We start from the raw sequence: 57,671 nt of genomic DNA on the forward strand, positions 1-57,671 counted from the left end.
AAATTATATCGCTGAAAAAGCCTTTACAGATAGGTTTGTGCAACAAAGCCATTCTTTGGAACAATCAAGTTGATGAGGTTTTAGGTGACAACACTGGTGTTACTTCAGTTCGCTTGAAGTCAACTTCGGACGGAAGCACACAAGATGTTGAAGTTCAGGGCTTATTTGTTGCTATTGGTCACAAACCGAATACAGGCATGTTTGACGGTCAACTTAACCTACGTGATGGCTACATTCAAGTACAAAGTGGCACTTCAGGAAATGCAACAGCAACCTCTGTGGCAGGTGTATTTGCTGCGGGTGACGTTGCTGATAGCATTTATCGTCAAGCAATTACCTCGGCAGGCTCAGGCTGTATGGCTGCTTTGGATGCTGAAAAGTATCTTGATCAATTGAGTAATTGAAAGACTCATTTAAATGTTTGAAAATTGTATGAAATACGCCCAGTCTGTTGCAGACTGGGCGTTCAATTTTGATTATGACAATAAATAATAGGAGAGATGCTTTGACTCAATTACAAGCTGAAGTCGATGTAGTCATTATTGGTGGTGGTCAGGCAGCACTTGCTACAGCTTATTTCCTCAAACGTAAGAAAATTCCATTTATTATTTTAGATGATCAATCTCAGGCGGGCGGTGCGTGGTCACATGCTTGGGAATCGCTTCGTCTTTTTTCTCCAAATACTTGGAGCTCGTTGTCAGGTTGGATGATGCCAACAACTGAACAAACCTACCCAACGCGAAATGAAGTGATTGACTACTTGTCGGCATATGAGCAACGCTATCAATTTACGATTATTCGACCAGTTCATGTCGATCATATCGAACAAAAAGCTGGTTACTTAGATGTTTATGCTGGTGATCAATATTGGCGAGCAAAAGCGGTGATCAGTGCTACTGGGACATGGAGTCAGCCTTATATTCCGCATTATGAAGGACATGAACGATTTGAAGGATTACAAACGCATTCAGCACACTATGTAAATGCAGAGCCTTTTATTAATAAAAAAGTGATCGTAGTTGGTGGTGGTAACTCAGGGGCACAAATTCTTGCCGAAGTCTCAAAAGTTGCAGATACCACTTGGGTCACAGTAACAGCACCTCAATTTTTATCTGATGATGTTGATGGGCGTGTTTTATTTCTTCGGGCAACTGAACGTTTAAAAGCCCAACAGGAAGGTCGTGTGATTGATCAGCCCGTTGGTGGTCTAGGTGATATTGTCATGATTGACAGTGTAAAAGAGGCACGCGAACGTGGCGTATTGCATAGCCGAGAACCTTTTACTGCATTTGAAGAGAATTCAGTTATATGGGCTGATGGTTCAACACAAGCTGTAGATGCTGTGATTTGGTGTACAGGGTTTAAAGCTTCATTGAATCACTTAAGAAGTCTTGATGTAGTAGAACCTGATCAGACAGTTGCTGTGAATGATGGACGCTCAATAAAAGTAAATAACCTTTGGTTGGTTGGCTATGGGGAATGGACAGGCATGGCATCTGCAACATTAATTGGGGTTTCTAGAACAGCAAGAGCAACGGTAGATGAAATAGATGCTTATTTGGCTAATGTTTAAGAGCTATGCATTTTAAGGCAGTGTATAGAAAGGTTTGCATTGCCCCTCAATACTTTATGGATATTTCTTTATTGTGATGCTACTTCATTCAAAAAAATACAAACTCATTGCTGTCATGGGCTTCACGCAGATTCTTGCGTGGAGTTCCACTTTTTATTTACCCGCAGTACTAGCTAATCTTATTGCCAAAGACACAGGATGGTCTCTAACTTTAGTGATTGCTGGGTTGTCTTGGGGATTTATAGTTACAGGTATTTGTTCTCCAAAAGTTGGGCGGTTTATCGAGCAATTTGGTGGAAGAAAAGCACTGTCTATTGGTTCAATATTCTTTGCTGTCGGGCTGATATGTTTAGGGCTTTCTACTCATCTACTTATTTATTATTTTGCGTGGACAATGCTCGGTATTGGTATGGCATTTGGCCTGTATGATGCCGCATTTTCAACATTGGGTCGATTACTTGGTAACGATGCAAAAACGGCGATTGTTGGTGTGACATTATTAGGCGGTTTAGCCAGTACCATCGGTTGGGCGCTAATTGTATTTTTAGAAGGCTTATACGGTTGGAGAATCAGTTGTTTTATTCTGGCATTGTTTCATCTACTTCTAGGTCTACCGTTGCATTACTTTTTACTTCCTAGAGAAGAGCAAGGCACGGAAACTCATGGTAAAGAGCTCAATAACCAAACCACGGTACACAAAGAAGATAATCGACTATTTATGTTGGTGGCCGCTATTTTGACGGTACAATCTTTTGTAGTGGCGACAATTTCAGTCCATCTATTATCGATGCTAAAAACAATTGGCTTTAGTGTATCAACAGCCCTTGCGATTGGGATGATGATTGGTCCCGCGCAGATCATAGCGAGATTGCTGGAGTTTTCTTTGTTTAGAAACTTACATCCTAGTTGGTCGAGTCGTTTGGGTGTATTGATTAGCTTCTTTGGTCTCTTTTTTTTGTTCGCGGATGGATATGTCTTAGCTTTGCTTGGTGCAGCTTTATACGGCGCAGGGAATGGTATTCTTACAATTATTCGAGGCACATTACCTCTAGCACTATTTGGGCAGGAGGGGTATGCAATTAGAATGGGTTTATTGGGGCGGCCTATCATGATTGCTTTGGCTTTCGGACCTCTCATCTCTGCGTTTATTCTTGAAAAGTGGGGAATCAATATCTTATTAATAATTTTAACTGCTTTAGTTTTTATCACCTTGCTTGGTACGCTGAAACTACCTGTTCATCAGGCTGAGAAAGTGACAGAGTAGGCTCAATTGAATGGAAGCAACATCTGGCTCAAAGCTTAACTTTTAAATCTTTCGATAGGAGAGGCATGATATAGGTAGTATCAGCAACGGGTATGCAGTAGTGGTTATGTTTGGATACATAAAATAAAAAATTACTCCAAATATACACCACGGTTTCTGTTTTTTGATTTATCTTTTTGATTAGTATCGTTTTATTTTTTTAATATGTCCAATCCATCATCGGTGCTACGCTGATTCTTGGATTACTAATGGTTTTAAGGTTTTTGTTAATAGTCATTTAAAAATCATACCTTTAAATCTAGTATTTGAATCTGCGTAAACGCATGGTAACACCTGTGAATATAGGTTTTGCTGTTTGCATTTACAGTAAACCATTCAAAGAAAATAGCGGAAAACTGGCTTAAGAAAAGAGATGTGGAGATTCAATAAAATCCAGATATTTTACTAGGCAAAGAGCAATTCATAGACCTGACTCTGATGGATGCCATTGCTAAATATTTGCAAGAAATTGGGAGCGAGTACGGCAGGACGAAACGCTATTCTCTACTCTTAATTAAGAAATTTCCGATAGCGCGCAATATTATCACAAAAATAAAATCAGTACATTTTGCGGATCACATCACGTTAAGAAAAGCTGGAATTCCTCATTTAGATTTAGGTCCAATTGCAACAAGTACACAGCAACACGAACTTCTTCATATTCGTGGAGTTCTATCTCAGCTGCCGCGATGTGAGGTATAGACATTGATTTAAATAGTTTTGATAAAGCTACAGAGCAACTGAGGAAAACACGTCAAATATCTTCCAGTAATAAGCGGGATAGATTACACATGGATTTTTTAAAGATACAGGAGATGGGCAATATATCCAGAGTATCCGAGCATGTAAAAGTCCATCGGGTTTGGCTGTACCAAAAATGAATTGATAAACAAATCTAAACCGAATCTATCCTAAAAACCACGAGCCAATCCTCGTGGTTTTTTTATGTCTATTTCTAAATATTTAATCAAGGAAAAATCATCATGCAGCAATCCCCAAATTGCCGTACACCATATTTGCAATAACTACAGCGAAGACAAAAATCACAACCCAATGTATGGTACTCAATCATTAGCACTTCAGATCTATAGAGAATTCTTAGCGTTAATCATGCTGTCTTATTCTTGTGAATAAGACAGCATGAATGGTCAGGACTTCTGTTGGTCTTTTTTCGTTAAGATGACCATTTAGAATTTCTGATAATTGAACAGAAATTGATTGCTTGGAAATTTGATTCTTTATCCGCGATTACATCTGCTTTTACATTTCCAAAAGTGGAGTCCGGCTTATTTTTTATCCCATCGTAGAATGCCTGAATGATTTTCTCTTTGAATCCATTTTCACGCGGGTGTGAGGTAATAACAGCATTACGTTCCTCTTCAGAATAAGAATCATAACTTAGGCCGAGTACATCCATTTCTACTCCAGCTGTTACAAGCGCAATTTCAGGCGCCATAAATTCAGGAATACCTGGTGTCGTATGCAGCGCTATTCCAGCCCACACCTTGTCTATGTCAGATTGCGAAAAGCCATGATTTTTCATGAAGTCGGCAGCTGCATTAGCCCCATCGACTTCAAATCGTTTATCACAGCTACAGTATTGTTCAGTCAATCCAATGTCGTGAAACATACAGGCGATATAGAGTAATTCATGATCAACCTGAATTTCTTTTTGTTTGGCAGCTAAAGCGCCCCAGTGATAGACACGACTTGAATGATGAAATAACAATTCAGACTCGGTATCACGTATTAGTTCTTCGACTTCTTTCGTGACTTTACTATCAGGGATATGAAGTTCATGTAGGGTTGACATAATAACTCTCCATTACGTTGGTGAGTATTTAGCATAATAAAAGATGAGAATGTCGTTAAATGTTAAAAAGAGTATAATTGAGACATTTTCAGTGGATTGTGAATCTAGAATGAATCAGAAAACGATTGCAATTTTTGCATTACCTAAAGTTCAATTACTTGATATTGCAGGGCCGATGGATGTTTTTTCTGAGGCTAATAGGCAAGTAGGTAAAGAAATTTACAAAACAATTTTAATAACACCGACAGATGAACCATTGCAAACGTGCTGTGGCTTGAGATTGTTACCTGATTACGCTATTCACAATGATTTGCCTCAAGTAGATACTTTTTTGATTGCTGGTTCTCCGTTTATGGTTGATGTACAAGCCAATCAAATACTCATAAGGCATTTAACGGAGATATGTAGAAGTTCAAGACGTTTTGGATCAATTTGTACGGGAACATTTTTATTAGCCAAAACAAATTTATTAGAGGGAAGAGAAGTAACAACACATTGGGCTTTTATTGAACAGCTTAAAGATGCTTATCCTTATCTTAATGTAAATAATCAAGCATTCTGCGTACAAGATAAGAATATGTTTACCTCAGCTGGTGTGACTTCAGGTTTAGATTTAGCTTTGACATTGATTGAGCAAGATCTAGGTGTAGAGACGGCAAGAAAAACGGCAATGCATTTAGTCACCTTATTTAAAAGACAAGGCTCTCAACAACAGTTTAGTGATAGCGATGGACCCACTTCACGTGGGAAAGTTGTATTAAATGATTTAAGTGTTTGGGCTAAAGCTAATTTAAAACAACCGCTTAATACACGGTTATTAGCGGAAAAACTAGGAATAACAACACGTCATCTCTCTCGTATTTTTTCTAAAGAATTTGGAGTTTCACCTGCTAAATGGCTGGAAAGTATGCGTTTGGCGCATGCTAAGAAATTACTTCGAGAAGATCAATTGGCAATAAAACAAGTTGCGGTCGAATGCGGGTTGAGCAATGAACAAGTATTAAGGCAATTATTTGTCAGAAATCTAAGAATAAGCCCAGTTGAATATAAAAAATTATATCAGTACAAACTTTAAAAGATGATCCTAATAAAAACAAAATTGTGTTTTATATTCATGGGTTGCAATTTGGTATAAATTTTCCTCACAGATCATTAATAAATGCTTTAAATGATCAACGGGTATATTAAGTCCGCTTTCGGCTGTAAATGATGGGAAATGACAGCAAAACTTAATAACAGGGCGAATTCAAACATGAGGTGCGACAGTTTGAAAAGTCTTATGATAATCAACAAGCTGAGCAAATTTCTCTAATGGTGTAAGCCAATCTAACGCTTTTCTAGGACGAGTATTCAGTGACATGGCAACTTGATTTAAATAATGCTGATCTGCCTGATTTAAATCAATCCCTTTAGGTAAATATTGCCTAATTAAACCATTCATATTTTCGCATGTGCCTTTTTGCCAGGGTGAATGTGGGTCACAGAAATATACATCTATGCCTAAATCTTCTTCAAGTATTTTATGTTCTGCCATCTCGCGTCCACGGTCATAGGTCAACGTTTTACGCAGTTCTGCAGGTAAATATTTCAGAGCTTCAGTTAAAGCCTTGCGCACTGATTCTGCCTTTGCATCAGGTAATGTTGCCAAGATACAGAGCCGTGTATTTCGTTCAATAAGTGTTGCTATCGAACTTTTATTGTCTTTACCTTTAATTAAATCAGCTTCCCAATGACCCGGTATTTTTCTTTCTTGAACTTCGGCTGGGCGCTCATGAATAGTTTTAATATCCTGTAATATAGAATCTTTTTTAGGTTCACCGTTAGCTTTTCGCTTTTTATTTTCATGACGCAGACAGGATAATAAGTCTTTTTTCAACTCACCCTTTGGTAATGCTCGTATCGTTGAATAAATCGTTGTATGGCTTACATTCATTGTTTGATCCAAATCAGGAAATGTCTTTAAACGCTTTGCTATTTGCTGAGGAGACCATAAACAACGGATCGCTTCAACAATAAATTTCCAGAGGATTGAATCGATTTTGAGTTTTCTGTGACCACGTCTACGTCTAGCGAAGGTGTTATCAGAAGCATATCGAGCTTGATAAACGTCATTGATGCTATTTCTTTTAAGCTCACGATAGATCGTACTAGGATGTCTTTTAATGAGTTCAGCAAATTTTCTGGCTGAAAAGCCTTCTTTTCTTGACTCAAGCATTAATGCAGTACGATCTTCAAAGTTAAGATGATGGTATGACAATTTTATATACTCCATAAACCCTTTAAATTAATTAGGTGGTTTATGTCGCACTTCAAGTTTTACTCTGCCCAGCATAGCAACACCGCCCTTTGCTTGCACTATGTGGTATGCCGATCTTCTTATTTTCAATGAAGGCATAAAGTTGATCAATATTTACATTCGGACATAAAGGCATCAAAACTTGATCGATTTGTCGATCTAATCTAATCCAGATGGATTGTTTTATAGTTTGATCATAAAGATTCCATTGAATAATTTCTTCAGCAAAACGTCTACATCCCCGGCAGACATCATCTCCAAATGTTGTCGAACATTTTCCAATGCAAGGCGTTGTGAGCAGCTTAGCATTTTGATGTGTCATCACATTTCCTAAAAATATTTTCTATGAGAGTGCTTATTAGGGTATAGCATACTCATGACTAAACACAATATCTTGTGTTTTATTTTTTATTAATTACTATATGTTGTGTTTTTAGGAATCTTTATAAGAGAGAATTTCAATGTTGTCTGCTACCGAACAGAAAGCACGTACCCATATTTTTAAAGAAATGGAACTAAATGGCTTGGGTGAGAATGCAAAGAAGAATATAAGAAAGGCCGCAGAATCATTAACGCAACTAGATATTGATTTAGGAGTAATGAAATTAGAGCATATAGCGGAAAGAATAGATGAGAATGATAAATCATTGATAAATAGCAGGGTAGATACTAACAAGCTTGTACCTTTCAAATATGAGTGGGCATGGCAAAAATATTTGGATGGGTGTTCGAACCACTGGATGCCACAAGAAGTAAATATGACACCTGATATTGCTTTGTGGAGAGCGGAAAATGGACTAACTGAAGATGAGAGAGAAATTGTTAAACGATCTTTAGGATTCTTTGCAACAGCTGATTCACTTGTTGCAAATAATTTAGTATTAGCTATTTATCGACGAATTACTAATCCCGAATGTCGCCAATATATTTTACGCCAAGCCTTTGAAGAGGCTATTCATACTCATACTTATCAGTATTGTATTGAGTCTTTAGGGATGGATGAAGGGGAAATCTTTAATATGTATAGGGAAATCCCAGCTGTGGCTCGTAAGGCAGCGTGGGGATTGAAATATACACAAGCATTAACTGATCCTAATTTTGAAACAGGAACAGTTGAAAGTGATCAGATCTTTCTGAAAAATTTAATAGCATTTTACTGTGTTTTAGAAGGTATTTTCTTCTATTGTGGTTTTACACAGATTTTAAGTATGGGGCGTCGAAACAAAATGACTGGCATAGCAGAGCAGTTCCAGTTCATTTTGAGAGATGAGTCTATGCACGTGAATTTTGGGATAGACTTAATCAATCAAATCAAGCATGAAAATCCTCGATTATGGACAACAAGTTTTAAAGTCGAAGTGATACAGATGATCATTGAGGGGACAATGTTAGAAATTGAGTATGCCCGTGACACAATGCCTAGAGGAGTATTAGGGATGAATGCTTCTATGATGGAGGAATATTTAAAATTTATTTGTAATCGTCGGTTAAATCAATTGGGTTTAAGAGAGCAATATATAAAAGCAAACAATCCATTTCAATGGATGTCTGAAATGATGGATTTAAGAAAAGAGAAGAACTTTTTTGAGACTAGAGTGAATGAGTATCAAGCAAGTAGTAACCTAAGCTGGGACTGATGATTGAATTATAATTCTGATTGGAGCCAGCATTGCATTACATAGCGATAGATACACTTAGAAATCCGAATGTTTAGAATCGCATTAAAGAGATTTCTAAAGAAAAGGGTGTAGATATAACTCTTGAGTCTATCAATGTTATGCTTGGTTTGGCTTTAACCAGTTTATTAACATAGAGTGTTTTATACTATGTAAAGCGTATTATGATGAAATAAAAAAGGAAAATTAGTTTCCTTTTTTATTAAAAATAATTATTTACACTATTGGATTGGCGACGATCAGCTCTTCGTAACATAGCTAGCTCTACTTGTTTGGGAATAGTGAAAATCTGTTCCAGTAGAATAGATGAATATCTAGGAGGTGGCCATATTGTTTTTCTTCGTCAAAAGATGGTCAAAGAAACTAAATAACATGCAGGCAAAGACTAGACTGATTCCAGCCAAACAGGTCATGCTCCAGCCGCCGTGATTCCAGGCAAAAATGCCGAGTGCCGAACCACATGCACCACCAGTAAAGTAGGCGGTCATATAAATGGCATTGATACGGGATTTTGCATCAGGACGTAAACGGAAAATCACACTCTGATTGCTGGTGTGGACTAAGGCCAATGCCAACTGAATCAATGCAAAGCCGAGGATATAACTGAATAACACGCTTTGCCCAAAATAGAAGCAGATCCAACTCAAGATAAATAAAGCACAACCTATCCAAGTTAATTGGCTGGTATAGCCCTGATCTGCATATTTACCGATATATTGCGTAGAGAGGGCACCAAAGATCCCGACCAAAGGTACCATACCAATCAACAGATCTTGAAGATGATGTGCTGAGGTCAACAGTAGCGCAATTGTTGAATATAGAATACTGACCGCAGCAAAGGCGAAGCCACCTGCAAGCGCACGCAAGACAAAGCGTTTCTCTTGTTTAAGTAGTTGCGCCATGGAGACAAAGACTTGCCCATAATTCATTTTCATGCGCATGGCATAAGGTAAGCGGCTTTTCAGTGCATAGGCCAAGATCAGCATCAATATGCCACTGACCACATAAATGACTTTCCAATGAAATAGATTGGAAAACAAGCCAGCAAGACTGGTTGAAAGTAAAATACCGACCAGTAAGCCGCTCATCAAGAAGCCGATCACTTCGCCGGTCTTTTCGGGTTTCACCGTCATGGTGGCAAGCGGAATTAAGACTTGGGCTGCTACCGAGAACAGTCCTGCCATGACGGTACCGAGCCAAAGCATGGGTAAATTGATAGAGAAGGCACTGATAAATAAGCCCACAGCACAAAATACCATGAGCAAAGGAATGAATTTAGTCTTATTGACCACATCACCCATTGGGACAATAAACAATAGGCCCAATGCATAAGACACTTGGGCAAAGGTAACTGTCAGTGCGGCTTGACCTTCAGTCACGGCAAAATACTGCTGAATCGAGTGAATCAAGGGTTGACTATAATAGTTAGCACCTGCACATAAACCACATGCCGCAGCCATAAACCAGAGTAAAGTTTTATTTTGACTAATATCTTGAGGGGCAGACATAATTTTCTCTATTACTGGTTTATGCGGTATAGGCAGTTGCTTCAATTTCGATTTGCATATTGTCTAATGCTAAACGGGGCACAGGAATCAATGTGCATACGGGGAAAGCTTGTTTTCCCCATAAACATTGCATGATTTGAATCAAGGCCTGATGTTTTTCAGCATTATGATCAACAATCAGAATACGTAAAACAGCGATATCTGATAGTTGCGCTTGGGCTGAAGTTAAAGCGTGTTGAATATTATAGAAGACTTGTTGTACCTGTTGGTCAAAATCTTTAGAGAGCTCACCATTTTTATTTTCACCGCCCTGACCTGCAATATGAATAGTATGCATGTTGGGCGGGACAATGGTCACATGACTATAGCCATTACTGCGTGGATCATAAAGTTCACTGGGATTAATCATTTTAAAGGTCGGTTTCATCGTTACACATCACATTGAAGATGGAGATGACTCAGTATCAAAGCTCAATCTAACTTGAGGTCAAGAATATTTTGAACCTAAAACCGGCAGAAGCCAGAATAAATGAATTATTTCTAAGCATTTTGATTTTTTAGGGATTAAATAAAGCACTTAATTAAGGGGGGTGTTTAATATTTGCACCAATATTGTGCAATAAATCAGCTTTTGCTAGACAAAACCATACAAATATCACTTGAAAAAATGCCTATTTAAGTTTTTTCATTCTTTTTAATTTTTCTGAACAACTTACTTCATTCAATTCAGATTTATTGATAAAGAGAAAACTCCCTTCAGTGGGCTCTCTTGACGGCTTGTTATAAATTGTTTGATAAAAACTCGCCGAAAAGACCAATAAAAGTTCAGAGAAGCCAATCCCTCGCCACAACTGCATGATTATGATGCCGATTCAACCAGTACATCGGTAGAGCGTCAAAGAAATAACCAATGTCGATGAAAATGGAATTGGTTAAACGCTCCTGATAATCAGGATGAGAAGTAGATATATTGAATAGATACCGCTGTGATCTTCTAAAGCATGAAAGAAGCAGCATGGAAATGGACTGATTAAACGCGAAAGCGATCAGATTTGTATGTAAACAAGAGATGAAGGATCTGCTTTGTTCGAACAAAAGGCAAACCTGCGGATCATACAAGCTCTAAATATAAATGTGAATCATCAGTTCAAAATATAGGTATTTATTAAATAAATATTGGGTGGCATTTTAAAAAAGTTCCATTAGAATCCAAATTTCTACAAAGAATACTCCTGGGGGAAACATTGCTCTTGGCGATGTTTACTTAAGAAAAACTAGCTTGAGGAACGCTCATGCAGATCGGAATCCCAACCGAAACTGTTGCAGGTGAAAGTCGTGTAGCGGCTACGCCAGAAACAGTTAAGAAGTTGATTAACGCAGGTCATAGTATTGTCATTCAACGTGGTGCTGGTGTTAAAGCTGCGTATATTGACAGTGCTTATGAACAAGTTGGCGCAACCATTACGGACGATGCATATACAGGCAGCCAAATTATTTTGAAGGTACGTGCCCCTAAAGGTGACGAAATTCAAAAGCTTGCGGCGAATACGACTGTAATTGCAATGTTTGACCCTTACCGCAATCCAGAATTAGGCCAGTTTGCAACTCAGCAAGTGTCTGCTTTTGCCATGGAATTACTGCCACGTACGCTATCACGCGCACAAAACATGGACGTACTTTCTTCTCAAGCAAACTTAGCGGGTTATAAGTCTGTATTGTTAGCTGCGGCTGAATATCAACGTATGTTCCCAATGTTAATGACGGCTGCAGGTACTGTGAAACCTGCGCGTGTTGTGATTATGGGTGTTGGTGTTGCGGGTCTTCAAGCGATTGCGACTGCAAAACGTTTGGGTGCAGTGGTTGAAGCAACTGACTTACGTCCAACAGCAAAAGAGCAGGTTGAATCTTTAGGCGGTAAATGGCTCGATGTGCCAATGTCTGATGAAGAAAAACAACGTGCTGCTGAAGCTGCGAAAAGCGGTTATGGTTGGCAGCCGGGTGAGCAATACATCAAAGATCAAGCTGCGATTGTAGATAAAGCTGTATCAAATGCTGACATCGTAATCACCACTGCATTGATTCCAGGTCGTAATGCTCCGCGTTTAATTAAAGCTGAAACCGTTGCCAAGATGAAACCGGGTTCTGTCATTTTAGATATGGCAGTTGAAACGGGTGGTAACGTTGAAGGTTCTAAAGAAGGCGAAACAGTAACAACTGAAAATGGCGTGAAAATTTTGGGTATTCCAAACATTCCAGGCACAGTTGCAACTGAAGCATCTGCATTGTATGCACGTAACGTTTTTAACTTCCTTGAGACATTATTCGACAAAGACAAAGCCTTTGCGATCAATCAAGAAGAAGAAATCCAAAAAGCGTTACTCGTGACTCATGGCGGTCAAGTACTGCTCAAGCGCGGTTAAGGAGAGTTCTCATGGTTGAAACGATTACAATTTTCGTCCTTGCCATCTTCGTTGGTTATTACGTGGTGTGGGGGGTAACACCTGCGTTACATACACCATTAATGGCGGTAACCAATGCGTTGTCTTCCATTATTGTGGTTGGCGCGATGATCCAAACAGTGGGTATGCCTGCGATTGGTGTAGATGCGAACGTTGCATTCCAAAGTGTAAACGTGGTGAGTATCCTTGGTGCGATTGCTGTGTTCTTGGCAAGTATCAACATCTTCGGTGGCTTTGCGGTAACTGCTCGTATGCTTGAAATGTTCAAGCCGAAGCAAAAGAAAAAAGAGGGCTAAGCAATGGAATTCATTCGAGACTATGCGGATTGGTTCTACCTAATTGGTGCTGTCCTCTTTATCTTAACTTTACGTGGCTTGTCTGGCCCTAAGACTGCAATTGCAGGTAATCGCTACGGTATGATCGCAATGGCGATTGCTGTAGTCACCACTTTCTTTGTTGCTGAACATCCTGTTGTTTGGATGATCGGTGGTGCAATGGTGTTGGGTGCTGTGGTTGGTATCGCACGTGCGAAAACAGTGCCAATGACACAAATGCCTGAGACGGTTGCGTTGATGCACTCTCTGGTGGGTTTGGCTGCGGTATTGATTGCAATTGCAGCGATTCTGCACAACAACCAACTCAATGTCTTATTTGAACAAAATGAAGCTGCTTTAACGGCTGCGGGTGTTCAACATGCACATATGAGTTCAGTTCATTTATTTGAATTGTTTGTGGGCTGTTTTGTAGGTGCGATCACATTTACTGCATCTGTATTTGCTTACGGTAAATTGGCTGCGAAGAAATGGGCAAAAACAATTTCTGGTGCATGGGTTAAACCAGTTCAAGCAACCATCTTTATTGCGATGCTTGCATGTGGTTTCTATTTCTTCACTACGGGTAACATGACTGCATTCTGGGCCATGACAGCACTTGCACTTGCATTTGGCTGGGTATGGATTGCACCAGTCGGTGGTGGTGATATGCCAGTTGTAGTATCACTTTTGAACTCATTCTCTGGTTGGGCTGCAGCAGGTATTGGTTTCACACTTGAAAACAATATGTTGATCGTTGCAGGTTCGCTGGTTGGTTCATCTGGTGCGATTCTTTCTTACATCATGTGTAAGGCGATGAACCGTTCAATCATCAACGTTTTGTTTGGTGGTGCAATGGGTGGTGCAGCAGTTGCATCAGCAGATAAAGGTGAGCAAGTTCAACGTAACCACCGCTCTGGTTCAGCAGATGACGCAGGCTTCTTGATGTCAAATGCAGACAGCGTTGTGATCGTACCGGGTTATGGTATGGCGCAAGGTCGTGCACAGAATGCGGTGAAAGAATTGTGTGAAATCTTGAAAGAGCAGGGCGTAAAAGTTCGCTTTGCGATTCACCCAGTTGCTGGTCGTATGCCTGGTCACATGAACGTATTGTTAGCTGAAGCAGATGTTGCTTATGAAGACATCTTGGAAATGGATGAGATCAACTCAGACTTCCCTGCAACAGACGTGGTACTTGTCATTGGGGCAAACGACGTTGTAAACCCTGCGGCGAAAGACGATCCGACATCACCAATCTACGGTATGCCGATTCTTGAAGCGCATAAAGCGCGTACCATCATGGTGATCAAGCGTTCTATGGCAACTGGTTATGCTGGCTTAGACAACGATTTGTTCTACAATGAAAAAACCATGATGATCTTTGGTGATGCCAAGAAAGTTGTGGAAGATATGACCAAAGCAATCAATGGTGGTGGTCACTAAACTGGCCTAATCAGGATTGTAAAAGCCACCCTCGGGTGGCTTTTTTATAAAGATATTGTGCTGTCGTAACATTGAATTTATCTAAGAATAAAGTGATGTGATTACTCTGAATTGATTTAGGTTAATAGGGGGGGCTTATTGCTTGAAAAAATAAAAATATCTTATAGACTAAAAATACTGATAATAATGCACTCATGCATATCTTTACATCATGATTGAAGTCACAGTTCAAGAAGTACATGAAGACTATCCAATAAAAAAGATTATATTGAATGATTTAGACGTTAGTATGGAGCGATCTATTTGGGTATCTTCCAAAACAACCTGCTTAGATAAAGATAATAATTTTATCTATGAAGAAATAACCATAATTAATCGTTTAAATAGAATTGGTACAATGGAAATCTATGCGGGAGAAAATTATAAATTAGTTGCCTATCAAGAACTTTCAAATGATAGAACAAAGAATATGCCTAGAGTAGATCATTATATTTTTATGGATGATAAATTTATATTGATGGGGAGTGATATAACTGAATTTAATGAAGATTTATTAGGATCTAGAACTAACCACTTCGATAGAAATGGAAATTTATATTATTACGAAATAAGTAATTATGAACTACACCATTCTCAAGAATATGATAAGGAAGGTAAGGAGCTAGGTTTTTGGAATCTGCATTTTATGGAGCATGAAGATGTTTATAGAACTACAGTTAGTGTAACCCGTGAGTTAGAACAGGTTGTAATTGAAAAATATAGAATTAATGATTAAAACTTTAAAGCAATCAATGGTGGTGGTCACTAAACTGGCCTCAATCAAGATTGTAAAAGCCACCCTGGGGTGGCTTTTTATTTGGCTTATTTTTTAAAGAAATTTTTCAACAAGGTTCATTGACTGTTGATATAGATCACGTGCTAATTGCTGATTTTTGGCATGTGAAGATTTCCAGTCAGGCATATGTGCACTGACATACTCTCCATTACGATTTTTCCATTCATCGCCAATTGCCATTTGAGTGATGAGGTTTGCAGGAACAGAGGTTGGAACTAGACCTAATTTCATCGCCGCATAGACAGGTTTAGGTAGATCGCGATAAATATCTGAAGCGACGCCCCCTGGGTGCAGCGCATTATTGGTAATAGAGCTATCCGCCAGCTGTTCTGCCAATGCATTGCTAAGCAGTAAATTCGCGAGTTTAGATTGTCCATAATAAAATAGCGGATTATAAAAACCCTCTGCGCGGAATTTGTTGGGTTTGATTGAGCCTGCCCAATGTGCAATCGAGGCCAAATGCACAATACGTGCTTGAGGCGATTGTTTTAAAACGGGAAGTAGTTTTTGGGTCAATAAAAAATGACCGAGATAATTGACACCAAATTGTTGCTCGAAGCCATCAGCTGTCAGTTGTTTAGTTTTGGCAAATAGGCCTGCATTGTTGATCAACACATCCAGATTGCCATAACGATCTGCAATTTCATCAGCAGCTTTTCGGGTCAGTTCAAGGCTGTTGAGGTCGAGGGAGATGAGATCGACTTGTCCTTGATTGAGCGCACGTAATTTGTTTTGTGCTTGTTGTGCTTTCTGTGGGTTTCGGCACGCTAGAATGACATGTTGCCCTTGTTTAACCAGCTGTTCTGCTGTGGCAAAACCAATGCCTGTATTGGCACCTGTAATCAGTATTTTCACTTCCTGTACTCCAGTTATGCTATTTCTTAGTGAGATTGCAAGAATCTGTATAGTGCTGCAATTTTGACAATTTGTCATGTCAAATTTAAAGATAGAAGATGACTAGCTTTTGCTCGTCTTTGAATGAGAGCGATATTGTTGTTTGGGGATTATGTTTTCGATGAGTTCTTTTAATGGGAGGTTAGTCGAAATAAGTATTCTCCGGTAACCCTTGTAGTAACTCAAAAAATTGATGGATTTGTGCTTCGGTAACACGCGCTGTTGAAATTGGAGGTAATTCATCCTTGCCAAAGAAAGCCACCTCTGAGGTTTCGATGCTTGGCTTGAGTTCACCACCAATCAGTTCACACCAGAAAAAGGCTTTATACACGTGCAAGAACATGGTGGGGTGAGGGTGCTTTCTACGATCTGTGAGTGCGAGGAGTCTAACGGCCTTCACCTCTAATCCAGTTTCTTCAAGGACTTCTTTTTCCGCATTTTCTGCGGCGGAATATCCAACATCTGCCCAACCTCCAGGAATTGACCATAAACCATCCTGTGTCTCTTTGGCTAATAGAAGTTTATTGTCCTTAAATACAACAGCGCGCACATCGATTTTGGGTGTTGCATAGCCAATATCTTGTAGTACGTTGGGGATAAAATAAGAGGTATCAATTTCTTTTAATTCAATTAGGGTGCGGACGTGATCAAGTAGTTGCTCATAACGCTCTTTATCGTATACATCTTTGCTGTAGTACAAACCTGATTGCGCTAATCCGGTAATCTTATTGAGTGTTTCAATCCATTCACTTGAATCTTTCATCTTATTTTAGCTGTGATTAAGCAGAGTGTTTAATATTAGCATTGCGATTATATTTTACAACGAATGGTCGGAAATTTAGGGATAAATCGTTCATGTTTAGAGCCATCTTTTGACTTGAATATGCCATAAAAAAAGCGACCTATTTGGTCGCTTTTTTGGAGAGCTTTACGCTACAGATTCGGGTGCACGCCATAAGCTTTCTAAGTCGTAGAACTTACGCGCGGTTGGTAACATTACATGTACCACAACAAAACCGAGGTCAATTAAGATCCACTCAGCATCGCGTTCACCTTCGACACCGATTGGGCGGAAACCTGCTTTACGTGCTTCATCAGCAACATTATCAGCAAGGGCTTTAACATGACGAGTCGAAGTACCGCTTGCAATCACAATTGCATCGGCAACATTACTGATCGTACTTACGTCAAGTTCAAGAATATCTTTGGCTTTTACATCAGTGAGAGCTTCATGTACAACGTTTAGGCACGCTTGTACATCTTTGTTCGCTGTTTTGATTTTTAGGTCGTGAGAATTAGAAGCGCTGGGCGATGGTTCTAAATTCATAGAGGGTATATTTTCCTGACAATTGCTCATTGTCAAATATACCGTTTTTCTCTAAAAAGTTCAAATTTTAGCAGTAACAGTTTATGTATTCACATCATTGGAAAAATACTTATTTTTCCATGCAAAAGATTGATCTGACTGAGTTTTTGGTCTGTATTCCGCAGCAATAAGACCTTGGTAGTCACTTTGCTGTAACCAGTCAAAGATTTGTTTATAGGGGATATTTCCGGTATCGGGTTCGTGGCGGTCTGGACAGTCGGCAAATTGGATGTGCCCAATTTGATTGATATTTTCCTGTAATCCCGCTAATACATCTTCACCCATCATCGCCATGTGGTAACAGTCATATTGCATTTTCAGGGCAGGATGATTGATGGCCTCCAGCATTTCTTGGGCTTGAGCAATGTTCTGAACCAAAAAGCGTGGCATATCGGTGCCATTAATCATTTCAAAAACGGGTTCAATGCCTTGTTCCGTGAGCATGTGACACGCCAGTTTTAGATTGCTTGCAAGCGTATTGAGACAAGGCAGCAGATCAGCATCCAGCGGTTGTTTTCCTGCCAGAATATTGACGCGTGGCACATCCAGTGCAGTAGCATAACGAATTGTCAGCTCAAGCGCTTGATGGAATTCAATTTCTCGCCCCGGCACACCTGCAAGTCCATTGCCGCCTTGCATCAAGTCACCCGCAGGGACATTAATCAGGCACAGTGAAAGATTGTGTTGCTCAAGTTGAGTTCGAATATCAATCACATCGAGTTCATAGGGAAATTGAATTTCTACCTGTTGAAAACCGTGCGCGTGCGCTAAAGCAAAACGCTCAATTAAAGGGACTTCAGTAAAAATCATGGATAAATTGACTGCAAGATGGCTCATTTTCAGACTCCCTGAATCAATAATTATTGTTCTGTAATTTTGATGATAGTCGCTAAATCCTTATCAGCAAAGCCATTTTCTTGGTGAGCTTGTAACTGTAATAGAGCTTTTTGTGCCACAGGTATCTTTAAGTTAAAACTTTGTGCTAGAAGTAATGCATTGTTTAAATCTTTTGATAGGGTTTGCACCTTCCATTGTACTGGCTCAAAAGTATGTGTTGCCATACGAGGAGCAAGGATTTGAAAGGGTTTTGAGTCGGCAAAGCCGCCAGCGAGTGCAGGTGCAAGTAATGTGGTATCGACGCCTGCTTGATCTGCAAGGGCGACTGCTTCTGCAATCAGGGTGCTATTGGCGGCAACAATTAATTGATTACAAATTTTAGTCGCTTGTCCCGTACCTGATGTTCCCATACGGGTGACACGCTGTGAGAGTACATTGTAAATCGGAGTGAGCTGCTCGATCGTCTTAGCATCACCTCCTGCAAAAATAACCAACGTACCTTGTTCAGCCCCTATGGTTCCGCCTGAGACTGGTGAGTCAATCCATGTGACCTGTTGTTGTTGAGCAGACTGAGCCAATTGTTGAGTTGCAGAGACTGATAAGCTGGAGAAATCAACAATAATTTGCTCAGCTTTCAAATGTGGTTGAATTTGGGTGAAAACATTTTGTGCTGCTTGATCATCGGCTAAACATGTCAAAATAACAGGATAGCTTCCGATGTCATTTAGCTTTAAGTGTAATGCACCTTGCTGCTGCAGAGGTTCACATGCAAGTGGGCTACGATTCCAAACCGCTACAGCATAACCTGCTTGTAATAGTCGGCTGGCCATACGTGTGCCCATTAAACCCATACCCAAGAAAGCGATTGGTGTTTTTTGATTCGCATGCATGTGAATGTACTCCAGTCGGGATTATTTGTATTGGCGTGGTAGGAATTGAACTTCTGGGTTCTTGTCCTTTTTGCGTGCCAGACTACTGTTTTTACCTAAAAGTAGTTTGAGCTGCCAAAGTTTTTCTAAGCGTAATGCTTTTTCTGGTTGGTGCTCCATGGCATCCAAAACACGCTTCGCTGCCATAATAGCGTCTGGTGAGCGTTGTAAAATTTCTTCCGCAATGAGATTTGCTTTCGCTAATGGATCATTGTCTAAATGGGTGACTAGACCAATTTGTTTGGCATATTCAGCATCAAAGATACGTGCAGTTAATGTAAGTTCTTTAGCCAAATCAACACCAATCAGTCCTTTCAGGGAGCGGGTGAGCCCCATATCTGGTACTAAGCCCCAGCGACTTTCCATAATTGACATTTGCGTGCTTGGCGTCGCAATACGAATATCGGCTGCGAGCGCTAATTGCATCCCAGCACCAAAGCAATAACCCTCAATTGCTGCAATCACAGGGATTGGTAAATTTTGCCAGATCAGGAAGGCTTTCTGGAACAGACTTTGTCCAGGCTTAATCAGTTCCCATGCAGCGAAAGCGGTATTTTTAGGATTGTTTAAATCAGAAAGGTCGATGCCTGCACTAAAGACTTGTGCTTCACCAGTGAGAATGACACAGCGGATTGAACGATCTTTTTCAATTTTTTTTGCAGTTGCCACCAGCTCTTTGAGTAAGGCAAAGCTCATTGCATTACGTTTATCTGGACGGTTTAAGGAAACTGTTGCGATTCCATTGTTCTTTTCAACGCGTAAAAGTGCCATCTGCCTTACTCTTATTGTGTTTGATTTGGCAGCATAGCACGAGTCTTTAGGTTGAAACATGACAGGGCAGTCATAAAAAGGACTGCCCGTATTTTAATCATTGATTATCCAATATCCCAACTTACAGTCTTAGGAGTCATGAGCATGTAGGATCAAGTTGGCCGCTTGTCTCACTTGTTCAATCGCTGTGCTGAGTTCATTGAAACGGTGCGTGGTTTCACGGATAAATACATCATCTGCTTTACGGCGTTCTTTACGCAAAGTTGAGACAAATTGTTCAAACTCACCTGATACTTGTTGTAAATTTGGGGTGCCGACATAACGGGTTGCACCATAGAGGCGATGTAAGACATGTTCCAGTTGTGGAAAATCTTCCATCTCAATCAATTGCTGCATTTCTGCTAACTCAGTATCGAAACTATCCACCAGCATATTCAATAAATCTTGTGCCAGATCTTCTTTATTGGCAGCAAGTTGAACGCTTTGTTGCCAGTTCAGGATTTGAGGATCAATCGATTCAACGGGCCGCTTTGGTTCGATGCTTGCAGGTTGAGTGCTGAAGTTATTTTTGGTCCAATGGGTCAGAATTTGAATGATCTGCTCCATCTGAATCGGCTTGGTTACATAATCATTCATCCCAACTTTAAGCAGTTTTTGCTTTTCATCGGCCAGTGCATGTGCCGTCAGTGCAATGATTGGTAGTTGCATGCCTGAATCAAGCGTGGATTCCAGTGAGCGAATGGCGCGAGTGGTATCAATCCCCGACATCACCGGCATTTGAATATCCATAAATACCAAATCAAACGGTGGCGATTTTTGTTCGATCCGCTCTTGGATAATGTCGATGGCCTTTTGTCCACTCAAAGCTTTGGTGGTGGTGACATTGAGCTCACCGAGTAAGGCTTCAAGTACAATCAAGTTAGGCAGGTGATCATCCACAGCCAAGATATGTAAACCTTGGCCATTAAAGTCTTCTGGTTCTTGCTCAAAAACAGGCTCGTTTCCGAGTAACTGTACCAACTCACGACGACTTAACGGTTGATATAGCGGGCGAGCACGATATTCATTGAGCATGTTTGGCTCAAGACTCATCTGGTAACCATAAACCGCTAAGTTGCCATGGTAGCGTTGACGAATTTCTTTGAGTAAGGCTTCGGTATCACCGCTATGATCGACAATCAGCCATGTGTTTTCTTGCTGATTGAGATGATTTAAACGGCTGAACAGATCTAGAATGGATTGTGTTTCAATATGAGAGACATGGTAATTCTCTAGATATGAACGCAGTACACTGGCCGTTGCAGGGTGGGCGAGATAAGACACCACTTGCAAATGGTCGAAACGTGGATGTTCAACAAACTCATCTTGTTCTTCCACTTTAAACGAAGCGGTGAACCAGAAGGTTGAGCCTTTTTCGGTTGGCGCACGTTCTTGGTTGTCTTCAAAGCCAATTTGACCGTGCATCAAATGCACCAGCTGTTTGGAAATGGCAAGACCAAGCCCTGTTCCACCGAATTGGCGGGTAACTGAAGCATCGCCCTGAGAGAACGATTCAAATAACTTTTTACGATCCGTACCACTCAAACCAATACCACTGTCTTGTACACTAAAATGTAGTAAACATTGCCCAATTTCATCGTCTTCCATACGTACCCGCACGATGATTTCACCATCAGGGGTAAATTTGATCGCATTGGAAATCAGGTTGGTCAGGATCTGTTTAAAGCGGAGTGCATCACCGACCACATGCTTTGGAATATTCTCTGCGTAATAGAAGGCCATGTTGATATGTTTTTGTGCCGCCAACGGAGAGAGCATATCCATCACATCGAAAATGGCTTCTTCGAGGTCAAACGGTGCAGTTTCAAGTTCGAGTTTGCCTGCATCAATTTTAGAGAAATCCAATACGTCATTGATTAGTGCTAATAAGTGTGCAGATGATTTTCGGATGGTTTGCAAATAAAGATTTTGCTCATTACTCAGATTCTGCTGACGCAGCAGTAAGTGAATAAAGCCATCAATACTATTCAGTGGTGTTCTAAGTTCATGGCTGATATTGGCCAAAAACACCGACTTGGATTGGTTTGATGAAATCGCTTGGTCTCGTGCCTGACGATAGGTAATGTTCTGAACTTCTAAGGTATCCAGTGTTCGACGTAAATCTTCTTCGGTTTGTTCAGTATGTTCTTTTAATTCCAAGAAACTAAAGTGTAGGCGTTTCACCACATTGGCGATATCACGCTGTAGCAAACGCAGTTCACCGGTACTGTTCACCACAATATGCTGATCAAGGGTATCGGCGTTGAGGCGTTGCATTTGCATGCGAATTTCATATAACGGTGCGAGCCAGCGACGAGAGAACACATTTAAACAGAACAGGAGAATCAGTATGGTAATCAGTCCAGTCACGACCAAGGACAGTAGAATTTTATAGCGAGCCAATTCGAGGGGTTGGTTGTCTAATTCAATCATTAGCCAAACAGAATTAGGGTCGCCACCATCAAGTTTCGAGCCATAGATACTGTTGTGATTGTGGGCAATTGGACCAAAGAAGTTGCTGTTTTCTGGGAAGTTCGGCCAAAAGCGATTGTTTTGATAGCCAACGCTTAAATAAGTCTGACCACGATTATCAATCAGTACTGCGCGCTGTAGATTTTTTTCATCAAACATCTTCTGCATGATGTTTTGAGCACGATCATACTGATCGGGTTGTTCTTGTACCAGTTTTAATAAATCATTCGCGGTTTGATGGTAGCGCGCCAAAATAGCTGAAGCATCAGAGCGTTGTTGTGATTTTGCGGAGCTGGTCGTTTCGGATAAAACCCAAAGAATACCAACACCTGTCAAGATGGCAATCGGCACTAAAATCAGTGCAATCAATTGCCCATAAGCATGATTGAGGCGTAAGCGTTTCGATATGGTCTTATTGAAATTTGACATAGTACGGTCAGATTTATCATTCTGCGCAACATCTTAGCACGCTTTGTGAAAATCAAGGACATCTGCTTGCCAATAAAAAGCATAGTGAAAAGGTGCAGTATCTCTATTTTTTTCATACAATAGGCGCCACCTTGATATCGGTGTCGATCATGACGAATACGCAAACTGATTTTTTAGCAGATGAATTTTTACTGGACGATTATGTCGGTAAAACCCCTTTAGTACGTTTGCAACGTTTAGCGTGTCATACCCAAGCCACGGTATTAGCAAAATTAGAAGGTAATAATCCAGCAGGTTCGGTCAAAGATCGCCCTGCTTATAACATGATTGTTCAAGCGGAAAAGCGTGGACAGATTCAGCCAGGGGATACCCTGATCGAAGCAACCAGTGGTAATACTGGGATTGCTTTGGCAATGGTTGCGGCTATGCGCGGCTATAAAATGAAGCTGATTATGCCAAACAATATGAGCCAAGAGCGTAAAGATGCGATGTTGGCCTATGGGGCAGAGCTGATTGAAGTCACGCAACAGCAAGGTATGGAAGGTGCGCGCGACCTTGCTTTACAAATGCAGGCAGAAGGCAAAGGCTTTGTACTGAATCAGTTTGGTAATCCAGACAACGTCGAAGCTCATTACCTGACGACTGGTCCAGAAATCTGGAAGCAAACGGGTGGGAAGATTACCCATTTTGTTAGCTCAATGGGGACAACGGGAACCATCATGGGTGTCTCTAAATATCTCAAAGAGCAAAACCCTGATATTCAAATTGTGGGTTTACAACCTTCAGACGGTTCAAGCATTGCGGGGATTCGCCGTTGGCCGGAAGAGTATTTGCCAACTATCTTTGATCGTCGCCGTGTCGATCGCATTATTGATATTCCACAGATTGAAGCTGAAAAAACCATGCGTAAGCTGGCACGTACTGAGGGCATCAGTGCAGGAACATCTTCTGGTGGCGCAGTTTGGGCTTCGATCAAGATTGCTGAAGAATATCCTGATGCGGTGATTGTTTGCATTATCTGTGACCGCGGTGATCGTTATTTATCAACAGGGCTGTTTTCAGTTCAAGATTAGAATCTCCTTTACGGAGCTATAGCCGCTCCTCACCTCTTTTAAAAAGAAGGGGACTCCTCCCTTTTATAAAGGGAGGTTGGGAGGGATTTGAAGAGATTTTAAGATGAATTTACGTTTTCCGATTTTAGTTTTTGATATTGAGACCCTGACCGATTTAAAGGCAGGTGCGCATCTTTATCATCTTGATTTACCCGAAGAAGATGTTGAGCAGGCGCTCACTAAAATTCGCCGCCAAGAATCGGGGATGGATTTTCAACGTCTGCCTCTGCATGAAATCGTTTGTATTTCTGGCTTGTGGATTGATGAAAAAGGTTATCGCCTGTTTTCATTTAGTCAGGAACAGCATAGCGAAGCTGAAATGTTGGCAAAATTTTTATCGATTTTTGACAAGAAGCAGCCGACACTGGTCAGTTGGAATGGCTCGCAATTTGATTTGCCTGTCATTCTATTTCGCGCTATGTATCATGGTTTGTCTGCACCAAGCTTGTTTGATCAAGGTGAAATTGATCAGCAAAAGCGTTTTAATAATTACCAAAACCGTTACCACCATCGTCATGTTGATTTGATGGATGTGATGGCAATGTTTAATGGTCGTAATTTCCAAAAATTGGATGATATGGCTTGTTTACTCGGGTTCCCTGGGAAGCGCGGTGAAACTGGCTATCACGTGCCTGAATATGTACGTAATAAACAATGGTTAGAATTGACCAGTTATTGTGAAGGCGATGTGTTGAATACATGGTTGCTCTATATTCGTTGGTTATTGTTAAAAGGCCAATTGAATCAAGCAGATCACCAGCAGTTACTACAATCAACGATTGCTTATTTACAAACGCAAACGCAACAAACAGAATTTTTACAGGTATGGCAGCAAACATCGCAATATACTGTATTCACCGCAGATACTTTTGCGCCAAAAAATTAGGTTCATCTTTTGAAACACAAAGCCAAACAACGTCCAGCTCAATATCCAACATATACCTTTCAGATTGAAGCTTTTTCTCATGAGGGGCGTGGTATTGCGCATTATGGGACACATCCAGATCATCCTAAAGAAAAACACGGCAAGAAAGTTTTTATCCGTTATGCCCTTGTCGGGGAAACGGTGCAGGCAAAAATTACCAATCAAACTTCGCGTCTAGAAGAGGCGGACATGATCACGCTGGAAAGTGAGGCGGCTGAAAGTCGAGTCGATCCAATGTGTCCACATTTTGGAGTGTGTGGCGGCTGTAGCTTGCAGCACATTCATCCTGATGAACAGATTTTGTTAAAGCAGAATGTTTTAAAATCTCACTTACAACATTTTGCAGGCTTACAGCCTGAACAATGGTTAGATCCAATTCGTTCGGTCAAGGTAGATTATCGCCGTCGTGCCCGAATCGGGGTGCGTTATATTGCCAAGCAAAATCGTTTGGTGATGGGTTTTCGCGAGCATCATAGTAATCATTTAACTGCGATACAGCAGTGTAAAGTGCTTGATCAAACCTTATCCGAAAGTTTACCAGAACTGAAAAAACTACTCGAAAGTCTTACAGGCAAAGCGCATATTGGTCATATAGAATTAGCGATGGGAGACACTGAGGTTGCATTATTAATTCGCCACTTAGATGAATTAAATGTGTCGGATGTCAACCAATTACGTCAATTTACGTTACTCAAAGGATGGCAGTTGTATTTGCAGCCAAAAGGGGCGGATAGTTTACATCGCGTAGATGATTCACAAGCAGAAATGCGTTTGCATTACAGTTTGGATGATTTTGCAGTCAAATTTGCGTTTTCACCGTTAGATTTTACTCAGGTCAATAGTGGTGTAAATGCGCAGATGATTCAGTTGGCATGTGAATTGCTTCAATTACAGAAAGGGGAAAGAGTACTGGACCTATTCTGTGGATTAGGTAATTTTTCTCTACCGATTGCACGTTGTGTTGGTGAGGCAGGTCAAGTGGTCGGCGTTGAGGCGAGTGATGAGATGGTCAACAGAGCAACTGAGAATGCGCAAGCAAATCATTTGTCTCAGGCGGCGTTCTTTTCACAAGATTTAACAAAAGACTTTTCGCATCATTCTTGGGCGAAACAGGGATTTGATGCATTATTAATTGATCCTCCACGATCGGGTGCGTTTGAAGTTATGCAATATGTACCTAATTTTGGAGCGAAAAGAATCGTTTATGTTTCATGTAACCCATCAACACTAGCAAGGGATGCAGGTGTACTGGCACAATATGGCTATCAATTGAAGAAAGCTGCGGTAATGGACATGTTTACGCATACTGAACATGTTGAATCGATTGCCCTGTTTGAAAAAGTTGAACGGCTTGAAAAAATCGAAGAGATAAACGATTAAAAAATGAGTTACATATCCAGAGGAGAAAGGTATGGTCACAGTACGTGAGCAGTTACCTGGACGGCTCCAAGAGCTGTCTGAGGAAGCGACTGTAGAACATGCCGCTGAAGCGCAAAGTAGTCTAGTCTCTTGGCTAGATCGAGTGCGTGGTATTTTGGATGGGGCAGAGCTGAAGCAACTTCAACAGGTTGCGGAGCTGACCTTAGCAAAAGAGTTACAAGCGACGGGAAATCATCGGATCAATACCTTTAGTACCGGTATTGGCATGGCGGATATTCTGGCCCATTTACATGTCGATGAAGACACGCTTTCAGCGGCGGTGTTGTATCGTAGTGTACGTGAAGGGTTGATTACCTTAGAGGATATTCAACAACAGTTTGGCGAGCAAGTTTTGGCTTTGGTCCAAGGCACACTTGCAATGGGTAAACTGTCTGAGTTGATTGAAAAGAATAAACGTCTAGAAGATCATTTTAATAATAACCAGCGCGAACACTTAAATGGCATTTATAAAATGCTGATTTCGGTGACGGAAGATGTTCGTGTTGTCCTGATCAAATTGGCAGAGCGGACCTATGCTTTGCGTGAGCTGGCAGCTGCAAGCAAAGAGCGTCAGGAACGTGTGGCACGCGAAATTCTCACCATCTATTCTCCATTGGCACACCGTTTAGGGATTGCCCAGCTCAAGTGGGAATTGGAAGATCTTGCCTTTCGTTATTTAGCCCCAGAACGTTATAAAGAAATTGCATCTTTATTGAACGAAAAACGTTTGGAGCGTGAGCAGTATATTCAGTTTGTCATCGATAAATTGAAAACAGAACTGGCGGCTTATGATATTCAGGCCGAAATCACAGGGCGTGTGAAGCACATTTATTCGATTTATCGAAAAATGAAAAGCAAAAATCTGAGCTTCGATCAGCTTTACGATATCCGTGCAGTGCGTGTGTTGGTGAAAAGTGTCCCAGATTGTTATCACGCTTTGGGTATCGTACATCAGATATGGCGTCATATTCCAAACCAGTTTGATGACTACGTCACTAATCCGAAAGCCAATGGTTATCGCTCATTGCATACCGCGGTGATTGCTGAGAATAAGTCTTTAGAAGTACAAATTCGTACCTTTGAGATGCATAACGAAGCAGAGCTTGGGGTGTGCTCGCACTTTAACTATAAAGAAGGTGCCAAGAATACCGACCATTCCTTTAATGATCGTTTGCATTCATTACGTGCTGTGCTTGAGCATTATCAAGAGCGTACTGAAACCACCCCACATGGTGAGGATGACGAGTCAAATGGCATTGATCAAATTCAAGATTTTGAGAATTTTGAAAAGATCTATGTGTTTAGTCGTGATGGAGACATCAAAGAGTTGCCACGTGGCTCAACTGTTCTCGATTTTGCTTATCATGTACATACCGAAGTCGGCAATAAGTGCTATGCGGCACGCGTGAACCAACGTTATGTGCCTTTAACTTACACCTTAAAGACAGGTGAGCAGGTTGAGATTTTAACCAAGAAAGATCGTGAACCGAACCGTGACTGGTTGGTGAACTCTCTGGGTTATATCAAGACTGCACGTGCACGTGACAAGCTACGTCATTGGTTTAGACAACAAGATCGCAGTAAGAATGTTGAAGTTGGGCGTGAGTTACTCAATAAAGAGTTGGCCCGTTTAGCGATTCACCCGAAAAGTATCGATCTGAAAGATTATTCATCGCATTTTAATCTGAAAGCTGGTGATGATATTCTGGTTGCGTTGGTCAGTGGTGATATCAGTCTGCATGCCTTGATGAATCAAGTGAATCGCCAGATGCATTTGGATCAAGACGAGCCAGAACTGGTCTTAAAACCCGCTTTAAACCCACGTGCTAGTCATACTTTATCGGCACATGGGATTTTGATTGATGGTTTGGATAATGTTGAGTTGCATATTGCACAATGTTGCCAGCCTGTACACGGTGAGTCGATTGGTGGTTATATCACCTTGAATCGTGGTGTCAGTATCCATAAGATTGCGTGTCCAGATTACTTACGTATGACGACGCAAGAGCCTGAACGTGCTGTTGAAGCTGATTGGGAAATGCAACCAACTCGTGGTCAGAGTGTACAGATCGTGGTGGAAGCTTATGATCGTCGTGGTTTACTGAAAGATCTGACACAGGTGATTTTCTCAGACCAAATCAATATTCGTCAGGTCAATACCATTTCTGAGGCAGATGGTATTGCCAATATGAAGTTGTTGATTGAAGTGAAAGGTTTGGCACAACTGTCTCGTTTGTTGGCTCGTTTAGAGCAGCAACCAGGCATTATCAGTGCCAGACGTTTGGTTCAAGGAAGCTAGACAATAAAACAGAAAAGCTGCATTTCGATGCAGCTTTTTTATGTCTAACGTTTCGCTAAAAAGATATTGGTTAAGCGGTTTAAGAACTGTGGGCTAATACTGGAGAGTTGATACATCAATTTGGTTTTTATCCCAACAGGTGTGTGAGTTGGGATTAGGGCATGGTCTTTTTGTTGTGCCAAATGCAGAACTTGTTTTGCGACATCTGCAGGGGTTAAATCCACACCAATATTTTGAATGCTGCCCGCATCCATGTCTTTCACCATATTGGTTTGTACAAATAGCGGCATGACGTCTAAGACACGAATATTGTATTTTTGCCATTCGACGTCCAAAGCTTCGGTTAAACCGCGAACAGCAAATTTGCTGGCAGAGTAAGATGCTAAATCAGCTTGACCATAAATCGCGGAGGCTGAAGAAAGGTTAATCACACGTGCAAAGTCGGCTTGTTGCAGATGGGGCAAGGCAGCATGACAACCATTCAAAACGCCCTTAACGTTAATATCAATGGTGCGGTGATGTGATTGAATTGGGGTGTTTTCAAATGCACCTGAATAAAGAATTCCTGCGTTATTGATCAAGATATTCAGTTTACCTGCCCAACTTTTAAATTCCTGTAATGCGATCTGCCATTGACGATGATTGCTTACATCGAGATAGCCTGCTTTGGCATTATCTCCAAGTTGTTCAGCTAAGACTTGAGCTTGTTCTTCGTTGATATCATAGATGCCAACTTTGAAACCTTTTTGGTGAAATAAACGTGCGATTTCAGCACCAATTCCTTGTGCAGCCCCACTAATAAAAACACTATATTGCATGACTTTCCCTTGCTTTATATTGATAATTTTTGCGTGCGTGTATATTACGCATATGCAGCTTGGTGCTGCAACAATTTGCTTGTTTGGGTTTGGAGATCATCATGGAAAAATTATTGGCAATCATGCAAGAGTTAAGACAAAAATGCCCGTGGGATCAACAACAAACCCCAGAAAGTTTGACACGATATGCCATTGAGGAGGCATATGAAGTTGAGGCTGCAATTCGCTCTGGTGAGGTGGATGAAATCCGTAATGAACTCGGCGATTTATTATTACAAGTGGTGTTTCAGTCTCAAATGTTTGATGAAAAAGGATTATTTAACTTTCAAGATGTGGTGGAAGCCATTAGTGAAAAATTAATTCGTCGCCATCCGCATGTATTTCAGGCTGAAAAATATCAAAATTTGGATTCCGAGCAAGTCGGTGAGTTGTGGAAACAAATCAAACAACAAGAAAAACAAGGTAAAATACAGTCAAGGCTAGATGAGATTAAACATGCGCCAGCCTTGGTTCAGTCACATGAAATTCAGAGCAAAGCAGCCCAGTTAGGCTTTGATTTTGAAAGTGTGGATGATGCTTATGCCAAATTAGATGAAGAGTTAGAAGAGTTACAACAGGCGATAAAAAGCCAAGATGCTGATCATATTCAAGAAGAGTTCGGTGATTGTTTATTTTCTTTAATCAATGTGGGGCGAAAGTTGGGGGTGTCGAGTGAGACCGCACTACTGGCAACAATCCATAAATTTAGAAGCCGTTTTGCTTTTATTGAACAACAAGCCCGACAACAACAGAAAGACTTGCAAGCAATGAGTTTGGCTGAAATGGACGAACTCTGGGAGCAAGCCAAACAACAATTAAAATCTCAGGAGAAAGACAATGGAGTTGCCGCATCTCCGCAGCAAACTTAATTTTTTTATAGGCTTTATTCTCTGCTTGGGAGGTGCTTCACACCTCCACGCACAGCAGTTTGACCAATCTTATCAGCAATGGAAAGCACAGCAGCAAGCACGTGATCAGCAATTGGCGAAACAGTCGGACAATAATTATTATTTATCTCGACCAACGCAGCAGCACACTTCAAAGCAAGTTCCATCATCTGTAAATATTCAGGGCGATAAAATAAGCTTGAACCAAGCGAGTTTGCAGCAATTACAGCTGTTAAATGGTGTTGGCGAGAAAAAAGCGCAAGCCATTATGGAGTATCGGCAAAAAAATGGTGGTTTTAAACAAGTTGACGAGTTAATGAATATCAAAGGCATTGGGCCAAAATTACTTGAAAAAAACAGAGCAAGGCTCATGTTATGAACTTGGAACTGTAGAAATCGGATTGATTAGGCAGACTGAACTGTTGAAACTTCCAACAGAATAAATTGCCCTTTGTGTGTGTTAGAGCTATGATTAGCGACAAATTGTTATTTACGTCCTGACGTAGGAGACAGTGTCTTTTGCAAACTTTGCGTGCGTCAAAATGTGGTCTGTCCACAACTCAACTCCCTTCCTCAATTCTAGATGTGATTGATAGCCTGACAAAAGCAGGTTACGAGGCATATATTGTGGGTGGTGGTGTTCGAGACATGATGTTAGGTCTTAATCCAAAGGATTTTGACGCGGTTACTAATGCTACACCAGCCCAAGTCAAAGAGGTTTTTGGTCGACGTTGCCGAATTATCGGACGACGTTTTGAGTTAGCACATGTATATTCTGGTCGCGAACTGATTGAAGTCGCGACATTCCGTGCTCCGCCGAAAAAAGCAGTCACCAGTGCATCTGGGATGATTCTTCGTGATAATAACTGGGGAACGATTGAGCAAGACTTTGCTCGTCGAGACTTTTCGATCAATACCTTATACTACCAGCCACGAAAAGGGGTTGTACTTGATTTCTGCCATGCAGTAGATGATATCAATACACGTACTTTACGTTTCCTTGGTGAACCCGCACAGCGTTTTGAAGAAGATCCTGTGCGTATGTTGCGGGCTTTACGCTTTGCCGCAAAATTGAATTTTAAAATTGATCAATCCATTCTTGATGTTTTTGATGCTGAGATGACGCAATTATTGCGTGATGTTTCGCCACATCGTTTATACGACGAGTCTCAAAAACTATTCACCATGGGACATCTGACCCGTGTTCTGCCGATGTTGATTGAGTTTGGCGTTTGGAAACAGCTGTTTGCTGAAATTCCACCGAATCTTAGTGCCTTTATTGAGCGTGCAGCACGGAATACTGATCAGCGAATTCAAGTTGGTAAAACCATTAATCCAGCATTTTTCTATGCTGTATTGTTATGGAAGCCCTTTTTAGAGCGTTGCGACGCCTATCTAAGTAAAGGGGTTGTGCCTGCGGAAGCGCGTGCACAAGCTGGTTTGGATGTGTTGAAACGTCAAGCGACGCGCACCATCATTCCGCGTTTTGCTGAAACCTTTATTCGTGAAGTTTGGGAAATGCAAACCCGTTTGCTCAATCCAAAACCACAACAAATCGAAGCACTGGCTGGACATGCGCGTTTCCGTGCAGGCTTTGACTTCCTGCTGTTGCGGGAAAAATCAGGTGATAGCAGTACTGAAGGTATGGGCGTTTGGTGGGAAGCCTACCAAGAAATGACCACAGACCAAAAAGAAGCTGTGATTCGTCAATACAACCGTCAACGTAGTAAGACACGTCGTAAAGCAGCTGAGGTGGATGAGCCGAAGACTACTGAAATTGAGCCTTTGGTCAATGTACCTGAGCCGAGAAGTCGTCGAGGCAAAAAAGAGCGTGTTAGAGCTGATGAATCAGCCAGTCGTTTTATTGAAAAAGCATCTTCGACTTCAGGTCAAATCAATGCCGATCACCCGATCCTCAAGCGTAAACGTGTACAACGTGATCTCAGCCAAGTGGTTTTTGGGCCAACGCAATGACCATTCGTACCTATATCGGTCTAGGCAGTAACTTAGGCGATTCGCAGCAGATTTTGAGTGAAGCTGTTGCGAAGCTCGCGACCTTGGGAGCTGTACAGGTATCGCGATTGTATCAAAGTCCGCCGATGGGACCGCAAGATCAACCCAACTATTTAAATGCCGTTGTTCAATTGGACACCACGCTAGCACCACTTGCTTTACTTGATCAATTACAACAATTTGAGCAGGAGTCTGGACGTGTCCGGTTACGACGTTGGGGAGAGCGTACCCTTGATCTGGATTTATTAATCTATGGTCAAGAGCAGATCCAAAATGAACGTTTGACCGTGCCGCACATTGGTCTCTTGCAACGTGATTTTGTGATCATTCCCTTATTAGATTTAGATGCTCATTTACAATTAAATGGACATTCATTAAAAGATTTAGAACTGGTGCAGCAAGCAAACTTGACTGTAATAGCAGACCAGTCTTGGGCAACTGCTTAAGACTGTTTCGTTCTGGAAACGCCTGTAGAGGACATCATCATGATTAGTCTAAGTGACTTAAGAAAGTTTAAAGCCGAAGGACGCAAGTTCTCATGTCTTACTTGCTATGATGCAAGTATGGCTAAAGCTATGGAATTGGCTGAAATTGATACGATTTTAATCGGTGACTCTCTAGGAATGGCGATTCAAGGCAGAGACTCTACACTTCCTGTCACTGTCGAAGATATGGCTTACCATACCGCAGCTGTACGCCGTGGTAACGCACATGCCTTAATCATGACTGATCTACCATTTATGAGCTATGCAACACTTGAAGATGGCTTGAAAAATGCCAAGACCGTGATGCAAGTCGGTGCACAAATGGTCAAGATCGAAGGTGGGGCTTGGCTCAGCGAGTTGGTGACGGTATTAACCCGTAATGGTATCCCTGTCTGTGTCCATTTAGGTCTAACACCACAATCTGTGCATGTGTTTGGCGGCTATAAGCTTCAAGCAAGAACACGCGAAGCCGCAGATCAATTGATTGCTGATTGCCAAGCGGTGGTTGATGCGGGTGCTGCTGTTTTATTACTTGAGTGTGTCCCAGCTCAATTGGGCAAAGAAATTGCTGAATTATTCCCGAATACACCAGTCATTGGGATTGGTGCGGGCAATGAAACTGATGGTCAGGTTTTAGTGGTACAAGATATGCTCGGTTTGACCTTTGGTCGCGTGGCACGTTTTGTGCGCAACTTTATGAAAGAACAAGCGGGTGAAACTGCGATTGTCGATGCGTTTAAATCATACCATGCCGCAGTGCAAGACCAGTCGTTCCCAGCCAAGGAACATACCTTCCAAGTTGAGCTTTAATTCATGAAAACTGAAACAACAATACAAGGCTTAACTGCATCACTTGCGCCTGCGCGCAGTTCAAAAAAACTGATTGGTTTTGTACCGACCATGGGGAACTTGCACGAAGGTCATTTGACTTTGGTGCGTGAAGCAAAAAAACTGTGTGATGTGGTGGTGGTGAGTATTTTCGTCAATCCAATTCAATTTGGTGCAGGCGAGGATTTTGATAGCTATCCACGTACTTTAGAGCAAGATAGCCGTTTATTGGCGGATGTTGGTTGCGATATTATTTTTGCACCGACTGTTGAGCAAATGTATGGCACACAACCACGTTTGACCAATATCAGTGTAGGTCAAATTACCGATGACCTATGTGGGAAATCACGTCCAGGTCACTTTGACGGCGTTGCAGTTGTGGTAACCAAACTATTCAATATCGTCCAGCCTGATTTTGCTTTCTTTGGTCAAAAGGACTATCAGCAATTGGCGGTGATTCGCCAGTTGGTACAAGACCTGAATATGCCATTGGAAGTGATTGGTGTACCGATTGTCCGTGCTGAAGATGGTCTTGCTTTAAGCTCGCGTAATGGCTATTTGACTGAACAGCAACGTGCTGTTGCGCCGACGATTTACCAATTGCTCAAACAAGCCGAGCAGCAATTGCATGAAGGACAAGCTTTGTCACAAGTGTTAGAAAATATCTCTGCTCAATTGACACAAGTGGGTTTTGTTGTGGATTATGTGGAAGCTCGACAAACCAACTTGCAACCTATTCAACAGTTTGAGCAAAACTTGGTGTTATTTATTGCGGCCAAGCTCGGTTCAACACGGTTGATTGATAACCTACAAATCGACTTTAAAACATAAAAAATGAAGGGCAAAACGCCATGAAGCGTATTCTTATCGTTACAGGTCAATCCGGTTCGGGAAAATCATCTGCACTGCAAGTGCTTGAAGACTTGGGCTATTATTGTATAGATAACTTACCTTTGGCGTTATTGCCTGAAATTGTGGCAAAACTTGATCATGAAAATAATCTGGAGCAACTTGCATTAGGTGTCGATATTCGAAGTACTCGTGCGGATATGCAAGAGTTTGATCATGTGTTTCAGCAGCTACAACGGCACGGCACGGTTGATATTATTTATCTAACCACACAGGATCAGGACTTGATTGCGCGCTTTAGTGCGTCACGTCGACCACATCCTCTGGCGAGTCGCTTTAATAGTCTGTTGCAATGTATTCAGGAAGAGAAGCAATTGCTTATTCCGATACAATTCCGTTCCACGGTGCATATTGATACCACTGATAAAAGTGTTCATGATTTAAAACATATTTTATTGTCTAAGCTTGGGCAGTCAGATAATTTAATCGTCATTTTACAGTCCTTTGGTTATAAGCATGGTATTCCGTTAGACGCAGATTATGTTTTTGACGTACGACATTTACCAAATCCACATTGGGATTTAGAATTACGCCGTTTTTCAGGTTTAGATGAGCCTGTACGCCGCTTTTTAGAAGGTAGTCAACAAACCAACGAGATGTTTGAAGATATTTATACTTTTCTAGACAAGTGGTTGCCTGCTTTTGCAGAAGGGCATCGCCATTACATGACCATTTCTGTGGGATGTACGGGCGGGCAACATCGTTCGGTTTATATCGTAGATAGACTCAAACAAGCCCTTGAGGCAAAATGGGCTGTCCAAATCTTACATAGAGAAATGAAGCACTGGTCATGATAGACACAACAATTGATGTAATTAATAAACTCGGCTTACATGCTCGCGCATCTGGTAAACTAATTGAAGTAACGACCAAGTTTCGTTCTTCTATCCAAATTGGTAAGGGCGATAAATTAGTTGATGCAAAAAATATTATGTCATTGTTGATGTTGGGTGCTGGTAAAGGCACCACATTAAGATTGGTGATTGAAGGTGCTGATGAAGATAAGGCACTGGAAGAAATTCAAACGCTGTTCGCAGCAAAATTTTACGAGGCAGAGTAATAGTGGCACGTGGTACCCAACGTTATACCGATGAAGATTTTGAGTCATTAGAAGGACGTGCGAGTAGAACTGAGCAAAAAAAAGCTGTGCAGCGAATGGCAGCTTTGGGTGAGCAATTGGCTCAGCTGAATAAAAAACAGATTCAGAAACTTCCAGTTGATGAGCGTCTCATTGATGCTTTACTTGAAATACAAAATATTAGTGCGCATGAAGCACGCCGTCGTCAATTTTTACGTATCGGTAAATTATTGCGAAATGAAGATGAAACCATCATTTTATCTTATTTAACACCGCAGCAAGGTGCTAAAAAACAAATGCAATTAATGCGTTGGGTTGATCGTATGATTGACCAAGGTGATCCAGTGATCAATGAGTTTAGTAAGGTGTTTAATGCATCTGAACGCCATACCTTGCGTCAGCATGTATTGCGTATTCACCGTGATATGAAACAGCAGGTCAGTGAAGAAGACCTTGCAGCATCTAAGCTTAAATTTGTGAATTACGTACAACAAGTTGCCTTGTTATCTGAACAAGGTTAAAACTGAAAAAGAAGTTTCCAAGGAAACTTCTTTTTTTATGCTCAATATTAATGTCCCAATTCGCTTGTTGCGCGTTCTTTGGCCCACTCTCTTAAAATAAATTTCTGTAATTTTCCTGTCGAGGTTTTGGGGATCTCAGTAATCACTACATCTTTCGGGACTTTAAATCGGGCCAGTTCTTTTTGACAATGGGCAATGATTTCTTCGGCTGATGCTGTTGTACCTTGTTTGAGTTCAATAAAAGCACACGGCACTTCTTGCCAACGTTGATCAGGTTTGGCTACAACCGCAGCGGTGAGCACAGCTGGATGACGATAAAGCACATCTTCAACTTCGAGTGAGGAAATGTTTTCTCCACCTGAAATAATAATATCTTTTGAGCGATCCGTAATCTTGGCATAACCATCAGGATGACTCACCGCTAAATCACCTGTGTGAAACCAGCCACCTTTAAATGCCTCTTCTGTGGCTTGAGCATTTTTCAAATAACCTTTCATCACGATATTGCCACGGAACATGATTTCGCCCATGGTTTGTCCATCATTGGGCACAGGTTGCATGGTGTCTGGATCAAGCACTCGCATACTGTCTTGCAAGGGATAAGGTACGCCTTGGCGAGAATGTAGTTGCGCTTGCTCCTGAATGGATAAATCACTCCAACCTGCTTGTGAAGCACATAAGGCAGAAGGACCGTAGGTTTCAGTCAAACCATAAACATGATTGACGTTAATACCGATATTGCGCATCCCTTCGATGATCGCCACTGGTGGTGCAGCACCTGCCACCATGACTTCAACATGATGCTCAAAAGCCGCTCTCTGTTCGCTTGGCGTGTTGATCAGCATAGACAATACAATCGGTGCACCACAGAAATAATCCACTTGATGTGCTGCAATATATTCAAAGATCAATGCTGGATCGATGCGACGCAAACAAATGTTGGTACCGCCACTGGCGGCAATTGACCAAGCAAAGCACCAGCCATTGCAATGAAATAGCGGCAGTGTCCAAAGGTATACAGCACGAGGTTTCATACCACAGGCCAAAATATTACTTGCAGCATTCAGGTAAGCACCACGGTGATGGTAGACCACACCTTTAGGGTTGCCTGTCGTACCTGAGGTATAACTCAGGCTAATTGCATCCCATTCATCTTGAGGAAGCAACCATTCAAAGGTAGGGTCACCTTGTGCTATCCATGCTTCATATTCATATTGACCAATTGCAATTTGTTCACCATCAAACTCAGAATCAAAGACGTCAATCACAATAATGTTTTGTGGAACAAGCTTAAGTGCTTCTTCTGCAACTTGTCGAAATTCAGGATCGAGCAATAGCACTTTGGCTTCCGCATGTTCTAGCATAAAGGCAATGGTTTTGGCATCGAGTCGGGTATTCAAGGTGTTGAGTACCGCGCCAGCCATTGGCACGGCAAAATGTGCTTCAATCATGGCGGGGATATTCGGCAATAGCACTGAAACAGTATCGTTCTTTTGGATACCTAAATGACGGAGTTGATGTGCAAACTGACGACAGCGCTGATAAGTCTGTTGCCATGTGATTCGCCGTTCGCCATGAATAATCGCAGCCTGATTGGGATAAATGTAAGCAGCCCGTTCTAAGTAGCGTAAGGGCGATAAAGCAACAAAATTTGCTGGATTTCTGGGTAATTCGTCATATGCACTTACCATGTGTCTTGCTCCATTTCCGTTTTTTTCATTTATTCGTATTAACCTAGACTGTCATCGAGTCTAAATCATTTAGGCTTTAGTCGGAGATGAATCTGAACTGATCTTGGGTTTTTCTGGTTCAGAGGTTTCATCCATAGCTAAACCCGTGTAAAATCTTGGATACTTTTTTATCCGCCGTTTTTTATTTTTTGAGGCTTGCCTCAATACATAATCTCGCGGTGATATGCTCCTTCGTATAGGGCATCACTCCTTAAGGATTTTATTATGCCAATCATTACTTTACCAAATGGTGATCAGAAACAGTTTGATCATCCGATTTCTGTGATGGAACTTGCTCAGAGCATTGGTCCAGGTCTTGCAAAGAATACTGTTGCTGGCCGTATCAATGATCGCTTGGTGGATGCTTGTGATTTAATCACAGAAGACGCAACAGTTCAGATTATTACCCCTAAAGATGAAGAAGGTTTAGAAATCATTCGTCACTCATGTGCGCACTTGGTAGGACATGCAGTTAAGCAATTGTTCCCAGAAGCGAAAATGGTGATCGGTCCTGTGATCGAAGAAGGTTTCTACTACGACATCTGGATGCCACGTCCATTTACTTTGGATGATATGGCTGCGGTTGAAGAGCGTATGAAAAAGCTCATCGACCAAGACTATGACGTCATCAAAAAGATGACACCACGTGAAGATGTGATCGCTGAATTCACTGCACGCGGTGAAGAATACAAGTTACGCTTGATTGCAGACATGCCGAATGAAACTCAAATGGGCTTGTACTACCATCAAGACTATTTGGATATGTGCCGTGGTCCACACGTACCTAACACTAAATTCTTAAAATCATTCAAACTCACTAAAATCTCTGGTGCTTACTGGCGTGGTGATGCGAAGAATGAACAGCTACAACGTATTTATGGTACAGCTTGGGCTGATAAAAAACAGTTAGCTGCATATATCAAACGTATTGAAGAAGCTGAAAAGCGTGACCATCGTAAAATTGGTAAAGCATTAGACTTGTTCCATATGCAAGAAGAGGCACCGGGTATGGTGTTCTGGCATCCGAACGGCTGGACCATTTACCAAGTGCTTGAACAATACATGCGTAAAGTTCAGCAAGACAATGGCTACCAAGAAATTAAGACACCGCAAATCGTAGACTTTACGCTTTGGGAAAAGTCTGGGCATGCGGCAAACTATGCTGAAAATATGTTTACGACTCACTCTGAAAGTCGTAACTATGCAGTCAAGCCAATGAACTGCCCATGTCACGTACAGGTCTTTAACCAAGGTTTAAAATCTTACCGTGATTTACCAATTCGTCTAGCTGAATTTGGTTCTTGTCATCGTAATGAACCATCAGGTTCTTTGCACGGCATTATGCGTGTTCGTGGTTTTACCCAAGATGATGCACATATCTTCTGTACTAAAGAACAGATTGGTAAAGAAGTTGCAGACTTTATTAAACTGACTTTGGATGTGTATAAAGACTTCGGTTTTGAAGACGTGCAAATGAAATTGTCGACACGTCCAGAAAAGCGTGTGGGTGATGATGCACTTTGGGACTTGGCTGAAAAATCTTTAGCAGATGCTTTAGATGATGCTGGCTTGGCTTGGGACTTGCAACCAGGTGAAGGTGCATTCTACGGTCCGAAAATTGAATTCTCATTGAAAGACTGCTTAGGCCGTGTATGGCAATGCGGTACAATCCAGTGTGACTTCAACTTACCAATCCGTTTAGATGCGTCTTATGTCACTGAAGACAATGATCGTGATCAACCAGTCATGCTTCATCGTGCAATTCTTGGCAGTTTCGAGCGTTTTATTGGTATACTAATTGAACACTATGCGGGCTTCATGCCACCATGGCTTACACCAATCCAAGCTTGTGTCATGAATATTACCGATTCACAAGCGGAAGCAAGTGAGCAAGTGGTCGCAAAACTCAAAGAAAATGGTCTTCGTGCCATTTCTGACTTGAGAAATGAAAAGATCGGATTTAAGATTCGTGAGCGTACCCTAGAGCGTATTCCTTACCTTCTTGTTCTCGGTGATCGAGAAGTTGAAGAAGGTACAGTTAATGTGCGTACTCGCTCAGGAAAAAATTTAGGTACTATGTCAGTAGATGCATTTATTGACTTAGTGAAATCTGCCGTTGCCGAACGTGGCCGGTATATCGTGGAGTAATAAAGATTAAACAGCCTGACCGTAACCAACAACAAGGTGCTAAAAGTAACCGTCCTGCAATTAACGATGAGATCCGTGCGAAAGAAGTACGCCTCGTCGCTGCAGATGGAGAACAAAAAGGTGTTGTTTCATTAAATGAAGCATTGCGTGCTGCAGAAGAAGCTAATCTTGACCTTGTTGAGATTGTGGCGAATGCAGAACCACCTGTTTGTAAAATCATGGACTACAACAAGCACTTATTTGACTTAAAGCAAAAGCAAAAAGATGCGAAGAAAAAACAGCATCAAGTGCAAGTGAAAGAAATCAAATTACGTCCTGCAACGGATGTAGGTGATTACCAAATTAAATTGCGTGCAATTTTACGTTTCCTTGAAGAAGGAAATAAGGTAAAAATCACTTTACGATTCCGTGGTCGTGAGATGGCACATCAACAGCTTGGTTTGGCTCAATTGCAAAAAATTGAAGCAGACGTTGCTGAATTTGGCGTGATTGAACAAGCGCCGAAGATGGAAGGTCGTCAAATGGGCATGTTAATTGGTCCGAAAAAGAAAAAGTAATTTTTCTTATAAAAAAGCACCGCTCTCAGCGGTGCTTTTTTATGTCTAAAAATTGATAACCTAATCTGGGATAAATCTGTTAAAAAATTCTAAGCATCATTGGAACAGATGAAAACAAGCTATGATAGGGTTTGTTGATAATTACACTATTTAAAAATAGGAACGAGACATGTCTACAATTACTGGTACTCAACAACTCTCTGAAATTAATCAAAAAGTGGTACAAGAAGGCGAGGTTCTGCCTCAAGTTACACTCAAAGATGGCAGTCGTGTCCAAACAGGTACTGTCGCGACCATGTTACATAATATTAATCTCTATAATGCAGGCGTTCGTGGTGCAGTAGAAGATGAACTGATTTTAGCTGTACCGACTTTATTTAAAGTTGGGATGTTTGATTTATTCTCTGTGGAAGAGTGGATTAATGGCAGTAATGCTGGTCGTAAATTTGTTGGAGAGAAAGCCAAAGAATTCTTGGATAATCAAGCTTAAATCTTTGAACATTGTCTTTGAAAACACCGCTTTATTGTTTCTTTTCGTGCTTGTCTACTGATCAATAAGTAGGAAGTGTGCTATAACGCAACAACAGTCAAGATAACGATGAATAGGACAATATAAAATGATTGACTTATATTACTGGGGCACACCCAATGGGCATAAAATAACAATCGCCTTAGAAGAAATGGGGCTTGAGTATCAGATTTTTCCAATCAATATTTTGGAAAATGATCAGTTCCAGCCTGATTTTTTAAAAATCTCTCCCAATAATAAAATTCCAGCGATTGTCGATCAAAATGGTCCAAGAGGTGAACCGATTTCAGTATTTGAGTCGGGTGCAATCTTACAATATTTAGGTCGAAAAACAGGACTGTTCTATCCGACCGATGAGCAAGAGCGAGTTGAGGTTGAACAATGGTTGATGTGGCAAATGGGTGGTTTTGGTCCAATGCTTGGGCAAAACCACCATTTCAATAAGTTTGCCTCTGAACGTATTCCTTATGCGATTGATCGTTATGTGAATGAAACCAAGCGTTTGTATAGTGTCTTAAACAAACAGTTGATTGGTCAAAAGTTTGTAGCAGGCGAATACTCGATTGCAGATATGGCGATCTTACCTTGGGCATTGCGTTATGAATGGCAGGGGATTCAGCTTGAAAACTACCCGTATGTGAAAGATTATATTGAACGCTTAACGGCTCGCCCTGCGATACAAAAAGCTTTATCGATCAAAGTTGGATGAATCAAGGTATTGGACGACACAGCTATTTAAAGCATTGGGCGATTGCGATGGGATTGTTGTTGCTTACAGCAATCCTCTGCGCTCAGTTGCAAAAGCTCTATTCAGAGAGTCATTTAGCGGTTTTGGTATTTACTTTTATTACTGTTTTAGGGCTGTTATTTTCTACACTTTTTGCTTGGCTACAGCTAGAGACCAAAAATTCATATTGTAGTAGCTGGTTTTTTTCTGCCTTTTTAAGTTTATCATTGGTGTTATGTAGCTATCTTGATCATACGCTATCTATTGACTGGGCTGCGGTTTCTGCTGGTGAAATGCAACTTAGCCTGTACCAAAAAATTATTAGATCTGATCTTACATTTTGGCTGTTATTTGTTTTTCCATTCCTTTTTTCAGTTATGTATTTTTCTATTCGATCTAAAAAAGCGAAAACTAAAAATTAATTTTGGCAAAGCCATGATTTCGGGCATGTAAGCCTGACTATTTTATAATTGTGTAATTTTTCATCTAGTCTATGCATGTTCAAGCTACGATGATTTAAGTTCACCAAAGATAAAGCATCATGCAAGCAAAAATATCAGCCCTTTATTTAAAAAATCTTGGTTTTGAAGGGGAGCTCTCTCCAACCTTGACTAATCTAAAAAGCCTATTAAGTCTTCATGTACAAGCTATTCCTTTTGGTAATTTATCCTCTTTTTTAGGAGATGAAGTTTCATTAGCGTCAGATCAACTTGTGCAAAAATTATTAATTAAAAATCGTGAGGGCTATTGTTTAGAACACAGTACCCTAACCAGAATTGCCTTAACTGAACTGGGCTATGAGGCATATAACATACTCGGTCGAGTGTATTATCAAAGCTCGCCTATCAGTACTCCTGTGAGAACTCATTTGGTCACACTGGTACGTATTGATCAGCAATTGTTCTTGTATGATCCAGGATTTGGGGGGATGACCCCGACCACGGTTTTATCACTTGATAAGACTGGTGAAACACAGCAGACGCCACTCGAACCTTTCAGATTCGTTGAGCTTGCACAGAGTGGTCTAGATGCGACAGTGCTGACGGAAATGAAATATATGCTACAAGTCTGTATCCATAATCAATGGGTCAATGTCTATGCGATTAACCCCCAACAGCAGATTGCAGACGCAGATGCCTTGATTGCGAATTGGTATATTTCGACCTCGCCTGAATCCTTATTTACCCAGTATTTAATGTTATCTACTGCCAATGCCGAAATGCGAATTACCTTAAAAGATCGTGTTTTAAGAACACATGGCAAAGGAAACTCTGATAAGAAAGAGTTATCTACCTTTGATGAGTTTGAGGATGTGATTAAAACAGTCTTTCGGATTGATATTTCGCAGGAGATGCTTGAAGCGACTTGGGCAAAATTAACCTTGAATCCATAGCGTTCACGTTATATGGTCTTCTCTTGATGATATGTGGCTGCCTGTTTAAGAGACCCTTGTTTTGATGTCTTATTTGTTATTGTTTCTCTCAGCCTTCGGCGCTGCCACCTTATTGCCTTTACAGTCAGAAGCGGTATTAATGACGCTCTTGGTACAAGGGCTTTCCAATCCCTTTTATCTGATTTTGGTTGCGACCATTGGAAATGTCTTAGGTTCCTGTGTGAATTGGTGGCTTGGACTAAAGATTGAACATTTTAAAGACAAAAAATGGTTTCCTGTTTCAGAACAACGGTTGTTACAAGCACAGCAGATTTATCATAAATATGGTTTTTATTCGTTGCTACTGAGTTGGACTCCCGTGATTGGTGATCCCATTACCTTGATTGCTGGGTTGATGAAAGAGAATTTTTGGCGATTTTTATTGATTGTCACCATCGCCAAAGGTGGGCGTTATTTAACGTTATATGCTTTATATCTCGGGCTCTTTTAATGAAAAAGGGGAAGATGGGCTCTTTCCCTTTTATTTAGTGATCCGAACCTTTAGTAATATCGACTTTGAATAAGTCATTGGTTTTAAACCAGCAATAACTTACTACGGCAAGTGTCATACAACCGCCAAGAATAGTTGCAGTGATTGTGCCGAGGTATTTGGCTGCGAGACCCGATTCAAAAGCCCCCAGTTCATTACTTGAAGAAACAAACATCCCATTTACTGCTGCGACACGACCGCGCATATTTTCAGGTGGAAAAATTTGCAAGATGGTTTGACGAACCACGACAGAAACACTGTCACAAGCACCCGTCATGGCTAAGGCAAATAATGAGAGCCACATATGATTTGAGAAGGCGAACAGAATGGTAAAAATACCAAAACCTGTTACCGCGAATAACATATTTCGCCATGCATGTTGCATTGGCGGGAATTTGGTGAGTGCAATCATGGTGATGAGAGCACCAATAGATGGTGCGGCACGTAAATAGCCAAGACCTTCAGGGCCGACTCGTAATATTTCTTCGGCAAAAATTGGCAATAACGCAATCACACCACCAAATAACACCGATACTAGATCAAGTGAGATCGCCCATAAAACGATTTTAGTTTTCCAGATAAAGCGGAAACCATCAGTCAGGCTTTGCAGCACATTTTCGGTTTCCATTTTGGGAAAGGTTCGCTTTGCTAGACAGTTAATCAAAATGAAGCAGACGGCCAATAATGCAGATACTGCAAAGAGACTAGTTTCACGCCCCAGAAAAGCCAGCATAAAACCACCGAGCATAGGACCGATGATCACACCACTTTGCCAGCCAATTGTGGTCCATGTTGCACCATTGGCATACAGTTCACGTGGAATCAGAAAAGGTTTGAGTGATGTTGCAGATGGATTATAAAAACCTCGAATGGTTCCTAAAGCAAAAATGACAGCATAGATCCCCCAGGACAGTGTGCTAACCCCAATTTTTTCTAAACCATGTAAGTGGAACAGTGCCCAAAGCACTAAAGGTAAAGGAATCGAAAAGAATAAGCAGATTTTCATAATGGTCTGTTTATTCAATTTGTCGGCGAAATAGCCACCCCATAAAGACAGCGTGATAAATGGAATCGCTTCTGCCAGACCAATAAAACCCAAGGTGAGTGGGTCACGGGTGATTTGATAAAGCGAATAGGCGACGATAATTTCCTGAATCAAAATTGCTAGTGTTAAGCAGAATTGATTAACGGTCACAATAGAGAAATCTCGGTACCGCAATGCAGCGAAAGCATCATTTTGTATAGTCATATTCTTTTGAATTTAAGAGCTTGTATTTATTATAGGTGTTAATTTTATGGATGTTTCTCGTAATTTGAGAATTGGTTATAGAAAATAACGTTTATAGAAAAGAGACGATTTACTATCAAAAAATGAGCATTTTACTTTCGTTTTAGCTTGCTATGCTTTAGAATACTGGCTCCCTTACCTGCAGGTCGTTTTTGCAATGGTGCAAACGTTCCGAACAGGTGTTCAAAAGAGGTTGTTATGCCTAAGATGAAAACTCGCCGTGGTGCAGCTAAACGCTTCAAAGCGACTGCAAACGGTTTTAAGCGCAAACAAGCGTTCAAGCGCCACATTTTGACCAAAAAATCTGCTAAGCGTATCCGTCAATTGCGCGGCTGTGTAATGGTTCACGTAAGTGATGTTGCATCAGTTCGTCGTATGTGCCCATACATCTAAGGAGATTATAAATGGCTCGTGTAAAACGTGGTGTAGTGGCTCATCGTCGTCACAAAAAAATTCTTGCTCGCGCTAAAGGTTACTATGGTGCTCGTTCACGCGTTTACCGCGTAGCGTTCCAAGCGGTAATCAAAGCTGGCCAATACGCTTACCGTGACCGCCGTCAAAAGAAACGTCAATTCCGTGCTTTATGGATTGCGCGTATCAATGCTGGTGCTCGTCTTAACGGTTTGTCATACAGCCGTATGATCGATGGCTTGAAAAAAGCTCAAGTGATCATCGACCGTCGCGTATTAGCTGACATCGCTATGCATGATGCAGTTGCATTTGCTGCTTTAGCTGAAAAAGCTAAAGGCGCATTAGCTGCATAAGCTTAGAGATTCAAAGAAGGCCGCTTTTTAGCGGTCTTTTTTATTTTTAGTGAATTGGACTTTCAATAATAGATAATAATCAGAGATAGATGATGCAAGACGAACAATTTTTAAATGATTTAATTCAACAAGTCCAACAAGGTCACCCATTTAAATATTTATATTTCTGGGGACATACCCCAAAGCAAACCAATCATGTAGACAAAACTTGTTTTAGCCAGTGGTTTCCATCGCCATTCAAACAGGAGGGTGTTGAATATCTCACGGCGGAACATTATATGATGGCGCAAAAAAGCAAAGCTCTTTAACGATGATGAGATATTTAATCAGATTTTGAAGGTCACACATCCGAATGAAGCAAAACAGCTAGGTCGAAAAATACAGCACTATGACGAACAACTGTGGCAGGAAAAGCGTTTTGATATCGTGGTACAGGCAAATTTGGCTAAATTTTCACAGCATCCAGAATTAAGAGATTTCTTGATTGCCACGCATGATCGTATTTTGGTTGAAGCATCGCCTGTTGATAAGATTTGGGGGATTGGTATGGCACAAGATCACCAGCATATCCAAGACCCGAGCCAATGGCAGGGATTAAACTTACTTGGTTTTGCACTTATGCAAGTTCGTACTCAGCTTTTAACTAGGAGTAATCGTGCGCAGACAATATCACTTTAGACAAGTTGGAGTGGATACTTATATTTGGGATGTCCATCATCTCGTTGAGCTGACAAAAGCGTGTATTGCCAAGAAAGTACAACTTGTTGATATTCAGGAACTCAACGAAGCCTATTGGTTTCCAGATCAATATCCAACAACACAACAAATCATTGAGCACTTTCAACTGATTCAAGATGCTGATCTGAGTTATCCAATTATCTTATGTGCGCATGGGCGTGTGATGGATGGAATGCATCGTGTCGCTAAAGCAAGTTTACTTCAACAAACAGATATTCTCGCCGTGCAATTTGAGCAAACCCCTGAACCTGATTTCGTCAATATGGATGAAGATGATTTGGATTATGATGATTAAGACAATCTATTGATTTATTTAATGATTACATAACCCAAACATGTTCGATTAGACTTTTAGGCTGAAATCTTTTTACAGTAAAGAAAACAGCATCAGGATAAAAATATGTTAGTGAGCGTAGAAGGGTTGCAGCAAGGTGCATTTGAAACAGAACTGAGTATTGTGCCTAGAAAGGGGGAAACCATCCGAATTTTTTATGGGCCAGATGCTGAAGTTGAAGGTGAAATTGAAAATGTACATCACATTGTTAATCAGCATGATGGCGGGCATAAAGTGATTATCAGAATTCGACCGACCTTCTAAAACGATAAAAGAAAAACCTAGATGACATGATCTAGGTTTTTTTATGCTTGGTGTTGCTACAGACCAAAATAATAAGCAAGTAGACAGATAATTACAGTCAGGATAATCAGTTTAATAACCCCTGATGTACCCACTTTATGCTGTTGGGCTTTATCAAGTTGATGTGGGATTTCCATGGTTCGGTCAATGATTTCAGGTTCTTCTGCTGTGAGTTGGGCTGTTTGGTAATGATTTGCTGTTTTCACAATCAATTTTGCAAATAAATCATCGGTTTTTTGAGAGAAGTTTCGCAAATTGATTTGTTCTTCAGGACTGATCAATTCACCTGTCGCATGATAAGGATGCTGTCTTTGTTGTTCCAAATAATCAGCCAAAGCTTGAGTGCGATGTAACAGGCGATGTGCGCAATCAGCAGGATAATCGGTTGGAATCAATGCGAGTTGCTGGTTTGATGTACTGATCGAATCAAATTCATAGCCATAGAAAGGGAGGTCCTGTTGTTCTGGCTCAGAAAAATGTTCTGCATATTTACTAGCGAACAGTTCTTTCTCCAAGAAAATGGCAGCCTGATTCCAATTCATCTTCTGTAAGTCAGCATCAATTTTCTTGGCGAATTTATCATTTAACTCATAACGCCAAAAAACTTCTTGCCGGAGGGTTGTTTGTTGAGATACAGGTGCATCAAAGGCTTTATCACTGTTATCCCATTCAGCCAGTTCATGTCCACAAATCCATGCGGTTTTTTTATTGCCTTGATGGCTCACAATAAAATGTGCGAAGGGAAGCAGCTCCACATTGGCATTTGGATTTTGCTCGTCATTGAGTACGCTGGATAAATGTAGGCTGAGTTTTTTAACCCCTTGTTTTTTTAGGCCTTCAAGCCAAATCTGGAAATGTTGTGCCAACAGGTGCTGGGAGAGTAAATCCCTAAAGATCAGTCGATTTTGATTGAAAATCGGATGTTCAATCCAACGACTAAAATTGAGTTCACCTGTAAGAAACTCATTGCCATAAGTCACAAGTGTAAGCTGTTGTTTCCAGATTTGATCAAGCGCCATCGTTATTCTTTCTCATTGACGAATTAGGGTTTATTGATATTTCACTTTACGAGCTATAGCTCTCATTGCGACAGCGGACATTTTTTTGATGCTACGAGGCATGTCTTATGTAATTGAGTCACTCTAAATAAATAAGACATAACGCATCTGTCCTTGCGCTGAGATCAAAGCAGTGCTTTGATCTTACTCAGGTTATGGCTAAAACCTCCCTAAACTGTGTTATGAAACTTGACAATGGATTTGCCATTGTCTGCGTTTCATGCCTTGTTTATGTTGTTTTAGCCGATAACGCAATGCATGGTTGAAATGTCAATAGACCCTAGTATCTTATACATTTTATTCAATTATTGATTAATTTTTACGAAAATTTAAGCCATCTACTTCATATTCTTGTTGTTTTATCTTTAAATTAAAACTGAAAAAGTACTCTATTTAAACAGCCGTTTATCTTCATTAAATAGGTAAAAAGCTGATAAACTATAGCGTTTACTTATATTTCTATATTTTGTTGCTTTGAGAGTTACTATGTCACTGGAAGCCCTGACCACTGAAGCGCTTGCTGCCATTGCAGCGGCTCAAGACCTTGCTGCACTCGATCAAGTCCGTGTGCAATTTACAGGGAAGAAAAGCCAGCTTGCAGAGCAGTCGAAAGCACTTGGAAAAATGGATCCTGAAGAACGCAAAGTACAAGGTGCTGCGATTCATGCTGTTCGTGAAGCAATCAATACAGCTTTGACTGAGCGTCAACAAACATTACAACAAGCTGAGCTTGCAAAAAAATTAGCAAGTGAAACCATTGATATTACTTTACCTGGTCGCGGTCAGCGTATGGGAAGTATTCATCCTGTTACTCAGGTACAAGAGCGTATTTGCCAGTTCTTTACGAAAGCTGGTTTCCAAATTGCGTATGGTCCTGAGGTTGAAGATGATTATCATAACTTTGAAGCCTTGAATATTCCGGGTCATCATCCAGCTCGTGCTATGCATGACACCTTCTATTTTGATGCAACGCATTTGCTTCGTACCCATACCTCGGGTGTACAAATTCGTACTATGGAAACTAGTCAGCCACCAATTCGCATCGTGTGCCCAGGTCGTGTATATCGTTGTGACTCGGATCAAACGCATTCGCCTATGTTCCATCAGATCGAAGGTTTATACGTTGCAGAAAACACCAGCTTTGCTGAGTTAAAAGGTTTATTGATTAACCTATTAAATGAATTCTTTGAAAAAGATTTGAAAGTACGCTTCCGTCCTTCTTATTTCCCATTTACTGAGCCAAGCGCTGAAGTAGATATTATGGATGAGCGTGGTCGTTGGTTAGAAGTTTTAGGTTGTGGCATGGTACATCCAAATGTACTGCGTGCTGCAGGGATTGATCCTGACAAATACAAAGGCTTTGCTTTTGGTTTAGGGGTAGAGCGTTTTGCAATGTTGCGTTATGGCATTAATGATTTGCGCATGTTCTACCAAAATGATGTGCGTTTTTTACGCCAGTTTGCTTAAACATTTTTTCAGGATTAAATAAGGTTTATACAAATGAAAATTAGTGAAAATTGGTTACGCACGTGGGTGAACCCAGCAATTGATAGTGAAGCACTCTCTGATCAATTGACCATGTTGGGCTTGGAAGTTGATGAGTTAGCACCTGTAGCAAAACCATTTACTGGCGTGGTAGTAGGGGAAGTTCTAACCGTTGAACAACATCCAGATGCAGATCGTTTACGTGTAACGACAATTAATATTGGTTCTGGTGAGCCATTACAAATTGTATGCGGCGCGCCAAATGTTCGTGTCGGCATGAAAGCACCTGTTGCAACCATTGGTGCCGTACTACCTGGCGATTTTAAAATTAAAAAAGGCAAACTGCGTGGTGTGGAATCACAGGGTATGCTCTGTGGCGCTTCTGAAATTGATTTAGAAGACAAAATTGATGGTTTGTTAGAGTTGCCTGCTGATGCGCCAGTGGGCATGAATATTCGTGAATACTTAAAGCTTGATGACAATGTCATTGATATCAGTATCACCCCAAACCGTGGTGACTGCTTTAGTATTCGTGGGATTGCGCGTGAAATTGCAGTAATTAACCAGCTTGAAGTAAATGAACCAAAGATTCAGGCTGTTCCTGCATCAATTACTGATGAGAAAACAGTAACGATTAGCACAGAAGGTACGCCACGTTATTTAGGGCGTATCATTAAAAATGTCAATGTGAAAGCGCCGACACCTGAGTGGATGGAACAGGCATTGGCACGTTCAGGGATTCGTACCCATAGTATTTTGGTGGATATTACCAACTATGTGTTACTTGAACTTGGCCAACCGATGCATGCCTTTGATTTGGCAAAAATTGAAGGTTCGATTCAAGTCCGCCAAGCGCAACCACAAGAAAAATTGACGTTGCTCAATGATCAAGAAGTTGAATTGCAAGATGACATGATGGTCATTGCAGATGATCAGAAATTATTGGCGATTGCAGGGATTATGGGTGGTTTGGACTCATCGGTTACTGATGATACCCAAGACATCTTCCTAGAAAGTGCTTTCTTTGCACCGTTAGCCATTGCAGGTCGTGCACGTCGCTTTGGTTTGCATACCGATTCATCACAACGTTATGAACGTGGTGTAGACTTTGAATTGCCGATGATCGCCATGCATCGTGCTTCTGAGCTTATTCAAGCCTTTGCTGGCGGTGAGTTTGGTCCAGTGACTGTCGCTGAACAGACAGAATTGCTTCCAAAGCGTGAAGCAATTGTATTGAAGCAAACACAGGTTGATCAATTGCTAGGTTATGTTGTAGCGAGTGACTTCATTGCGGATGCTTTAACACGTCTTGGCTGTGTGGTTGAAAGCAAAGCTACAGGTGAGTGGAGTGTTGTTCCACCATCGCATCGTTATGACATGGCAATCTATCAAGATTTAATTGAGGAAGTTGCTCGTATTCACGGTTATGACAAGATTCAAATTAGTTTGCCAAAAATTGATGTAAAACTGGAAAAGTACCAAGACCGTTTTGAAATTGCACAATTACGTCAAACTGCGGTGACATTGGGCTATCAAGAAGCAATTAGCTTTAGCTTTGCCGATGCTAAACTTGAGAAGCAATTAAATCCAAATGTACAGCCGCTGATGCTTGCCAATCCTATTTCAAGTGATTTGGCTGCAATGCGCAGTACTTTGTTGTCTAGCTTAATTCCGTGTGTACAGTACAACTTAAACCGTCAACAGCAGCGTGTACGTTTCTTTGAGTTGGGGCTACGTTTTGATTATCAGGGTGCGCAAAACATTCATGATCTAAAACAGATCCCAACTTTAGCATTGATTGCGGTTGGTGCGCGTGTACCAGAATCGTGGCATGCAAAACCTCAATCAATGGATTTTTTTGATTTCAAAGGTGAGATTGAAGAGGTTTTAGCTGCTGGTCGTATTGGTGCTGACTTTATTCGTACAGAACGTGCATGGTTGCATCCTGGCCAATCGGCAGAAATTTTGGTGGACGGGCAATCGATTGGTTATTTAGGTCGTCTACATCCATCATTGGAAAATGAACTCGATTTGGGTATAACTTGGGTCGCAGAGCTGGACCAACAGGCAGTTTTGCAATCTTATGTATCTAATTTTACAGAATTATCACGTTTTCCATCGGTTAGACGTGATATTGCGCTTTTAATCTCTGATAATATTGAGGTAAGAGATATTCAGCGGTTAATTGAGCAGACTGGTGGTGAGTTACTAGACTCAGCATGGTTGTTCGATGTGTATACGGGCCAAGGGGTTGAACAAGGCAAGCGTTCTTTAGCTTTTGCAGTGTTATGGCAACATCCAACTCGTACGCTTGAAGATGCTGAAATTAAATCTGGTATGGATAACATTATTCAAGTGTTGGAAGACACTTACCAAGCGACATTGAGGGCCTCATGACAGCATTAACAAAAGCAGATATGGCGGACCATTTAAGTGAGCTTACTAGCTTAAATCGCCGCGAAGCAAAACAAATGGTCGAGTTATTTTTTGACGAAATTAGCCAAGCATTAATTGCGGGTGAACAAGTCAAACTTTCTGGCTTCGGTAATTTCGAGTTACGTGACAAGCGTGAACGTCCAGGACGTAATCCAAAGACAGGTGAGGAAATTCCAATTTCTGCACGTCGAGTGGTTACGTTCAGAGCGGGGCAGAAATTTAGACAGCGTGTTGGGAATGAGCAGATCGATTGATCTGCTTTTTTTATGCCAATCTTTTATTTATAGAAATGTTAGGCATAAAAAAAGAGAACCGTGAGGTTCTCTTTTTTTCGATAATCTAAAACTAGATTATTGAGCAGCAGAAGCTTCAGCTGGAGCAGCTTCAGAAGCAGCAGCAGCAACGTCAGAAGCAGCAGCAGCAACGTCAGAAGCAGCAGCTTCAGTAGTAGCAGCAGCTTCAGATGCAGCAGCGTCAACAGCTTCTACAGCTTCAGAAGCAGCTTCTACAGCTTCAGATGCAGCAGCAGTAGCGTCAGTAGCTGGCGCTTCTTCTTTCTTAGAGCAACCAACGAAAGCTAAAGTAGTAGCAATAGCAGCAACAACAGCGAATTTTTTGAATAACATGGCATCACTCTCATAAAATTGTGAGATTAAAAAAAACCTGAGCTAGTCTGTTTGTGCTTTTATTATTCCTAAACGCTTTAGGTAACAACGCAGGGAGCAGCCTAACTGGTCTGTAGCTATCCTATCAAAGCAATTCATGAATTACTACTGTTCTGTCCAACAAAACGACAAAAATGGGCAGAATTTGGCTATTTTTTGATAGAAAATAACTATGAGTTATGTGATTTGAATCGGTAAATTGAAAAAAATAATATCATTTTTTAAATATAGGTATATAAATCAATGGATTGGTTATTTCTATAATTTTTAGGAGAATGTGTAAATATTCTGTAAGCGTGTCAACCAAATAAAAAAAGCTACCATTAAGGTAGCTTTTTCTTTGGACTTTAAGTCGATGCCTTACGTTTCATTTGATCGAAGAAGTCATCATTGGTTTTGGTTTCTTTCATGCGATCTAATAAGAATTCCATCGCTGCAAGCTCATCCATCGGATGTAATAACTTGCGTAGAATCCAAACTTTACGAAGATTCTCTTCGCTCATGAGGCGTTCTTCACGACGAGTACCTGATTTCTTGATATTCATTGCAGGGAATACACGTTTTTCTGCAATACGACGATCAAGGGTAATCTCTTGGTTACCTGTACCTTTAAACTCTTCATAGATCACATCATCCATTTTACTGCCAGTTTCAATCAAAGCAGTAGAAATAATGGTGAGTGAACCACCTTCTTCAATATTACGTGCCGCACCGAAGAAACGTTTTGGACGCTCTAAAGCATGTGCGTCTACACCACCAGTCAATACCTTACCTGATGAAGGCACTACAGTGTTGTAAGCACGTGCAAGACGGGTAATCGAGTCAAGTAGAATGACAACATCCTTCTTGTGTTCAACCAGACGTTTTGCTTTTTCAATGACCATTTCAGCAACTTGAACATGGCGGGCAGGTGCTTCATCAAATGTAGACGCAATCACTTCACCACGAACAGTGCGTTCCATTTCTGTTACTTCTTCAGGACGTTCGTCAATTAAAAGTACAATTAAGAAAACTTCGGGATTATTACGGACAATCGATTGCGCAATGGTTTGCAATAACATTGTTTTACCCGCTTTTGGCGGCGCAACAATAATAGAACGTTGACCTTTACCAATTGGCGCGACAAGGTCGACAACACGAGAGGTTAAGTCTTCGGTTGTACCGTTACCCAATTCCATCACCAACTGTTCAGTTGGGAATAATGGGGTAAGGTTTTCAAATAGAATTTTATTACGTGAGTTTTCAGGCGTATCGTAGTTAATTTGGTTTACTTTTAATAAAGCAAAATAACGTTCACCTTCTTTCGGTGGACGAATTGTGCCAGTAATCGTATCACCGGTACGTAAATTAAAGCGGCGAATTTGTGATGGGCTGACATAGATGTCATCTGGTCCTGCTAGATATGAGCCAGCAGCAGAGCGTAAAAAGCCAAAACCATCAGAAAGAATTTCGAGAACACCATCACCAAAGATTTCTTCGCCGTTCATGGCGTGGCGTTTTAAGATGGCAAAAATAATATCTTGTTTACGGTTACGTGCCATGCCTTCAAGGCCCATAAACTCCGCAATTTTAATGAGTTCGCCAATGGGTTTTTTCTTGAGTTCAGTTAAGTTCATAAGTGGTCAGACAGAATGGAATAAGTGGAGGACTACGTTAGGGAAAGAATAAAAAATCGACCGCATACATACATGCTGAGGTAATTGTATTTACACAACCACGATTCAGTAGTCTGGTTCATTGTTTCAGAGAGAAATGTGAAAACAATTGTTATTGCCGAGCGGCGATCTTATGTTTTGTCTTGTAAGAAGCGCAATGAAGTAGATTCCATTCAAAGCTTCTTGATCCAGAAATATAGAGGAAATCAAGCAAATTGTCAATTTTTACTAAGAAATACGCGATTCAATGAATCGCATATTTCTTGTATTGACCGTGTGACAATCGAATTAGATGTTTTGGTCAATGAATGCTGCAAGTTTTGAACGTGGTGCTGCACCAACTTGTTGAGCAACAACTTCACCATTTTTAAACATCAATAATGCTGGGATATTGCGAATGTTATATTTTACGGCAGTATCTTCACATGCAGTCACGTCAACTTTAACGATTTTTACTTTTCCTGCATATTCAGTTGATAGGTCTTCAAGAACAGGTGCAATTGCTTTACACGGTGCACACCAACCAGCCCAGAAATCAACAAGTACAGGGGTTTCAGCATCTAAAACATCTGCTTGGAAGTTAGCATCAGTTGTATTAACAATAGTCGCAGACATAAGGTTGCTCCAAATTTAAGAAATAAAGTGCGAATTTGATCATCATCACGATGAATATTACATTGCCGCTTTATTCAATGTAAGGGTTTGTTCTGATTATTCAAGTTTGAAAATGAAAAGTCTAATGGATGCTCACGATGTTGATCATCGACTTCTACAATCATTTATGCACGAAAAGCGAAAATACGCGACTTTTATTGCTTAAAATGACTTTAAAATTGTAAGCATGTGAATTACTCTAATGCGTGAATTGAGCATGGGTTTATATGAATAATGTCTGATTTTCTGATTGATGAAGAATTACTTGCTGCGATTGATATGGGATCGAACAGTTTCCATCTGGCAATCGCTCGTGTTGATCACGGTGAAGTTAAGAAAGTTGCTTCAATGTCAGAAAAAGTACAGTTAGCAGCTGGGCTTGATGAAAATAAGAATTTAACCGAAGCCGCGCAACAGCGTGGACTGGCATGTTTAGCCCGTTTTGTTGGGCGTTTGAGCTCAGTACAACCGAATCGTTTACGTATCGTGGCAACCAATGCGTTAAGACAAGCAAAAAATGGTCACGAATTTATCCAAAAAGCAGCCGAAATTTTACCTAAACCGATTGAAATTATTGCAGGTCGTGAAGAAGCACGTCTGATTTATCTGGGCGTTTCACATACCATGGCCAATGGTGGTCGACGTTTAGTCGTGGATATTGGTGGAGGTTCAACCGAGTTTATCATCGGTGAGGAGTTTGAACCGCTGCATACCGAATCCTTACAAATGGGCTGTGTGGCCTATAGTAAAACCTATTTCCCTGATGGTGAAATTACCAGCAAAGCATTTGATAAAGCCGTGGTTGCTGCACGCAAAGAAATGTCCGCGATTGCCAATACCTATAAATCTGTGGGTTGGGATACCGTCGTCGGATCAAGCGGAACCATTAAAGCCTGTCGTCAGATTGCGGTTAATCTGGGTTTGAGTGATGAGCAAGAAAACCTGACCCGTGATGGCTTATATAAATTAAAAGATCGTTTGCTCAAATTTAAACATATTTCTGAAATTGATTTTGAAGGTCTACGTGAAGACCGTCGAGCAGTTTTGCCAGCCGGCCTTGCGATTTTATATGCAATTTTTGAAGTTTTAGATATCGACAAATTGGCATATTCTGACGGTGCACTACGTGAAGGCGTGATGTATGACTTGCTCGGTCGTTTTAAGCATGAAGATATTCGTGACCGCAGTGTACAGGCGTTAATGGGGCGTTATAACGCAGATCCCAAACAAGCAGAACGGGTGGTCAATACGGCACAAGAGTTATTCGACGGTGTGGCTGAGGCGTTAAATTTAACGACTGAAGACAGTGACTTACTGCGTCGTGCAGCTTATCTGCATGAAATCGGTTTAGCGATTAGCCATGGCGGTTATCATCGTCATGGGGCATATTTATTGCAACATTCGGATATTCCGGGTTTCTCGCAAATTGATCAAAATCATCTCTCGCATTTGGTTTCGCACCATCGTCGTAAGTTACGTGCAGATGCAAAAAATGACGTTTTAAAGGTCGGTGGTAGTCATTTAATCTACCTGTGCTTATTACTGCGTCTTGCAGTTTTACTGAACCATAGTCGTAGTGATCAGATGCTTCCTGCCATTGAACTGAGTGTTGTAAATGATCAACAATGGCAACTCAGCGTTTCTGGCGATGCTAAACAATGGCCTTTATTGGTTGCTGACCTGCATGATGAGCAGGTGCAATTTAAGCATTGGGACATTGAGTTAAATATTCAGTCAGACAAATTTGTTGATTAACCATATTATTATGGACCATTCTTGACTTATGAAAAATAAAGCGACTCAGTCCAAGGCTTGGGCTACGGTTCAAATTGCACGACACCCTGAGCGTCCGCAATTTCTAGATTATGTCAGTGAAATTTTTACTGAATTTGATGCACTTCACGGCGACCGTTTATTTGGTGATGATGGTGCCATGATCGGTGGTTTGGCGCGTTTTGACGGACAACCTGTGATGGTGGTTGGTCAACATCGTGGTCGCAGCACACGTGAAAAGCTACAGCATAACTTTGGGATGTGTAATCCAGAAGGATATCGTAAATCACAACGTTTACTCGATATGGCTGAACGTTTTAATTTACCGGTGTTCACCTTCGTCGATACCATGGGTGCATACCCAGGTGTAGGGGCTGAAGAACGTGGTCAAGCAGAAGCGATTGCAACCAGCTTGGCACAACTTTCAAGTTTAAAAGTTCCTGTTATTGCCACGATTCTTGGTGAAGGCGGTTCAGGTGGTGCTCTCGGTATTGGTGTAGCCGATCGTGTGATTATGCTGTCACACAGTATTTATTCTGTGATTTCACCTGAAGGTTGTGCGTCTATTCTATGGAAAACCGCTGATAAAGCAGCACAAGCGAGTGAAGCACTTTCGCT

56 protein-coding genes and 3 pseudogenes (1 of these 59 running past the window's edge) are annotated in these 57,671 nt (G+C 41.1%); 40 read left to right on the forward strand and 19 right to left on the reverse strand.

Features of this window, described 5'->3' with window-relative positions; genetic code table 11:
• From F896_RS04310 to F896_RS0120030, 4 genes and pseudogenes are all read left to right on the forward strand, one after another.
• On the forward strand, positions 1–404 hold a 404-nt coding region (locus F896_RS04310; RefSeq protein ID WP_171069716.1), incomplete at its 5' end, for an NAD(P)/FAD-dependent oxidoreductase.
• Positions 405–505: 101 nt separating this feature from the next.
• Positions 506–1,573 (forward strand): ArsO family NAD(P)H-dependent flavin-containing monooxygenase, encoded by a 1,068-nt coding sequence (locus tag F896_RS04305; protein ID WP_005207010.1) that lies wholly within the window; start codon positions 506–508, stop codon positions 1,571–1,573.
• A 76-nt stretch (positions 1,574–1,649) separates the two neighbouring features.
• The gene (locus tag F896_RS04300) at positions 1,650–2,837 is read left to right on the forward strand and encodes an MFS transporter (RefSeq protein ID WP_017401913.1); all 1,188 of its coding nucleotides are present in this window, start codon (positions 1,650–1,652) and stop codon (positions 2,835–2,837) included.
• A 372-nt stretch (positions 2,838–3,209) separates the two neighbouring features.
• A pseudogene (locus F896_RS0120030) lies at positions 3,210–3,664 on the forward strand (integrase); the annotation flags it as partial.
• A 386-nt stretch (positions 3,665–4,050) separates the two neighbouring features.
• Here the strand turns inward: F896_RS0120030 and F896_RS04295 are convergent.
• Positions 4,051–4,689 (reverse strand): HD domain-containing protein, encoded by a 639-nt coding sequence (locus F896_RS04295; RefSeq protein ID WP_016164663.1) that lies wholly within the window; start codon positions 4,687–4,689, stop codon positions 4,051–4,053.
• Between the two features lie 109 nt (positions 4,690–4,798).
• Here F896_RS04295 and F896_RS04290 point away from each other — a divergent pair, with 109 nt between their 5' ends.
• The gene (locus F896_RS04290; RefSeq protein ID WP_032882481.1) at positions 4,799–5,764 is read left to right on the forward strand and encodes a GlxA family transcriptional regulator; all 966 of its coding nucleotides are present in this window, start codon (positions 4,799–4,801) and stop codon (positions 5,762–5,764) included.
• A gap of 171 nt (positions 5,765–5,935) precedes the next feature.
• On the opposite strand, the gene F896_RS04285 is transcribed toward F896_RS04290, so the two are convergent.
• A complete protein-coding gene (locus F896_RS04285) occupies positions 5,936–6,904 on the reverse strand; it encodes an IS30 family transposase (RefSeq protein ID WP_014538385.1) in 969 nt (322 codons plus the stop codon).
• Between the two features lie 94 nt (positions 6,905–6,998).
• Positions 6,999–7,307 (reverse strand): DUF1289 domain-containing protein, encoded by a 309-nt coding sequence (locus F896_RS04280; protein WP_016164665.1) that lies wholly within the window; start codon positions 7,305–7,307, stop codon positions 6,999–7,001.
• Between the two features lie 211 nt (positions 7,308–7,518).
• Between F896_RS04280 and F896_RS04275 the strand changes: the two are divergent.
• Positions 7,519–8,622 (forward strand): annotated as a pseudogene (locus F896_RS04275) (ribonucleotide-diphosphate reductase subunit beta); the annotation flags it as partial.
• 353 nt (positions 8,623–8,975) lie between these two features.
• Here F896_RS04275 and F896_RS04270 read toward each other — a convergent pair.
• Positions 8,976–10,169, reverse strand: a complete 1,194-nt coding sequence (locus F896_RS04270) for an MFS transporter (RefSeq protein WP_016164667.1) — start codon at positions 10,167–10,169, stop codon at positions 8,976–8,978.
• Positions 10,170–10,188: 19 nt separating this feature from the next.
• Positions 10,189–10,596 carry a RidA family protein gene (locus tag F896_RS04265; protein WP_016164668.1) on the reverse strand — a complete coding sequence of 136 codons (408 nt, stop codon included), beginning with the start codon at positions 10,594–10,596 and terminating at the stop codon, positions 10,189–10,191.
• An 865-nt stretch (positions 10,597–11,461) separates the two neighbouring features.
• On the opposite strand from F896_RS04265, the gene F896_RS04260 reads away from it, so the two are divergent.
• The 4 genes from F896_RS04260 to F896_RS04245 all read left to right on the forward strand — a co-directional run bounded on the left by F896_RS04260 (position 11,462) and on the right by F896_RS04245 (position 15,157).
• A complete protein-coding gene (locus F896_RS04260) occupies positions 11,462–12,589 on the forward strand; it encodes a Re/Si-specific NAD(P)(+) transhydrogenase subunit alpha (RefSeq protein WP_016164669.1) in 1,128 nt (375 codons plus the stop codon).
• Positions 12,590–12,600: 11 nt separating this feature from the next.
• Positions 12,601–12,924, forward strand: a complete 324-nt coding sequence (locus F896_RS04255; RefSeq protein ID WP_004655717.1) for a proton-translocating transhydrogenase family protein — start codon at positions 12,601–12,603, stop codon at positions 12,922–12,924.
• Between the two features lie 3 nt (positions 12,925–12,927).
• Positions 12,928–14,382: an NAD(P)(+) transhydrogenase (Re/Si-specific) subunit beta gene (locus tag F896_RS04250; RefSeq protein WP_005184817.1), complete on the forward strand. Its 1,455-nt coding sequence runs from the start codon at positions 12,928–12,930 to the stop codon at positions 14,380–14,382.
• Between the two features lie 211 nt (positions 14,383–14,593).
• Positions 14,594–15,157 carry a hypothetical protein gene (locus tag F896_RS04245; protein ID WP_016164670.1) on the forward strand — a complete coding sequence of 188 codons (564 nt, stop codon included), beginning with the start codon at positions 14,594–14,596 and terminating at the stop codon, positions 15,155–15,157.
• A 93-nt stretch (positions 15,158–15,250) separates the two neighbouring features.
• On the opposite strand, the gene F896_RS04240 is transcribed toward F896_RS04245, so the two are convergent.
• The 7 genes from F896_RS04240 to F896_RS04210 all read right to left on the reverse strand — a co-directional run bounded on the left by F896_RS04240 (position 15,251) and on the right by F896_RS04210 (position 22,954).
• Positions 15,251–16,072, reverse strand: a complete 822-nt coding sequence (locus F896_RS04240; RefSeq protein ID WP_016164671.1) for an SDR family NAD(P)-dependent oxidoreductase — start codon at positions 16,070–16,072, stop codon at positions 15,251–15,253.
• 181 nt (positions 16,073–16,253) lie between these two features.
• Complete coding sequence (locus F896_RS04235) at positions 16,254–16,874, reverse strand: NUDIX hydrolase (protein ID WP_016164672.1); 621 nt, start codon at positions 16,872–16,874, stop codon at positions 16,254–16,256.
• 165 nt (positions 16,875–17,039) lie between these two features.
• On the reverse strand, positions 17,040–17,438 hold the full coding sequence (gene rsfS / locus F896_RS04230) for a ribosome silencing factor (protein ID WP_004655709.1): 399 nt from the start codon (positions 17,436–17,438) through the stop codon (positions 17,040–17,042).
• Positions 17,439–17,519: 81 nt separating this feature from the next.
• The gene (locus F896_RS04225; RefSeq protein WP_016164673.1) at positions 17,520–18,314 is read right to left on the reverse strand and encodes a hydroxypyruvate isomerase family protein; all 795 of its coding nucleotides are present in this window, start codon (positions 18,312–18,314) and stop codon (positions 17,520–17,522) included.
• Positions 18,315–18,337: 23 nt separating this feature from the next.
• Positions 18,338–19,204, reverse strand: coding sequence for an NAD(P)-dependent oxidoreductase (locus F896_RS04220; protein WP_016164674.1), 867 nt, complete (start codon positions 19,202–19,204; stop codon positions 18,338–18,340).
• 21 nt (positions 19,205–19,225) lie between these two features.
• Entirely contained in the window at positions 19,226–20,014 is a 789-nt protein-coding gene (locus F896_RS04215; RefSeq protein ID WP_016164675.1) for a crotonase/enoyl-CoA hydratase family protein, read from the reverse strand.
• Positions 20,015–20,143: 129 nt separating this feature from the next.
• Positions 20,144–22,954, reverse strand: a complete 2,811-nt coding sequence (locus F896_RS04210) for a GacS-like sensor histidine kinase (protein ID WP_016164676.1) — start codon at positions 22,952–22,954, stop codon at positions 20,144–20,146.
• Between the two features lie 149 nt (positions 22,955–23,103).
• Here F896_RS04210 and cysM point away from each other — a divergent pair, with 149 nt between their 5' ends.
• The 4 genes from cysM (at position 23,104) to F896_RS04190 (ending at position 28,709) form a co-directional block, all read left to right on the forward strand.
• Positions 23,104–24,027, forward strand: a complete 924-nt coding sequence (gene cysM / locus F896_RS04205) for a cysteine synthase CysM (protein ID WP_016164677.1) — start codon at positions 23,104–23,106, stop codon at positions 24,025–24,027.
• Positions 24,028–24,130: 103 nt separating this feature from the next.
• Positions 24,131–24,952 carry a 3'-5' exonuclease gene (locus F896_RS04200; RefSeq protein WP_016164678.1) on the forward strand — a complete coding sequence of 274 codons (822 nt, stop codon included), beginning with the start codon at positions 24,131–24,133 and terminating at the stop codon, positions 24,950–24,952.
• A 9-nt stretch (positions 24,953–24,961) separates the two neighbouring features.
• A complete protein-coding gene (gene rlmD, locus F896_RS04195) occupies positions 24,962–26,371 on the forward strand; it encodes a 23S rRNA (uracil(1939)-C(5))-methyltransferase RlmD (protein WP_016164679.1) in 1,410 nt (469 codons plus the stop codon).
• Between the two features lie 31 nt (positions 26,372–26,402).
• Positions 26,403–28,709: a RelA/SpoT family protein gene (locus tag F896_RS04190; RefSeq protein ID WP_016164680.1), complete on the forward strand. Its 2,307-nt coding sequence runs from the start codon at positions 26,403–26,405 to the stop codon at positions 28,707–28,709.
• Between the two features lie 44 nt (positions 28,710–28,753).
• On the opposite strand, the gene F896_RS04185 is transcribed toward F896_RS04190, so the two are convergent.
• On the reverse strand, positions 28,754–29,527 hold the full coding sequence (locus tag F896_RS04185; RefSeq protein WP_016164681.1) for an SDR family oxidoreductase: 774 nt from the start codon (positions 29,525–29,527) through the stop codon (positions 28,754–28,756).
• Between the two features lie 101 nt (positions 29,528–29,628).
• Between F896_RS04185 and mazG the strand changes: the two genes are divergently transcribed.
• The 9 genes from mazG (at position 29,629) to yjgA (ending at position 36,287) form a co-directional block, all read left to right on the forward strand.
• Positions 29,629–30,435, forward strand: coding sequence for a nucleoside triphosphate pyrophosphohydrolase (gene mazG, locus F896_RS04180; protein WP_016164682.1), 807 nt, complete (start codon positions 29,629–29,631; stop codon positions 30,433–30,435).
• Positions 30,404–30,832: a ComEA family DNA-binding protein gene (locus F896_RS04175; RefSeq protein ID WP_016164683.1), complete on the forward strand. Its 429-nt coding sequence runs from the start codon at positions 30,404–30,406 to the stop codon at positions 30,830–30,832. The genes mazG and F896_RS04175 overlap by 32 nt, the downstream gene beginning before the upstream one ends.
• A 140-nt stretch (positions 30,833–30,972) precedes the next feature.
• Entirely contained in the window at positions 30,973–32,427 is a 1,455-nt protein-coding gene (gene pcnB / locus F896_RS04170; protein ID WP_016164684.1) for a polynucleotide adenylyltransferase PcnB, read from the forward strand.
• On the forward strand, positions 32,424–32,912 hold the full coding sequence (folK, locus tag F896_RS04165) for a 2-amino-4-hydroxy-6-hydroxymethyldihydropteridine diphosphokinase (protein WP_016164685.1): 489 nt from the start codon (positions 32,424–32,426) through the stop codon (positions 32,910–32,912). The genes pcnB and folK overlap by 4 nt, the downstream gene beginning before the upstream one ends.
• A gap of 39 nt (positions 32,913–32,951) precedes the next feature.
• Positions 32,952–33,761: a 3-methyl-2-oxobutanoate hydroxymethyltransferase gene (gene panB / locus F896_RS04160; RefSeq protein WP_004655682.1), complete on the forward strand. Its 810-nt coding sequence runs from the start codon at positions 32,952–32,954 to the stop codon at positions 33,759–33,761.
• 3 nt (positions 33,762–33,764) lie between these two features.
• Positions 33,765–34,610, forward strand: a complete 846-nt coding sequence (gene panC, locus F896_RS04155) for a pantoate--beta-alanine ligase (RefSeq protein WP_016164686.1) — start codon at positions 33,765–33,767, stop codon at positions 34,608–34,610.
• Between the two features lie 20 nt (positions 34,611–34,630).
• Positions 34,631–35,482 (forward strand): RNase adapter RapZ, encoded by an 852-nt coding sequence (gene rapZ / locus F896_RS04150; protein ID WP_004804464.1) that lies wholly within the window; start codon positions 34,631–34,633, stop codon positions 35,480–35,482.
• Positions 35,479–35,748 (forward strand): HPr family phosphocarrier protein, encoded by a 270-nt coding sequence (locus F896_RS04145; RefSeq protein WP_004804467.1) that lies wholly within the window; start codon positions 35,479–35,481, stop codon positions 35,746–35,748. The genes rapZ and F896_RS04145 overlap by 4 nt, the downstream gene beginning before the upstream one ends.
• Before the next feature lie 2 nt (positions 35,749–35,750).
• Complete coding sequence (gene yjgA, locus F896_RS04140) at positions 35,751–36,287, forward strand: ribosome biogenesis factor YjgA (RefSeq protein ID WP_005207061.1); 537 nt, start codon at positions 35,751–35,753, stop codon at positions 36,285–36,287.
• Positions 36,288–36,334: 47 nt separating this feature from the next.
• On the opposite strand, the gene F896_RS04135 is transcribed toward yjgA, so the two are convergent.
• Positions 36,335–37,978, reverse strand: coding sequence for an acyl-CoA synthetase (locus tag F896_RS04135; RefSeq protein ID WP_016164687.1), 1,644 nt, complete (start codon positions 37,976–37,978; stop codon positions 36,335–36,337).
• Positions 37,979–38,242: 264 nt separating this feature from the next.
• Between F896_RS04135 and thrS the strand changes: the two genes are divergently transcribed.
• The 7 genes from thrS to F896_RS04100 all read left to right on the forward strand — a co-directional run bounded on the left by thrS (position 38,243) and on the right by F896_RS04100 (position 43,861).
• Positions 38,243–40,165 carry a threonine--tRNA ligase gene (gene thrS / locus F896_RS04130; RefSeq protein ID WP_016164688.1) on the forward strand — a complete coding sequence of 641 codons (1,923 nt, stop codon included), beginning with the start codon at positions 38,243–38,245 and terminating at the stop codon, positions 40,163–40,165.
• Positions 40,166–40,170: 5 nt separating this feature from the next.
• A complete protein-coding gene (gene infC, locus F896_RS04125) occupies positions 40,171–40,722 on the forward strand; it encodes a translation initiation factor IF-3 (protein ID WP_081400781.1) in 552 nt (183 codons plus the stop codon).
• A gap of 169 nt (positions 40,723–40,891) precedes the next feature.
• The gene (locus tag F896_RS04120) at positions 40,892–41,212 is read left to right on the forward strand and encodes a DUF7709 family protein (RefSeq protein ID WP_016164689.1); all 321 of its coding nucleotides are present in this window, start codon (positions 40,892–40,894) and stop codon (positions 41,210–41,212) included.
• Between the two features lie 127 nt (positions 41,213–41,339).
• On the forward strand, positions 41,340–41,960 hold the full coding sequence (locus F896_RS04115; protein WP_016164690.1) for a glutathione S-transferase N-terminal domain-containing protein: 621 nt from the start codon (positions 41,340–41,342) through the stop codon (positions 41,958–41,960).
• Positions 41,957–42,400, forward strand: coding sequence for a hypothetical protein (locus tag F896_RS04110; RefSeq protein ID WP_016164691.1), 444 nt, complete (start codon positions 41,957–41,959; stop codon positions 42,398–42,400). The genes F896_RS04115 and F896_RS04110 overlap by 4 nt, the downstream gene beginning before the upstream one ends.
• Before the next feature lie 119 nt (positions 42,401–42,519).
• On the forward strand, positions 42,520–43,371 hold the full coding sequence (locus F896_RS04105) for an arylamine N-acetyltransferase family protein (protein WP_016164692.1): 852 nt from the start codon (positions 42,520–42,522) through the stop codon (positions 43,369–43,371).
• Positions 43,372–43,435: 64 nt separating this feature from the next.
• The gene (locus F896_RS04100) at positions 43,436–43,861 is read left to right on the forward strand and encodes a YqaA family protein (RefSeq protein ID WP_005051656.1); all 426 of its coding nucleotides are present in this window, start codon (positions 43,436–43,438) and stop codon (positions 43,859–43,861) included.
• Positions 43,862–43,895: 34 nt separating this feature from the next.
• Here the strand turns inward: F896_RS04100 and F896_RS04095 are convergent, their stop codons facing one another.
• Positions 43,896–45,149, reverse strand: coding sequence for an MFS transporter (locus F896_RS04095; RefSeq protein ID WP_016164693.1), 1,254 nt, complete (start codon positions 45,147–45,149; stop codon positions 43,896–43,898).
• 237 nt (positions 45,150–45,386) lie between these two features.
• Between F896_RS04095 and rpmI the strand changes: the two genes are divergently transcribed.
• The 5 genes and pseudogenes from rpmI (at position 45,387) to F896_RS04075 (ending at position 47,288) form a co-directional block, all read left to right on the forward strand.
• Positions 45,387–45,581: a 50S ribosomal protein L35 gene (gene rpmI, locus F896_RS04090; RefSeq protein ID WP_004278281.1), complete on the forward strand. Its 195-nt coding sequence runs from the start codon at positions 45,387–45,389 to the stop codon at positions 45,579–45,581.
• Positions 45,582–45,592: 11 nt separating this feature from the next.
• Entirely contained in the window at positions 45,593–45,952 is a 360-nt protein-coding gene (gene rplT / locus F896_RS04085) for a 50S ribosomal protein L20 (RefSeq protein ID WP_004664213.1), read from the forward strand.
• Between the two features lie 92 nt (positions 45,953–46,044).
• Positions 46,045–46,630: pseudogene (locus tag F896_RS0120035) on the forward strand (NADAR family protein).
• Entirely contained in the window at positions 46,608–46,985 is a 378-nt protein-coding gene (locus F896_RS04080) for a hypothetical protein (RefSeq protein ID WP_016164696.1), read from the forward strand. The pseudogene F896_RS0120035 and the gene F896_RS04080 overlap by 23 nt, the downstream one beginning before the upstream one ends.
• Positions 46,986–47,090: 105 nt before the next feature.
• On the forward strand, positions 47,091–47,288 hold the full coding sequence (locus F896_RS04075) for a hypothetical protein (RefSeq protein WP_004655648.1): 198 nt from the start codon (positions 47,091–47,093) through the stop codon (positions 47,286–47,288).
• 56 nt (positions 47,289–47,344) lie between these two features.
• Here F896_RS04075 and F896_RS04070 read toward each other — a convergent pair whose 3' ends face one another.
• Positions 47,345–48,346: a hypothetical protein gene (locus F896_RS04070; protein WP_016164697.1), complete on the reverse strand. Its 1,002-nt coding sequence runs from the start codon at positions 48,344–48,346 to the stop codon at positions 47,345–47,347.
• A 525-nt stretch (positions 48,347–48,871) separates the two neighbouring features.
• Between F896_RS04070 and pheS the strand changes: the two genes are divergently transcribed.
• The 3 genes from pheS to F896_RS04055 are packed head-to-tail and all read left to right on the forward strand — an operon-like array spanning position 48,872 to position 52,560.
• Positions 48,872–49,852: a phenylalanine--tRNA ligase subunit alpha gene (gene pheS, locus F896_RS04065; protein ID WP_005146537.1), complete on the forward strand. Its 981-nt coding sequence runs from the start codon at positions 48,872–48,874 to the stop codon at positions 49,850–49,852.
• A 33-nt stretch (positions 49,853–49,885) separates the two neighbouring features.
• Positions 49,886–52,267 (forward strand): phenylalanine--tRNA ligase subunit beta, encoded by a 2,382-nt coding sequence (gene pheT, locus F896_RS04060; protein ID WP_016164698.1) that lies wholly within the window; start codon positions 49,886–49,888, stop codon positions 52,265–52,267.
• Positions 52,264–52,560: an integration host factor subunit alpha gene (locus tag F896_RS04055; RefSeq protein ID WP_000126166.1), complete on the forward strand. Its 297-nt coding sequence runs from the start codon at positions 52,264–52,266 to the stop codon at positions 52,558–52,560. Before pheT ends, F896_RS04055 begins: the two co-directional genes overlap by 4 nt.
• Positions 52,561–52,656: 96 nt before the next feature.
• On the opposite strand, the gene F896_RS04050 is transcribed toward F896_RS04055, so the two are convergent.
• From F896_RS04050 to trxA, 3 genes are all read right to left on the reverse strand, one after another.
• The gene (locus F896_RS04050; protein WP_004804494.1) at positions 52,657–52,932 is read right to left on the reverse strand and encodes a hypothetical protein; all 276 of its coding nucleotides are present in this window, start codon (positions 52,930–52,932) and stop codon (positions 52,657–52,659) included.
• Between the two features lie 386 nt (positions 52,933–53,318).
• Positions 53,319–54,587 (reverse strand): transcription termination factor Rho, encoded by a 1,269-nt coding sequence (gene rho / locus F896_RS04045; RefSeq protein WP_004804496.1) that lies wholly within the window; start codon positions 54,585–54,587, stop codon positions 53,319–53,321.
• 327 nt (positions 54,588–54,914) lie between these two features.
• Entirely contained in the window at positions 54,915–55,241 is a 327-nt protein-coding gene (gene trxA, locus F896_RS04040) for a thioredoxin (protein ID WP_004804498.1), read from the reverse strand.
• Positions 55,242–55,514: 273 nt separating this feature from the next.
• Between trxA and ppx the strand changes: the two genes are divergently transcribed.
• On the forward strand, positions 55,515–57,035 hold the full coding sequence (gene ppx, locus F896_RS04035; RefSeq protein WP_016164699.1) for an exopolyphosphatase: 1,521 nt from the start codon (positions 55,515–55,517) through the stop codon (positions 57,033–57,035).
• 28 nt (positions 57,036–57,063) lie between these two features.
• Positions 57,064–57,671, forward strand: the 5' portion of a protein-coding gene (locus F896_RS04030) for an acetyl-CoA carboxylase carboxyltransferase subunit alpha (RefSeq protein ID WP_016164700.1). The gene runs 217 nt beyond the window's last position; the window shows 608 of its 825 coding nt (coding positions 1–608); it begins with the start codon at positions 57,064–57,066; the stop codon falls past the right edge of the window.

It is taken from the genome of Acinetobacter genomosp. 15BJ (assembly GCF_000400715.1).
Classification (GTDB): Bacteria; Pseudomonadota; Gammaproteobacteria; order Pseudomonadales; family Moraxellaceae; genus Acinetobacter.

Coding starts and splice junctions, on each gene's coding strand:
- rplT (WP_004664213.1), top strand. CDS start 45,593: ATGGCTCGTGTAAAACGTGGTGTAGTGGCTCATCGTCGTCACAAAAAA.
- F896_RS04215 (WP_016164675.1), bottom strand. CDS start 20,014: ATGGCACTTTTACGCGTTGAAAAGAACAATGGAATCGCAACAGTTTCC.
- rho (WP_004804496.1), bottom strand. CDS start 54,587: ATGAACTTAACTGAACTCAAGAAAAAACCCATTGGCGAACTCATTAAA.
- F896_RS04190 (WP_016164680.1), top strand. CDS start 26,403: ATGGTCACAGTACGTGAGCAGTTACCTGGACGGCTCCAAGAGCTGTCT.
- F896_RS04105 (WP_016164692.1), top strand. CDS start 42,520: ATGCAAGCAAAAATATCAGCCCTTTATTTAAAAAATCTTGGTTTTGAA.
- thrS (WP_016164688.1), top strand. CDS start 38,243: ATGCCAATCATTACTTTACCAAATGGTGATCAGAAACAGTTTGATCAT.
- F896_RS04265 (WP_016164668.1), bottom strand. CDS start 10,596: ATGAAACCGACCTTTAAAATGATTAATCCCAGTGAACTTTATGATCCA.
- F896_RS04100 (WP_005051656.1), top strand. CDS start 43,436: ATGTCTTATTTGTTATTGTTTCTCTCAGCCTTCGGCGCTGCCACCTTA.
- F896_RS04255 (WP_004655717.1), top strand. CDS start 12,601: ATGGTTGAAACGATTACAATTTTCGTCCTTGCCATCTTCGTTGGTTAT.
- F896_RS04220 (WP_016164674.1), bottom strand. CDS start 19,204: ATGCATGCGAATCAAAAAACACCAATCGCTTTCTTGGGTATGGGTTTA.
- F896_RS04050 (WP_004804494.1), bottom strand. CDS start 52,932: ATGTTATTCAAAAAATTCGCTGTTGTTGCTGCTATTGCTACTACTTTA.
- F896_RS04070 (WP_016164697.1), bottom strand. CDS start 48,346: ATGGCGCTTGATCAAATCTGGAAACAACAGCTTACACTTGTGACTTAT.
- F896_RS04280 (WP_016164665.1), bottom strand. CDS start 7,307: ATGACACATCAAAATGCTAAGCTGCTCACAACGCCTTGCATTGGAAAA.
- F896_RS04260 (WP_016164669.1), top strand. CDS start 11,462: ATGCAGATCGGAATCCCAACCGAAACTGTTGCAGGTGAAAGTCGTGTA.
- cysM (WP_016164677.1), top strand. CDS start 23,104: ATGACGAATACGCAAACTGATTTTTTAGCAGATGAATTTTTACTGGAC.
- rsfS (WP_004655709.1), bottom strand. CDS start 17,438: ATGAATTTAGAACCATCGCCCAGCGCTTCTAATTCTCACGACCTAAAA.
- pheS (WP_005146537.1), top strand. CDS start 48,872: ATGTCACTGGAAGCCCTGACCACTGAAGCGCTTGCTGCCATTGCAGCG.
- F896_RS04145 (WP_004804467.1), top strand. CDS start 35,479: ATGATAGACACAACAATTGATGTAATTAATAAACTCGGCTTACATGCT.
- F896_RS04110 (WP_016164691.1), top strand. CDS start 41,957: ATGAATCAAGGTATTGGACGACACAGCTATTTAAAGCATTGGGCGATT.
- F896_RS04135 (WP_016164687.1), bottom strand. CDS start 37,978: ATGGTAAGTGCATATGACGAATTACCCAGAAATCCAGCAAATTTTGTT.
- F896_RS04270 (WP_016164667.1), bottom strand. CDS start 10,169: ATGTCTGCCCCTCAAGATATTAGTCAAAATAAAACTTTACTCTGGTTT.
- folK (WP_016164685.1), top strand. CDS start 32,424: ATGACCATTCGTACCTATATCGGTCTAGGCAGTAACTTAGGCGATTCG.
- panC (WP_016164686.1), top strand. CDS start 33,765: ATGAAAACTGAAACAACAATACAAGGCTTAACTGCATCACTTGCGCCT.
- F896_RS04175 (WP_016164683.1), top strand. CDS start 30,404: ATGGAGTTGCCGCATCTCCGCAGCAAACTTAATTTTTTTATAGGCTTT.
- F896_RS04300 (WP_017401913.1), top strand. CDS start 1,650: ATGCTACTTCATTCAAAAAAATACAAACTCATTGCTGTCATGGGCTTC.
- F896_RS04235 (WP_016164672.1), bottom strand. CDS start 16,874: ATGAAAGATTCAAGTGAATGGATTGAAACACTCAATAAGATTACCGGA.
- F896_RS04075 (WP_004655648.1), top strand. CDS start 47,091: ATGTTAGTGAGCGTAGAAGGGTTGCAGCAAGGTGCATTTGAAACAGAA.
- F896_RS04210 (WP_016164676.1), bottom strand. CDS start 22,954: ATGTCAAATTTCAATAAGACCATATCGAAACGCTTACGCCTCAATCAT.
- F896_RS04120 (WP_016164689.1), top strand. CDS start 40,892: ATGTCTACAATTACTGGTACTCAACAACTCTCTGAAATTAATCAAAAA.
- mazG (WP_016164682.1), top strand. CDS start 29,629: ATGGAAAAATTATTGGCAATCATGCAAGAGTTAAGACAAAAATGCCCG.
- panB (WP_004655682.1), top strand. CDS start 32,952: ATGATTAGTCTAAGTGACTTAAGAAAGTTTAAAGCCGAAGGACGCAAG.
- F896_RS04245 (WP_016164670.1), top strand. CDS start 14,594: ATGATTGAAGTCACAGTTCAAGAAGTACATGAAGACTATCCAATAAAA.
- trxA (WP_004804498.1), bottom strand. CDS start 55,241: ATGTCTGCGACTATTGTTAATACAACTGATGCTAACTTCCAAGCAGAT.
- rapZ (WP_004804464.1), top strand. CDS start 34,631: ATGAAGCGTATTCTTATCGTTACAGGTCAATCCGGTTCGGGAAAATCA.
- rpmI (WP_004278281.1), top strand. CDS start 45,387: ATGCCTAAGATGAAAACTCGCCGTGGTGCAGCTAAACGCTTCAAAGCG.
- F896_RS04115 (WP_016164690.1), top strand. CDS start 41,340: ATGATTGACTTATATTACTGGGGCACACCCAATGGGCATAAAATAACA.
- F896_RS04095 (WP_016164693.1), bottom strand. CDS start 45,149: ATGACTATACAAAATGATGCTTTCGCTGCATTGCGGTACCGAGATTTC.
- F896_RS04200 (WP_016164678.1), top strand. CDS start 24,131: ATGAATTTACGTTTTCCGATTTTAGTTTTTGATATTGAGACCCTGACC.
- pheT (WP_016164698.1), top strand. CDS start 49,886: ATGAAAATTAGTGAAAATTGGTTACGCACGTGGGTGAACCCAGCAATT.
- F896_RS04185 (WP_016164681.1), bottom strand. CDS start 29,527: ATGCAATATAGTGTTTTTATTAGTGGGGCTGCACAAGGAATTGGTGCT.
- F896_RS04290 (WP_032882481.1), top strand. CDS start 4,799: ATGAATCAGAAAACGATTGCAATTTTTGCATTACCTAAAGTTCAATTA.
- F896_RS04055 (WP_000126166.1), top strand. CDS start 52,264: ATGACAGCATTAACAAAAGCAGATATGGCGGACCATTTAAGTGAGCTT.
- F896_RS04295 (WP_016164663.1), bottom strand. CDS start 4,689: ATGTCAACCCTACATGAACTTCATATCCCTGATAGTAAAGTCACGAAA.
- ppx (WP_016164699.1), top strand. CDS start 55,515: ATGTCTGATTTTCTGATTGATGAAGAATTACTTGCTGCGATTGATATG.
- F896_RS04225 (WP_016164673.1), bottom strand. CDS start 18,314: ATGAGCCATCTTGCAGTCAATTTATCCATGATTTTTACTGAAGTCCCT.
- F896_RS04250 (WP_005184817.1), top strand. CDS start 12,928: ATGGAATTCATTCGAGACTATGCGGATTGGTTCTACCTAATTGGTGCT.
- F896_RS04285 (WP_014538385.1), bottom strand. CDS start 6,904: ATGCTTGAGTCAAGAAAAGAAGGCTTTTCAGCCAGAAAATTTGCTGAA.